Genomic DNA, 48,415 nt, shown 5'->3' on the forward strand with positions numbered 1-48,415 from the left:
GCTGCAAGCCGCCCGGCTTCGCCGACGGGCCGCCTGGCTGGACTGAGCCGCTGCCCGACTGGACTGACAGGCGGCCCGGCCAGGCTGAGGCGCTGCCCGACTGGACTGACAGGCGGCCCGGCCAGGCTGAAGCGCTGCCCGACTGGACTGACAAGCGGCCCGCCTAGGCCTTGGGCGGCGTGTTGGTGGCCGGTCCTTCGGGAGCTGCCCCGCCCTCGCCCGTCCAGTCGCTGCCCGTGGTGTCGTCGAGCGCGGGATCGGAGACCACATCACCTTTGACCGTAGGAACCGTGGCGGGCTCGCCTGTGGAGTGCTGGCCGTTCTTGGAGTCCAGAATCCCCGGGAACATGGTTTCGGCCTTCTCCATAAGTTTCTTGCCGGCCGCGTAAAGGTTGTCGAGGATGTCCGGAACTGATTCCTGGACGGTTTCGGCCGCGTGGTGGACGTTTTCCTGCACGTCCGGGTTCTTCCACACCTTCTCCGAGCCTCCCCGGATCCGCCGGTACACCTCCGGCCAGGACTTGGACCCCCACACGTAGCCCACAGCCACACCCGCCGCGAACAAAATCTTCCCTTTCACAGGAATCACTCCTTTCGAGGTGCCATTTCCCTTATTGACCCTAGTACCCACCAAGACACACTGTCACGCACGTTTCGGGGGCCAAATGATGGTGCATTTGCCGAATTGCCCGCAGCGGCTAAACTTTTATGCCAACCAGCGGAAAACCGCCGGCAAGGACATCGCAACCCGAGGAGTGAAAACCATGGGACTGGGTGACAAGATCAAGAATGCCGCCGAAGAACTGGGCGGAAAAGCCAAGGAGAAAACCGGCGAGGCCACTGGCGATCCGGAACTGCAGGCAGAGGGCCAAGGAGACCAGGCCTCCGCAAACCTGAAGCAGGCCGGAGAGAAGGTCAAGGACGCAGCGAAGGACCTGTTCGACAAGAAATAGGGGTCCAACTGGGCAGATGCAGCATCGCCAGGAGCCTCCGGCAACGCGGACCACGAAATAATCAGGTTACTTGCTGTTACCCCTGCGAGCGGCTAGCGTTACTGGTGTAGTGCCGACGTCGAAACAGATCGACAGGAGTGCTCTTGGCTGCATTTAACAAATGAATCGCACATTGCAGACACCACTTCATCCCCCTATTTACCGGGTCGCGACGAAGTCAAAATCACAGCGCCCGGGAACCCATATAAAAAACCCGGTGATCAACACCTTTTCATCGGGTTCCTGAAATTTTCACCATCAAGAAAGTAGGAGCAAAAATGGGTTTCTTTGGATTTCTTTTGCTCGGCCTCCTGGCAGGCGCCATCGCCAAACTGATCCTGCCGGGACGCCAAGGCGGCGGCTGGCTGGTAACCCTCCTGCTCGGCGTCGTGGGCGCCCTGCTGGGTGGCTGGATCGGAGGCCTCATCTTCGGCGAGGGACTCACGCAATTCTTCGCCATCCGGACCTGGCTCCTGGCCATCGGCGGTTCCATCATCGTGCTGCTGATCTGGGGCATGGTCACCAACCGAAGGGCACACCATGGCTGACGAAAACACGGGCGGCACCAACGAAGACCTGGAAGGCCAGTACCCCGAGGGCGATTACGGAACCGGAGGTGCTTCTCCTGAGGCATTGAAGGACGATGCCGGCGGCGACTACACCGCAGGAGACTACGCCGAGAAGACTGTCCCTTCCGCCGATGCGGAGCTGGACGAGAAGAACACCGAAGACGTCCCCGCGGACCGGCCTTTCTCGTCCGAGCCGGATGATGAGGCCGCAGGCACGGGACACCCGTAGGCCGCGGAACCAAACCACGCAAAGAGAACCCGGAGGCAGCCGTTCCTGTCTCCGGGTTCTTGCTTGCCAGCATCTTCTACGCACCACGCCCGTACGGTGGTCCAAGGTGTCCTGATACTTTCGGGCAAGGATAGTCGGGGCGGGACGCATGCCGTCCCCGTAGCGTGATTGCCAGGAATGGAGGTGCCCGTGCAGGAGTGGAACAGGGCCATCGAGCTCATTGAGAAGGACCTGACCGCCGAGGTCGATGCCAAAGCACTGGCCAGGACTGCGTTGACGTCGGAGTACCACTTCCGGCGCATGTTCGCCTCCCTGGCTGGATTGCCGATCTCCGAGTACATCCGGAGGCGCCGCTTAACGGCGGCCACTGCGGAAGTCATCGCGGGATCCACTGTCTTGGACGTTGCCGTGCGGTATGGCTACAGCTCAGCGGAGGCCTTCAACCGGGCCTTCAAGGCCTTTCACGGATTGACTCCGTCAGAGGCCAGGCTGCCCGGAGCCGTCCTCCATTCCCAACCACAGTTGAGGTTCCACCTCCGCGTCGAAGGGAATACCGCCATGAAGCACCGCATCGTCACCAAGTCCGCCTTCCGGTTGATCGGACGAAAAACCCGCGTTCCGCTGGTCCACGAAGGTCCCAATCCGGCCATCATCGAGTTCCAGCGCAGCATTGATCCGTCCGACACCAAACGGCTCATCGGGCTGTCCAACACCGAACCCGGCGGGCCACTCTCGGTCACGGACAACCTGGACGACGGCCGGGCCGAAGGCAGCGAGCTCGACTATTGGCACGCCGTCGCCTCCACCGACACCGCCCCCGCTCCGGATGGCTTCGACGTGCTCGAGGTCCCGGAGGGATGGTGGGTGGTGTTCGAAACGAAAGGAAAGTTCCCCGAGGCATTGCAACGGCTGTGGGCGGACGCAGCGACGGAGTGGTTTCCGGCCAACCCCTACCGGTGGGCACCCGGGCCGGAGTTGCTCAGCGTCAGGGCAGAGCCCGGGGGAACCCACGGCAGCGGGCAACTCTGGATTCCCGTGGAGCCCGAGGGGCAGTCAGCCTAGGGGCTGGAGCAGCGCGAGCACGTCGTCCAGTGGCAGCACCCTCTGCCGGCACTCACGGACCAGGCGCGTGATCAGCCCGGTACGTGCCTCTCAGTGAGGCTGTACCCCTCCAGCCCTTCGGCAAACCGTGTCAGGCGCGCATCGTCTTGGCCTTCACCATGAGGAACAGGCCATAAGCGATCAGGCCAACAGCCACTGCCACCAACAGGTACGGCCCGTAAGGCTGCTCCTTCAGTGCCTTGAGGCTGCCGTCCAGGCCGGTTGATTGCTCGGGCCTGGCGGACACTGTGGCTATGACCACCAGCAGGCCAACCAGCAGCAGGGCGATGCCTTTTGCGATGTACCCAACGGTGCCAACCACTATTTGGAAGGTCCGGAAGCCCTGACGGGAGGACAGGACCAGGTCTTTCTTGAACGACCGCGTGAAACCACGGACCGCAAAGACAACTCCGGCGATCATGATGCCGGCGCCGACGGCCACCAGCAATACCACCCCGAAGGGAGCCTGCATGAGCGTGGCTGTCCCGTCGCTGGTCGATTCACGGCTGTTCTTGGCCTGCCCCACGGCGAAGGACATGATGGTCAACGCCAAGCCTGCGAAGACGATGCCCTGGCCCGCTTCCGAAAGGCGCTTGGTCAGCTTGGGATTCGTTTGCCTGCGGTGGCCAAAAATCGCGTTGGTCAGTTGCCAGAGGGCCAGCGCGGCACAGGCCGCGAAACAGACCCACAGCAGGAGCGGCCCGAATGGCTGGGAGGCCAGTTGCGCGATGGCACCGGAGACATCTGCTTCACCCCCGTTGCCAAAGGCCAGTTGCAGCGCGATCAAGCCGATCAGCACATGCAGGATGCCGCTGACGGCGAAGCCCGAACGGGCCGCTATTTCAAAGGCTCGCGAGTTCGAAGCTTCCTCGGCCGCGTCCGCGGCCTTCTTTATCTCTTCCTTGATGGCAAGCCTCCTGATCAATCATGGCGTGCACACCATGGTGCCACCGGATCACCCTCAAGGCCACGTTCCGGAAGTACCTAGTAACCGCACACGGATTGGGGCCAAATGCTCCGCAGGCCCACACCCAGGGGGTTGAACGTCTCGCGGACCGACGTCACTGCGCGGTTCTGGCCGTCACCACCGGAGTGGAATCCCTCCGCTGCTCCGCCAGGACGGGAATCGGCCGCTGCGCGGGCCGTACCTGCGTTCGAGGACGGGAGGATGATCTGGTCAGGCATGTCGGCAGTCCTTCCAAGGGTTCCCGTCAGCCCGCTTGGCTGACAGTTCAACCATCGGACGGGGTCCTCAAGAACGACGCCGGGTCATCTCAAGATTTGCTCAAGATTTGGCCGGCGCCTCGAAAGCCACCTTGAGCTCCTGGCCACCTGGCAGTTCAACACTCGCCTCGATCAGCGCGCCGTCGAGGTGAAGTTCGACGGCGGCAGGCTCCCCGGCGGGCGGCTCACCACCGAGGTACACCAGGGAAGCGAAACCGGAGCGGTCTCCGGTGAGCGGTCCTTCGAGGTAGGGGCAGCCTGCGAACGTGCCCAGTGGCGAGACTCCCTCGATGGTCAGGACTCCAGTTGAGGAGTAGCCGTGAAGCGGCCACATACGGGTGTGCAGATTGCCCGCCGAGAGGACTTCCCCGGATGATTGCACCGGTACTTCGGATGCCAACGCATATCCGCCCTCCCGCACGCCCAACCCTGATGATCCGGGACCTTCCACCACGTGGACGCGCAGCTCATAACCGTGGGCGGCCGCCGTCCCCGTGGCAATCCGCCAGGCGGACTGCGCGGGATCGTCCGCGTCGCTCCAAACAGGAGCGTGCCAACTCGCCGCCTGTCCGGATCCGGCCTCGAGGCGGTTGATCCGGGCGCGGCGGCTCGGCGTCCCGGACGCGTCGAGGACGGCGACATGGTTGTCCACGGGACAATCCGTGAAGAGCGGGGCCGTGTGGCTCGAGTAGGCCAGGCGCCGGTACTGCGGATCGTCCGGGCCGGGCGCATAGTACTTGTCGCTCCCGTGGTTCAGCACGCGGGCTACGCCGTCAGCGCCAGTTGAATGCAGGAGGTAGTTGGGCCCTTCCACCCGTCTGAGCATGTCTTCGTTCTCCACAGGCGACGGTTCCTCCACAGCAGTCCACACCGGATGATCGGCGGGCAGGAGCAAGCCGACGAACGCCTTCGACGTCCAATACGGTGACGCCGGACCGGAGTACTCCTGGGTCATCGGCTCAAAAGCGCCGAACCACCCAAGGGACGGCAGGCCGCCGTCGTACGCTCCGTTGTCCAGGAAGTATTTCGCTGCACCGCTGGCAATCCGTCGCGTCTGCCCGGGGTTCAGGGGCGTGGCGCAGATGGCCTCGCCGAGGAACAGGGGCGCGACGGCGGCATAGCGGTAAATCAGGGACCGGCCTTGGAAGACAGGGGCACCGTTTGCGCCGAAGAAAGCCAAGTGGTCCTCGAGGAACGCGGCCAGGCGGGTCCGGTACAACTCACCTTTGGCGTCCGCCCCTGGATGGCGTCCGGCCGCGAACTCGGACCACAGCACGGGGTACAAATGAAGGGCCCAACCGCAGTAATAGTCGAAGAAGTCGCCGGTGCCGTTGTTGTCGCCGTCCCGGTACCAACCGCCGCCCACGTACCAGTCTTCAAGGCGCTCCAGCCCGTGCTCGATCTGCCCTGCGTTGTGCTCAAGACCAGCACCGGCCAGGAATTCGGCGATGAGCACTTGGAACAAGACCCAGTTGTTGTCCACACAAGTGCTGTCCGATGAACCCTGCAACCAGGCCGCCACCTGGGCTTGCTCAGCTGTGGACAACGTGTCCCACAGCCATGGCTTGGTCAATTGAAGGCCCAGCACTATGGATGCCGCCTCCACGATGGGTTGTGAACGGTCCCTGATGGGCAACCACTCCTCGCCGCTGCCGGGCCGGGTTCCCTCCAGGAGACCGGCACGGTACAGGGCGAGGTGACCGTGGGGATCGTCGCCCCGCTCCCCCGCCACCCGGAACGCGGCAAGCATGAACGTCCGCGCGAAGCCCTCAATGCCGTCGGACAGAACGCCCGACGACGACGGCCGTCCCGCCAAAGGGATCAAGGCCTTGCCCTCGGAAAAGTACGGGCGCACCGCGAGGAGCTGTTGGTCGCCGAAAGCGAGCCAGTGCTCCCTGGTCCACCCGGTGATGGGGCTCAGCTGGTAGTCCGGATGGGGCATGGTGAAGCCGGTAGCCATGGGTCTCCTGCGTTGTGCGGCGTTGCCTGCCCACCCTAGGCCAGCTGTACAGCCTCCGGAGCGAGGTGAACAGAAGTGAACGAACGGAATCCCGGGTCTTCGGACATTCGGCCGGGTTCTCCCGTAGTCCATAATGAACAAACTGAACACAAGTGAACTTCGATAGGCGGGAACCGCATGCTGTCCGAGGATCGTCAACAGCTCATCTTGAAAGAACTGGCCCTGCACGGTTCGGTGAATGCCGCCGAATTCGCGGCAAAGCTGGGGACCTCCGGGATGACGGTGCGGAGGGACCTGGCCCTCCTCGCCGGACAGGGTTTGATCGAGAGGGTCCACGGCGGAGCTGTCCTGGCCGGTGGCCGCGCCGCTACCCCGAACCCAACGCAGCAACCATCCACGTCGTGGCGGCCGGGCGGGAGGCGTCCCCTGGCGACGATCGGCATGATCGTGCCATCGGCGTCGTACTACTTTCCCGGCGTGATCCGCGGCGCCGAAGCGGCGGCCCAGGAGTTGGGCGTCCGGCTGGTGCTGGGAGTGTCCAACTACTCAGGAGTCGAAGAACGGCGCCAGCTCCGCAGGCTCTTCGAACACGGCGTGGACGGCATCCTGGTGACCCCGAGTGAGCAGTCGTTGGCGGGCACGGAGACCCTTGAGTTGCTGGCCGAGGCGAAAGTGCCCGTGGTTGTGGTGGAGCGGTCCATCGACAACGCCCTGGACCACGGCCGGCTCGAATCTGTCCGGAGCGACCACGTCCACGGCGCCGAGATCGCAGTGAACCACCTGCTGGGGCTGGGGCACCGGAAGATTGCGATGTGCCTGCGTGAAAACAGCCCCACGGCACCGCAGCTGATCGACGGCTACCGCCTGGCCATGCGGCGCGCCGGGCACGATGACACCGACTCAATGGTCCGCTCCATGTCCCGCGCGCAGAATGATCCACAGGCTCATCGGCTGGTGGTGGACGGCATCCTGGACTGGTGCGCGGAGAACCGCGTGACCGCCGCGATCGTCCACACCGACGAGGACGCCCTCCAATTCGCGAGCGCCTGCCAGGAACGCCGGATCCGCGTTCCGGAAGACTTGGCAATCATCTCCTATGACGACGAGATCGCCGCCTTGGGTGCCGTCCCGCTGACGGCGGTGGCACCGCCAAAGTACGACGTCGGCCATCAGGCTTTGGTGATGTGCCTCAACCGGATCGGAGCGAGGCTCGGGAGCACCACGGCGCTCCAGCGGGTGAACCTGTCCCCGGCGCTCGTGGTGCGGGACTCAACCCAACCGTAGGGCCACCCAAGCGGCCTCGAGGCCGAGGTTTGGCAGTACGCCAACTCGCGGAAGCAGGACTTGTTCAATTCTGTTCATTTTGTTGAGCATGTTCACTTTTGTGGATTTTATGGATCGTAGTCACCGTGCCGGAGCCTTCCAGGTCTCCTGCACTCACGACTTCGCATCGTGAACTTCAAAGGAGAACAGAATGAAGCGTCGCCAGCTTCTGCTCGGAGCAGTAGGCCTCATGGCCAGCACTGCCCTGGTGGCCGGGTGTGGCAGCACCCCGGCAGCTACGCCCACGCCAGCGCAGGATCCAACCGGGAACATCACCTTCTGGTCCTCAATGGCGGGCATGGACAAGGTGGCCGAGGCCTTCAACGCCAGCCAGGACAACATCAAAGTAACGTTCGAGACGGTCCCCAACGGTGCCAGCGGCGGCTACGCCAAGCTCTCCACGGCCATCACCGCCGGCAACGGCCCCGACGTCGCCACCATTGAATACCCCCAACTGCCGCAGTTCGTCAGCAACGGCCAACTCCAGCCGCTGGACGGGCTGATCGACAAAGCTGCCACTGTGGACAGGCTTTCCGACGAAACCAAGGGCTTGGTCCAGTTCGGAGACCAGACGTACGCCCTCCCCTACGATGCCGCGCCGATGATCATGTGGTACCGCAAGGACATGCTGGACAAGGCAGGCGTGGGCGTGCCCAAGACCTGGGACGAGTTCGAGGAAGCAGGCAAGAAGATCAAGGCCGTGGCGCCCGAAGCGCACCTTGCGAGCTTCAACCCGAACGAGGCTGCACTGACCGCAGCCCTGTCCTGGCAGGCAGGCGCCAAGTGGTTCGGCACCGAGGGCGACAACTGGAAGGTGGGCGTCAACGACGCCGCCACCCAGAAGGTAGCCACGTACTGGCAGAAGCTGATCGACGAAAAGATCGTGAAGGTCCAGCAGTCCTTCAGTGACGAATGGTCGGCAGATCTGGCGAGCGGCGCCGTCGTGGGTGTCCTGGGCGCCAATTGGAGTGCCACCGGCATCCAGAAGCGTACTGAAGCCAGCGGCCAGAAGGGCCAGTGGATCGCGGCCGAAGTGCCCAACTGGGGCACGCCGGCGGACGCGTTCTATGGGGGATCCAGCTTCAACATCACCAAGAGCAGCAAGAACCCCGCTGCAGCGGCGAAGTTCATTGAGTACTTGGCCACGAACCCTGACGCCATCAAGGCCCGCGGGAACACCGGCTCGGCCTTCCTCGCCTTCCCCGGCCTGACGCCGGTGGCGCAGAAGGCCTTCGACGCCAGCTACTTCGGCAACGACATCTACCAGGTCTTCGACAAGGCCTACGGCACCATCACCCCGGGCTGGCAGTGGGGACCCAACTGGGACATCACCAATACCGCCCTCAAGGACGCGTACGGAAAGCTGACTTCCGGCGGCAAGGTGAGGGACGCCGTCGAGACCGCCCAGACCGCCACCGTGGCCGGACTCAAGCAGAACGGCCTCTCCGTCAAGGAGTAGGCCCGCGTGGGCGGGCGGATCTGCACCACAAGGCAGAGCCGCCCGCCCGGCGAGGAGCACATCATGGCCCTGACAAAAACAGCCCCCGAAGCGCGGCGTAAAAGCCGTTCAATGTCCGGAACCGGCGGCCGCACCGCAGCCCTGTTCCTTACCCCCTTCTTCGCCGTCTTCGCCCTGGCGATGGTGGCACCGGTGATCTATTCGATCGTCCTCAGCTTCTTCGCCCAGCAGAAGTCGGGCCTGGGTTTCGGCCAGGCGAAGACCTCGTTCGTTGGCTTGGAGAACTACCTTCAGGTCCTGCAGTCCGAGAGCTTCGTGGGTGGCATCGGCAGGCTTGCGTTGTACTGCCTGATCTACATCCCGTGCATGGTGGGTGGCGCCCTGGCTTTCGCACTCCTGTTGGACGCGGCCGTAGCCAAGGCCAAGAAGCTCTTCCAGCTCCTCGTCTTCCTGCCGCATGCCGTGCCCGGCGTCATTGCTGCGCTGATCTGGGCGTACCTTTACACACCGGGCGTCAGCCCGATCGTTTCGGTCCTGCAAGGCGGGGGCATCTCGCTGAACTTCCTGGACAACCAGCTGATCCTGCCATCCATTGTGAATATCGCTGTGTGGGAGTGGACGGGATACAACGTAATCATCCTGTTCACTGCGTTGCAGGCCGTTTCCCGCGAAGTCCTGGAAGCCGCACGGGTTGACGGCGCCGGGGAGATCCGCGCCGCGGTCAGCATCAAGCTGCCCCTGATCCTGCCTGCTTTGAGCGTGATCATGCTGTTCACCGTGATCGGCACCCTGCAGCTCTTCACCGAACCGTCCATCATTGGCAAGGCGACGGCCTCTGTTACCAGCACTTGGGTCCCCAATATGTGGGCCTACGACGCCGCGTTCAACAGGCACAACCTGAACCAGGCAGCCGCGGCTTCCATCCTGATCGCCCTGCTGGCAGCCGTGCTGTCCTGGGCCGTGACCCGCTTCAGCTCAAGGATGAACAAAGCATGAGCGCCCAAACACTCACCCGACCCAAGGCAACCAGCAGGCCCGCACCCCGCGGAAACCGCAGCCGGTCAGCCCGCACCGGCGGATTCGCCAGCAAGATCACTGTCAACGCGCTGCTGCTCCTGGGCTGCGCGTACATGGTCCTCCCCGTGCTGTGGTTGTTCTTCGCCTCCACCAAGAACGCCTCGGACCTCTACGCCACCGGCGCGTACAGCTTCGGGCAGCCCGCGTTCTTCGACAATGTGGCAGCTGTCATCAACCAGGACGGCGGCGTGTTCCTCCGCTGGATGGCGAATTCCATGTTCTACGCGGCATTCGGCGCAGTCTTCGGAGGACTGATCTCCGTGATGGCTGGATACGCCTTCGACAAGTTCCAGTTCCGCGGCAAGGACTCCTTCTTCGGGATCGTCCTGGTGGGCGTACTGATCCCGAACACGGCCACGGTGCTGCCCATGTACATGCTGGCCTCCGTCTTCGGGATCACCAACACCATCTGGGCCATCCTCATCCCCGTGCTCTGCAACCCGTTCGGCGTGTACCTGGCGAGGGTCTACTCGGCAGCGTACGTTCCCGCAGAGACACTCGAGGCCGCACGGGTTGACGGCGCGGGTCCTGTCCGGAGCTTCTTTTCGTTGGGCCTTCCCATGATGATGCCGGGCTACATCACCATCGCCCTGTTCCAGTTCGTGGGGGTATGGAACAATTTCATGCTCCCGCTCGTGATGCTGCAGGACCAGAAACTGCTACCCGTCAGCGTGGGCATCTCCATCTGGCAGGGCTACTCCCTGCCCCAGCCGGAGTTCACGCCCATGGTGATCACGGGCTCACTGCTCTCCGTGATTCCGCTGCTGGTGGCGTTCATCCTGCTGCAGCGTTTCTGGAAATCGGGACTCACGGCAGGGAGCGTCAAGTGACTTTGAACGTTGCCTTGGCCATGCCGGAACAAACCGCCCGGGCTGTGTTCCCTCCCCGCAGCCTGGAACCCCTGCGGCCGGCCCTCAACCTCTTGGCCCACGACCCCATCCAGGACTTCCACTCCCCCGAGGGCCAGGCGCTCCTGCGGGATGCGGACATCCTCCTCACCGGCTGGGGTTGCCCCATGATCGATGATCATGTCCTGGACCACGCCCCGCGGCTCAAGTACGTCCTGCACGCCGCCGGCAGCGTGAAGCACCACATCGGCGAAGCCTGCTGGGAACGCGGCATCCAGGTCAGCTCAGCCGCGGATGCCAACGCCGTTCCGGTGGCGGAGTACACCGTGGCGATGATCGTCCTGGCCAACAAACGCGTCCTCCAGATCGCCCGGGCCCTCCACAGCACCCGCACCGAAGTCCTGCCCGAACAGCTTTTCCCGGACATGGGCAATTACCGCAAGCGCGTGGGCATCATCGGTGCGTCCAGGATCGGCCGGCACGTCATCCGGCTCCTCTCCGCCTACCAGCTCGACGTCGTGGTTTCGGATCCCTACCTCAGCGCCGCGGAGGCGAGCGCCCTCGGCGTCGAACTTGTGGGCCTTGACGAACTGGTGGCGAGCAGCGACATCGTGAGCCTCCACGCGCCGTCACTGCCCTCCACCAGGAACCTCATCGACGCGCGGCTGATCAACCTGCTTCGTCCACAGGCTACGTTTATCAACACCTCCCGGGGCGAACTGGTGGACCAGGAAGCGCTGCTGGCCCGGGTGGAGCGCGGCGACCTCTTCGCGGTCCTCGATGTGACGACCCCGTGGGTGCTGCCCTCGGGTTCGGCGTTCTACACCCACCCGAACGTGCTGCTGACACCACACGTGGCCGGCTCGCTGGGCAGCGAACTGGAGCGCATGGCCGCGAGCGCGGTGGAGGAAGCCCTGCGGGTTTCCCGCGGGGAGCCGCTGCGGTTCCCCGTTCGGGCGGAAGATCTCGCCTTTACGGCGTAGTGGCTTGGGGGGACGCACGACGACGGCTGGTGGGCTTTCGCGCCCTACGGAACCAGCCGCCGTCGTGCGTTAACCGAACGTCACCACATCGCTTTATTGAGTGGCGTGACCGTCAGGCTTTCCAGCCGTGCGGCGCCTCCTTCCGAAAAGAGGGCCAGTCCATTGGCGCCCGCCGCCGGGAAAACCTGGTCTGTCAGGGTTGCCAAGCCGTCCTGGGCGAAAACTTCCACTGAGGCCCGGTCCACGTACAGCCGAAGCGTGAGCTTTCCGTTGATGAGCTGGACGGGCACATCGTCAACCGAGGCGAAGGCGGGGTGGAAGCCTTCATTCCCGGAGTTGGTCCGGTCGATGGAGAGGCGGCCGGAGGCTGTTGTATATCCGATCCTGGTTGCTTCGGTCCCGTTGCCAAGCACCTTCAAGCCAAAGGCCGAGGCTGTTCCGGGCGAGAACTCCGCATCGAGCTGGACAACATCCCCTGTGATGGGGAGGTTGTTGGTCCCAGGAGCCAGGTCCGTTGCGGACGCTGTGTAGGCCGCTGCCGTGTTCTTCAAGGTGTCCACCTGCTGTACCGCTTTCTGGCTGAGCCTTGGACCTTGGCTGGTTTGCGTGAGGGTCACTTCACGGGGAAGGGCCATGGTTCCCCGCCATGTGCTGCTTGGGGTTGACTGCCCGTAGTCCCAGTTGTTCATTCAGCCCAGCATGATCCGTTTCCCGTTCGGCGCATTACTGAAGGAAACGGCGGCGTAATAGTCCTTGCCCCAGTCCAGCCAATCGTGCTGCTCAAGCCGGGTGATGTCCGAGGCGACAAACTCATCGGCCAGGATGTGCCCCCAACCACCGCGGTTGTTGTCCACGATCCGGATGGTGGCCTGGCTGCCCTTGAACCCGCTGACATCCCACGTTTTCCAGTCCAGGTGTTCCGAGTCAGACCCCGTGGAAGTACGAACCGCTTGGCCGTTGACCATAAGGTTCACCGTGGTTTCACTGCTCCGCGGCTTGGCAGGTTCCGAACCCAGGACCATGTTGTCCAAGGTCAGGTGGCCCCACGGACCGGTGGCGTTGTCCACGATCCGGATCCGGGCGATCTGGCCGTAGTACTGCGAGACATCCCAGTTCTTCCAGTTCAGGTCACCCGAGTTGCTGCCCGTGGTGGTCCGGACCGGAACGCCGCCCACCAGCAGTTCCACTTGGAGCGAGCCGTCAGTGCGATTACCGCCACCCAGCAGGAACCCGATGTTGGTGTTGGTGAGGTAGAACTCCGGGGAGGTGATGGTTCCCGTGTTGTTGTCCGCATTGGGGCCGCCCTCGAAAGTGTTGATGCGTTTCCCGATGGCGTACTCACCGCCCACCGTGGAGGGGTTCCTGGCCGCCTCGAAGTCTCCGGTCAACTGCCAGCCGGCTGAGCTCAGGGTTCCGGGGTAGTCGAAGCCTTCGAACAGCAGGTAGCCCGGAGGTGGCGTATTTCCTGGTTGTTCTCCGGCTTGCCTCGGGTGGTTGCCGCCGCCGGCCAGGAAATTGATGTAGTCCTTGGTGACCGTGAAAGGTGCAGACTCCATGGTGCCGGTGGGGTTGTCTCCTCCGTTGAAACCGTTGACGAGGCCGGCACCGATGGACCCTGACACTGTTTGTTGTCCAGGCAGCGTTCCCGTGGCTGGCGAGTTCCCCCAGGGACCTGATGGGTTGGCCGGGTCGTTGTACACAGTCCATCCGTTGTAGTTGCCGCCGTTGAACCCTGCGAGGAGGTTGCCTGGCGGTGGAACATCAACCGGATCGGTGGTTTCCGAAGTGAAGGTGGTGCCATCGAAACTGCCCACGAAGTACTGGCCCCCGCTGCCACCGGCCACTGCACCGGGGTTGATGTTGACCACCAGGACCCACTTGGTGTTGTCAGGGTTCCCGTCCACGGCCAACGGGAAGAGATCGGGGCACTCCCACTGACCGCCCGTGGCGTTGGCCGGCTTGAAGTCGTTCAGATAGGTCCAGTTCTTGAGGTCGGTGCTCTTGTAGAACAGGACCCTGTGTTCATTGGCCTCGACAGCCGCCATCACCCAGTACGAACCGGCTTGGTACCAGAACACCTTCGGATCACGGAAGTCACTGGTGTTCCTGTTGAGGACAGGATTGCCCCCGTACTTGGTCCACGTTTGGCCGCTGTCCGTGCTGTACGCCAGGGACTGGGCTTGCTTGCCGGCGAGCGTGGGGTGGCTGCCAGTGAAGTTGCTGGTGTAGATGGCCACCAAGGGCGGATTCTGCAGTGTCCCGAATCCGCTGGTGTTTTGGATGTCCGCCACGATGGATCCGGAGAAGATGTCCTCGGTGGCCTGGCCGTTGCCGTTGAACGTCTGGGCAATGGCCAGTGGCTGCTCTGTCCAGTGCAGGAGATCCGTGGAACTCGCGTGGCCCCAGCTCATGTTCCCCCACGTGGTTCCGGAGGGGTTGTACTGGTAGTACATGTGGTAGGTGCCGTTGTAGTAGACCAGCCCGTTGGGATCGTTCATCCAGTTCTTCACCGGCGTGTAATGCAGGTAGGGCCGGTACTGCTGCGTCGCCGGATCAGGATCGCTGGCGTGCGCAGGTGTGGGTACGGTGGCCGCGGCCAGGACCGCGGCAAGTGATACAACGACGGCGGCCGCCACCATGGCGTGCACGCTTGGTTTGGTGCGTCTTGTCCTCATTGACAGTCCTGCTTCCTTCGCGTCGGGTCAGGGTGTGGCCCGGAACGAATAGGAACTGGAGTATTGCACGAATTCGCCTGTCCCGCCGCTGTCCAGCACTTTGGTTCCAGTGGTGGAGCCATCCAGCACTACCGTGTTCGCCGCCACGGATGACACCGTGTTGTTCGCGGCGATGTAGTTGTTGGCGCCCGAAGCCACCAGGACGATGGTGGGTTTCTGGCCGGACGGACTCACGGAGCCGGACGGGACGTCGTAGCTGAAATGGTTCCCGGTCACTGTGTTTCCGCTGCCGGCAAGGTGTACCAGTCCGAAGAGGTCATCGAGTCCGTTGTTGTACGGCTTGAGGGGATCGAAGGGTTCCATCTGCCGGAGGAAATGGTTGGCCCCCACGAGGTTCTCCGTGCAGCTGCCTTCGAAGTTCACCATGCCCGGATAGAACGCGTGGAACCGGTTGGCCGTGATGGACGACCGCGTGCAGTTCTTGAAATGGACGCTGCTCTTACCCCGGGGGAACACGTTGTTGGCGCTGACCAGCAGGCCCATGTGCCCCTCGGCGAAGATGGAGAAGCCCACGTACCCCGCGCCGATCAAGTTGTCCGTCACCTTGGAGGCCTGCCCGGATCCCGTGAGTTCGACGCAGCTTCCGCACTCTGCCAGGAAGTTCCCGCTCACGCTGAGCGCGTCAGTGTCCCGGACCACCAGGCCGTGCTCCAGGTAAACCATGCCCATGCCTTCAATCCGGCAGGAGTCGTTTGCCGAATCGAAGCGGATGCCCGTCTTACCGTTCACATAGGAGTTCTGGTTGGAGTTGAAGGACACCCCGTCCAGGCAAAAGTTTTGGAACACGATGGAGCTGAGCCGTGGATCGCCCGTGCGGTAAACCCTGAAGGCATCGGAGTTGCCGTCGGTGTTCTCCACGCGGATGCGGCTGCCGCCTGGATTGATCTCGTGCCAGCTTGAGGTGTTGCCCGCGTTGTAGCGGATGCTGCTGGACGTGAAGCCGTGCCCGGAGCCCCTGATCGTGAGGAAGCTGATGTCAACGTTGACGCGGGTCTTCAACGAATAGTCGCCCGGCGGGATGTAGATGACCGCCCCGGGTTTGGATGCCTGGTTGGTTTGCTGGGATTTCACGTCGGCGATGATGCTGTTGATGATCAGCCCAATATCGTTGTAGGGCGTGGCGGACGGGTTGCCGGGGACGGACCAGGTGGTGACGTCGTAAACAGTGGTCACTGCGTGTTCTCCTCACATCGTTGGGGGTAGTGCTTTGAGTGGCCTGGTACTTGCGTTGATGGTGTTGCTGACTGCTTGCTTCTAGAGCACTCCGATGATGCTTCGATGCCCTCGGGGTGCCTGCATGGCCTCGGCGGAGTGATCCTGGTTTCGCGCCGGAGCGCTGTCCTTCGCCAGTGCCTCCCTGGCGGAAAGCACGACGGCGGCGCCCGCTACTGCCGCTGCGGGAAACAGCCGGAGGATACTCCTTCGGCTGAGGGATGACGGTTGATTCATGGCTCTCCTTCGATTCGTTGACGATCTTGGATTGTGGTTGGCGTGGGCGGGCGCTGGGTTGGTGGGTGGAAGGACACTCTTGAGTGCTCGAGCGCGGGCGGCCCTCCCGGGTAAGCGCACCCTTTCCCGCCCGGCGCACCCCTTCGTGAAACGCGGCGCACCCGGTCCCGCCCAGCGCACCCCTTCGTGAAACGCAGCGCACCCATACCCGCCCCACGCACCCCGGGGTACGGGTGCGAACAGCGCGAACGGGTGCGACCAAAGGAAGCAACCCCAGGCGCGCCCCTTCCCGCCCAGCGCACCCCTTCGTGAAACGCAGCGCACCCATACCCGCCCCACGCACCCCGGGGTACGGGTGCGATCGGCGCAAACGGGTGCGACCAAAGGAAGCAACCCCAGGCGCGCCCCTTCCCGCCCGGCGCACCCCTTCGTGAAACGCAGCGCACCTTTCCCGCCCAGCGCACCCCTTCGTGAAACGCAGCGCACCCATACCCGCCCCACGCACCCCGGGGTACGGGTGCGAACGGCGCAAACGGGTGCGGGCCTGAACAGGAAGAGCTATGCCAACACGTGCCACATCAGCCAAAATATGCCAAAACGATTTGCCGTGCGGCGGGGATCACTTTATGGCCGCAAAATCTCCGGCGTCAAGGGGTCGAAAAATTTTCGCGACCACCGTTGACACACCCGCCTGCCCGGCCCTAATGTCGTTGCCAAGTCGTTTTGGCAAAACGATTTTTCAAAGCCAAAAGCAATCCCCACATCTCTCTGCAATTTCCGTTCAAGAGAAAGTGAGTCGACAGCGATGTCCACTCGAAAGACCATCTCCAAGCTCGTCTCCCTCGGCGGGCTGTGCACCGCCGTCGCACTCGTAGCCACCGGTTGTGGCGCCGGCGGACCCGCACCATCGTCCGGCGGATCGGGCGGCTCGAGCACCGTCAACGTCCTGGTGGAAGCCGGCGGCCATGCCGAGCTCACGGGCGTAGCCGAACAGTGCAAGAAGGACGCCGGAGTCGACGTCAATTTCGTGGAACTCCCCTACGACGGCATGTTCAACCGCCTGTCCAGCGAGTTCTCCTCCGGCAACGTCTCCTTCGACGTAGCAGCCCTCGACTCAGTGTGGCTCCCCAGCTTCAAGGACGCCGTCCAGCCCATCGACGAGCTCTTCACCGACGAGGCAAAGAAGGACATCTTCCCGGCCCTGGTGAAGGAAGCCAACGTGGACGGCCACTTCATCGGCATGCCGGCCTGGACCAACGCCGAGATCATCCTGTACCGCAAGGACCTGTTCGAGGACGCCAAGAACAAGGCTGACTTCCAGGCCAAATACGGCTATGAACTGGCTGCCCCCAAGACCTGGAAGCAGTACCAGGACATTTCCGAATTCTTCACCAAGGACGGCATGTTCGGCACGGACGTCAAGGGCGCCGTGGAAACCGAATGGCTGGCCCATGTGCTCCAGGCCGGCTCCCCCATGGTCCTGGACAAGGACAACAACGTGGTGATCGACAACGCCGCGCACAAGCAGGCGCTCGACTTCTACGTGAGCCTCGCCAAGGACGCCCCAAGCGGCGCGGCGCAGGTGGACTGGGCGGCAGCACAGAACCTGTTCAACCAGGGCAAGACCGCCATGACCCGTTTCTGGGCCCACGCCTACCGCCAGATCCCCGCCGATTCCCCGGTGGCAGGAAAGGTGGGAGCGGCAGTAATGATTGGCGGCAGCGCCGGCGTCGCGGGCGTCCCCGGACCGTGGTACCTGTCCGTTCCCAAGGCCACCAAGAACACCGAGGCAGCCAAGAAGTTCGTCAAGTGCGCCTACGACTACAACAGCATGGGCATCGACTCCAAGCTCGGCCTGGCGTCCCGCATCAGTGCGTTCGAAAAGTACCAGGACAAGCCGGGCTACGAGAGCTTCAAGCCGCTTATCGAAACCCTCAACGCTCCAGCCACGGCAACCCGACCGGCAACGGCCAAGTGGCAGCAGATTGTTGACACCGTCCTGATCCCGCTGCTCCAGAAGGCGGTGGCCGGTGGCGACACCTCGGCCCTCCTTGCCGACGCCAAGAAGCAGATCCAGGACCTCCTGAAGTAGCGACTCCGCGGCCGGCACCGTCCGCAGGCAAAGGACGGTGCCGGCCGCGGCCCCAACCAGCAGAACAAACCCAGCAGAAAAGAAAACCGTGCGTATCTCCGATCGCCGCTTCGCCCTCTTCCTGATGACGCCAGCGGCTCTGTTCCTGGCAGTCTTCGTCGCCTACCCGCTGTTCCGCCTGGTGGCAGACAGCTTCTTCAAGATCTCTCCCATCGCCGGCGGACCCCGCGACTTCGTGGGTCTCCAGAACTACGTCACCGCCTTCACTTCCGAGGCCTTCACCAGCGCAGGCTGGCGGACCATCGCCTACACCGTGGTGGTGGTGACCTTGGAGTTCGCCCTCGGCCTGGGCATGGCCCTCCTCTTCACCACGCTGGGCAAGAAGTCCCAGATCTGGCGGACCGTCTTCCTGTACCCGTTGATGATCGCCCCGATTGTGGCCGGCCTGCTCTGGAAGTTCCTGATGATCGACAACTTCGGCCTCATCGGAACCCTCCTCCACCAAGCAGGACTCCTGGAGAATCCGAACCAGATCGGCTGGTTGTCCGACCCCAACATCGTGTTGTTCTCCGTCGCCATCCCGGACATCTGGCTCACCACTTCCTTCATGTGCCTCGTCCTCTTTGCGGGCCTCCAGAACATCCCCGGCGACCTCATCGAGGCAGCCCGCCTGGATGGCGCCCGGGCACCGGACCTTCTGTTCCGCATCATCATCCCGCTGCTGCGGCCAGTAATCGCCGTAGCGCTGGTGGTCCGCGGGATCGACGCAGCCCGGGCCTTCGACACCATCCTTATCCAGACCAACGGCGGCCCCCAGTCTGCCTCCGAAACCATGAGCCTGCTGATCTACCGCACCATGATCCGCTTCGGCGATCCGGGCCTCGCAAGCGCCATGGGCACCATCTACCTCATCGCGATGCTCGCCGTCGCCTTCTTCGCGGTGGCCACCATTTGGCGGCCAGGAAAGGACAGCTGATGAGCACCGCAGAATCCACGTACGACGGCGGCAGGACGGGTACGGCTTCCGCCTCACCGGAGCGCGGAACAGGCACCGCCGTCCGGCTCGCGGCGGCAAAGCACCCCAACGTACCTGCCGAACACAGCGGGCCGCGAGTGCCGGCGTCGAACGCTTCCGATGCCCGGCCGCCCCGCAGGCGCCGCGGAGCCAACCGCGAAGGGCTCGAAGCCGGACGCCGGAGCACCCGGACCATCCTCTGGATCCTGTTGGCAGCCGCGATGGTACTGTACGGTTTCCCGTTCCTGTACTTGCTGTTCACGTCCTTCAAGACGCCGATCGATACCATCGCGGTCCCGCCCACCATCCTTCCGAAGGAATGGACGCTGGAAAACTACATCAACGCGCTGGGCAGGGGCGGAGTGGTGGCGTCGTTCATCAACTCCATCCAGACTGCGGTGATCAGCACGTTGCTCTCCTTGGTCCTGGCTGTCCCCGCGGCGTACGGCATCACCCGCTACAAGACCCCGAGCGGCAGGGTGTTCATCATGGCCGCACTGGTGACGCGCATGGTGCCGCCGGTGGCCATCGGCATTCCGTTGGCGTCCATGATGGCTTCGATTGGCCTTGCGGACACGCCCATTGCACTGTCCATTGCCCACACCACCATCTCGCTGCCGCTGTCCATCTGGCTCATGTCCAGCTTCTTCGAGGCCGTTCCGCGGGACTTGGAAGAAGCGGCAACCGTTGATGGCTGCAGCAGGCTCGGCGCGCTCTGGCGGGTGGTGATCCCGGTGGTGTCCGGCGGCATCGCAGTGACGGCCATCTTCGCCTTCCTGGCGTCCTGGAACGAGTTCCTGTTCGCACTGCTCATGACGGCCATCCGTTCCCAAACTACGCCCGTGGTGATCGCGAACTTCCAGACGCAGTTCGGCTTGGACTGGGGTTCAATGACAGCCCTCGCGGCGGTCTATTCCATCCCGGTGATCCTGCTGACCCTTCTCCTGCAACGCAAGATCGTGGCGGGCATGACGCTCGGCGCGGTCAAGGGTTAGCCGGCAACATCAGCTCCGGCATCACCGAGTAGCCTACTGATAGCCCCTCCCGGGCATCGCAAACCATAAGGACGTGGAAGACAGATGAGCAACAAGAACATCGGTATCAAGGATGTGGCCGTCGCCGCCGGTGTGTCCGTTACTACCGTCTCCCATGTGCTCAACGAGGTCTCCTACGCCCGGGTCAGCCCTGAAACCAGGGACAAGGTGCGGTCCGTTGCCGAGGAGCTCGGCTATGGCCCCAACCGGCTGGCCCAGGCACTGCGGACGCAACGAACAGGCATGCTGGGGTTGGTCAGCGAGGAAATCGCCACCACACCGCACGCGGGGCGGATCATCCTCGGCGCGGACGAAGCCGCGAAGGCCCGCGGGTACAACCTCATGATCATCAACACTCCGGGGTCGGCCAGCCTCGAGTCACGGCAAGCTGATGTCCAGGCCCTCCTGGAGCGCCGCGTGGACGGCATCCTGTACGCCACCATGTACCACCGGAACGTGGAACTGCCGTCCAACCTCGGCAGCGTTCCCTCGGTCCTGGTGGACTCTGTGGCCACCGGAGGAAACATCACGGCAGTGATCCCGGACGAGGACGGCGGCGCACGGGCTGCCGTCGGAGCGTTGCTTGCCGCGGGCCATACCCATGTGGGCTTCATCAACAACACCGATGATGTTCCCGCTACCCGCGAGCGCCTCCACGCTTTCAGGGCCACGCTTTCGGAGGCGGGGCTCGACGGCAGCGCGGCGCCTGTCGAGTCGGAGGTTTCCGAAGTGCAGGGCGGCTATGAGGCCGCCAAGCGGATCCTGTCCCGGGAGGACCGGCCCACGGGCTTGTTCTGCTACAACGACCGGATGGCGATGGGCGCCTACCGCGCTGCGGCAGAGTTGGGCCTGAACATTCCGGCGGACCTCTCCGTAGTGGGCTTCGATGACCAGGAACTTATCGCGGCCAACCTGTACCCGGGCCTCACCACTGTGGCCCTCCCGCACTACGAAATGGGTGCCTGGGCCACAGAGCACCTGATTGACGCCATCGAGGGAAAGACAGACCTTGCCCCGATGGCCCTCCACCCCACAGTCCTGGGCTGCCCCCTGGTCCGGCGCGAATCCATCGCGGCCCCACGGTAAGCCCCACCCGAACCCTTCACCGTCCCAAAAGGAACGCACACCATGTCCAGTAGCCTTGATGCCGTACGCCCGGAAACAGCCCCGGCGGCCACTCCCTGGTTCCGGCCCGCCATCCATTTCACGGCGGCGGATACCTGGCTGAACGACCCCAACGGCCTGGTTTTTCACAACGGTCTCTACCACCTCTTTTTCCAGAACAATCCCTACGGAAATGTCTGGGGCAACATGTCCTGGGGCCATGCCACCTCACCCGATCTGCTGCACTGGACCGAACACCCTGTGGCCATTGCCTGTGACTCAACGGAGGACATCTTCTCCGGCAGCGTGGTAGTGGACCACGGCAACACCTCGGGTTTCGGCTCGGCTGCAGCACCGGCCCTGGTGGCGGTCTACACGAGCGCCTTCAAGGACACCTCGGCGCACAGCGGCACCCAGGCACAGTCCCTCGCGTACAGCACGGACGGCGGAATGACCTGGCGAAAGTACAGCGGCAATCCCGTCCTGACCCGTCACTCGGCGCACTTCCGCGACCCCAAAGTCTTCCTCTACGAAGGCGACGCCTGCACGTATTGGGTGATGGCCGCCGTCGAGGCCCAGCAGCAGAAAGTGGTGTTCTACCGCTCGGAGGACCTCAAGTCCTGGGACTTCCTCAGTGACTTCGGACCGGCCAACGCCGACGAAGGTGAGTGGGAATGCCCCGACCTCTTTCCCTTGGAAGTGGACGGTGATCCGGACAACGTCAAATGGGTGTTGATCGTCAACGTCAATCCCGGTGCGGTGGCGGGAGGCTCCGGTGGGCAGTACTTCGTGGGAGCTTTCGACGGCGTGAGCTTCGTTGCGGACGCCGATTCGCTGGTGGCGCCTTCCGGACTGGCGTCCCTCCGTGACCCTTCCGCCCAGGCGGCTGCCCTGCAGCAAAGCCTGTGGCTGGACTGGGGACGTGACTGCTACGCGTCCGTCTCCTTCAGCAACGCCCCGGACGGCCGCCGGATCATTATCGGGTGGATGAACAACTGGGACTACGCCAACCACCTGCCAACCTCCCCGTGGCGTTCCTCCATGACCCTGGCCCGCGAACTGCGCCTCTCGAATGACAGCGGCGTCCCGCGCCTGGTCCAACAGCCCGTGTTGCCCGCATTCCAGGACCGCGGGCTCCCTTGGACCGAGGGTTCCTTGGAACTGGCGGATTCATCAGTCAAGCTGCCGGACGCCGCATCAGGCCGCGCCCAGGTCATCGAGGCCGAGATCCTCCTTGGTACCGCCGAACGCCTGGGATTCACGCTCCTGGAAAGCAGCGACCATTCCCTCGCCCTCGGCACGGTCCTGCGCTACGACACGGCCACTGCCCGGCTCACGCTTGACCGCACGCAATCAGGCGACACCGGATTCCACGCGAAATTCGCCTCCGTGGAATCAGTTCAAGTGGCTCCCGTGGATGGCGTGCTGAAGCTCCTCGTGGTGGTGGACCACGCTTCCGTGGAAGTCTTCGCCCAGGATGGAACCGCCGTCCTGACGGACCTTGTCTTCCCCCACCCCGGACAAACCAGCAACCGGCTGGTCGTAGAGGGCGGCACGGCAACTGTCCTGAAGCTCACCGTCTCGGCACTCGCCTAAAGGAGAAACCGCAATGCACACCATCCAGCAGACACCGGACGTGGTTGTTGTTGGCGAGGCGCTCATGGACATCGTCGTCTCGCCGCAGGGCTCCGTGGAACACCCGGGCGGCTCGCCCGCCAACGTCGCCTACGGGTTGGCGCGTTTGGGGGTACCGACCGGCCTACTCACCTCCCTGGGCGAGGACCACTACGCTGCCGCGATCGAGCAACACCTCCACGGCGCCGGCGTGATGCTCCTCCCCGGTTCCAAGCGGCCCGGCAAGACCGCGACGGCGACCGCCACCCTGGCGCCCGACGGTTCGGCACTCTATGACTTCGACATCGCCTGGGACCTGCCCCGGGCGGCTCCAACCGGCCTTCCCAAAATCCTGCATACCGGCTCGATCGCGGCTTTCCTTGAGCCGGGCGCCACAAAGGTCAAGGAGCTGCTCCTGCACGCGCACAAGCGCTGCGTCATCACCTTCGACCCAAACATCCGCCCCGCCTTGCTGGGCAGCCAGGCGGAGGCCAGAATCAGCTTTGAAGATCTCATCCCCTTCACGGACGTCGTCAAACTCAGCGATGAAGACGCACTATGGCTCTATCCAGGCCTCTCACTCGAAGACGTGCTCCGGAGGATCCTTGAATGCGGTGCAGGCCTTGTGGTGGTTACCAGGGGATCGGAGGGCTCCGTGTTGTCGACGCGAGGCGCAACAGTCGTTATTCCGTCAGTGAGGTCGGCAGTGGCAGACACCATCGGTGCGGGAGACTCCTACATGTCCGCGCTGATCTACGGACTCCTCCAGCACGGCGGTGCAGGTTTGACGCCCAAAGCCCTGGAATCCTTGGGCCATACGGCAACCAAGGCGGCGGCAATCACCGTACGCAGGCAGGGTGCCAACCCGCCCACGCTGGCAGAGTTGCAGGCAGGACTCCCGGAAATCCAACCCTCTGCCCAGTAGCTCCACCAACTCCCAGACCACCACACAGAGGGAACAAGCCATGACCAGCAACAACTACTACGACGTCACAACCTGGCCCGTCGGCAACCCGGCCGAGGACATTGGCGAAGTCATCAACAGCATCATCGCCGACATCAAAGAACGGCAAACGGACAGCGACGTGAACGACGGCGGCAAGCCGGGTGGCGTTATCTACTTGCCGCCGGGGGACTACCGCCTGCGGACCCAGGTGCTGATCGACATCAGCTTCTTGAAAATCCAGGGCTCGGGGCATGGCTTCACGTCGTCCAGCATCCGGTACAACGTGCCGCAGGAAGAGTGGCCGGGCCTGCACGAGCTCTGGCCCGGCGGGAGCCGGATCCTGGTTGACCTTTCCGTCGGCGCCGACGCCGGGCAAGCCGAGGGAGCGGCCTTCCTCATCAAAAGGGAGGGCAGCCCGCGCATCAGCTCCGTGGAGTTCACCAACTTCTGCATCGATGGCCTGCACTTCACCGCGGATGGCTCCCAACTGCCAGCCGAAAACACGTACTCCAACGGCAAGACCGGCGTTTTCGTGGCCAGTGCCAATGACTCCTTCCGTTTCAACGGAATGGGTTTCATCTACCTTGAGAACGCCCTGACCATCCACAACGCAGATGCCCTGTCCATCCACGACAACTTCATCGCAGAATGCGGCAGCTGCATCGAACTGCGTGGCTGGGGACAGGCCTCGAAGATCTCCGATAATCTGATCGGGGCAGGTTTCAAGGGCCATTCGATCTTTGCCGAGAACCACGGCGGACTCCTGGTTACAGCCAACAACGTCTTTCCACGCGGTGCCAGCAGCATCCATCTGGAAGGTGTCACCCGCTCCAACATCTCCAACAACCGGCTGCACTCGTTCTACCCGGGAATGGTGGTCCTGGGATCGAACAGTTCCGAAAACCTTGTTGCCACCAACCATTTCCTCCGCGACCACGAGCCGTGGGCGCCCTTTTTCGGGATCGACAACGGCCTTGACGACGAATATGGACTGCTCAGCGTGGACGGCAGCGACAACACACTTGTTGCAAACCATTTCTCGCTGGTCATCGGGTCGGACAGCATCAAGCCGCAGGGCGCAACGCCCGTGGCCATCCGGTTTAAGGAGGGAAGCGGCAACTTCGTCTCCACCAACCACGTGGTGGCGAAGGATGTCCATGCCACCTCGAGTGAATCCTGCTTCGAAGCCCAGGTGGACGCCTTGTTGGCAGCCCGGGGCACCAACGGCCTGGACGTCACCACCGTCATGGTGGATCCCGCGTCCACACGCAACACCATCCTGGATTCCGGTACCGAAGCACAGGTGGTCGCAGACAGGGCAAGCAATGCCCTCAGGGCAACTCCCGGCATTGGCCTCCTGGCCGGGCCGGTTGCTTCCCAGCTCGTTGCGTCCCAGGTGGATGGGCTGTCACAGCCGCGGCAGTGAAAACGCCGGCTCCGGCCTGTGCACGCCACGTGGCCGGTAGCCCAGCGCCTCGGCATGGCCGGCGATGTCTGCGAGGTACCAGATGATGGCCAGCCACATCTCGGTGCCCTGCAATGTTGGCAAGTGCTGCACGCCGCTGTCCGGAGAAGCGCTGAAGGCCATGCCCTCGCCGGGGTGCCACCAGGTGATCGCCTGCTCCAGTTGGCGCGTGGCCCACGCTTTCCCGTCGCCGGCACGGTACGTGGTTTGCTTGGAGGCCAGCCACAGCGGATGGACCACGTCCAGCACGTTGCAGGCATTCTGGCTGCCTGCGGCGAAGTACCGTGGATCGGCTGCGTGTTCCAGGACCGTGTCCACGAGGTTCTCCACGTGCGGAACAGGGAGGCCGAACTGCGCGAACGTACCGCGGGTGAGGCGGTAATAGCCGTTCACCACTTTGAGGCGGGTGTCATGTGCCGGCGTTCCCCAGGTTCCACTGGCTGGATTCACCCGGGCCAGCAGCCAGCCGAACAAGGCCTCCACGGACCCGGCGCTGTGGGGGTTGACCCTGTTGAGCGAGTCCAGTCGGCTGGATCCGGCGGCCGCGGCAGCCAGGTGGTGCTGCCGGGCCAGGTTCCAGTACGCCGCTGTTCCCCACGCATCCACCCACGCTCCGGACTCCCACGCTTCCTTGCGCCACGGCAGGGCGTCCAGTGCCGACACCAACTCAGCGGCGCCCGTGTTCGCGACGGCGCGGATGGGGTGCGGGAAACCACTGCCCAGAAGATCCAAGGCGTAGCCGACGGACAGCACGTGATAAGTGGCCGGGCCCTTTCCGAACTCAAGGGAGGCGTCCGGTTGTGTCCCGAATTCGGGAACCAGCCCTGTCACCGGATCCTGCAGCCCGGCCAGTCGACGGGCCTGTTCGGAAGCCGGCAGTTGTGGGGGCGCTGAGCCGAGCAGCAAGTCCGCGATCTCCACGGCATCGCACTGGGCGCGTACCGTGCGTGGAGCACCCGGCCGGTCAACGAAATACCCGTCGTCCTCGCCTACCCAGCACCGGGACAGCACGTCCGTCGCCTGGGCGCGTGCCGCGTCAGCGAACGCCGCGAGCCTGGACCGGAGGCCGCCGTCGTTGGCGCTGACCGTGGCCAGACCCGCAACGACAGAGACCAAACCAGCGTCCCGACCCGCGATGACCGGTACCAAACCATCGTCCGGACCCGCAACGGCAGGGACCAAACCAGCCTCCGGACGCGTGCTCGCAGAGGAACCTGCCACACCATCCCGCCGGTCCCGCAGCTGCCGGGCCGGATTCCCGCCCACCACGGACCACTCCGGCACGTCCTTGGTCACCACGGCCCCTGCTGCGAGGACTGCGTGCGATCCCACGGTGACGCCGTCCAGCACCACCACGTTGGAACCGATCCAGACGTCGTCCCCGATCACGATGCCCCTGCTGCTGAGCGGCTGCCTGAAGACTGATTGGGCCGGGTCCATGGAGTGGTTGAAGCCAAGGATGGAGGTATGCGCGCCGATCCGCACGGCATCGCCCATGGTCACGGCACCCCGCACCACCGTGAAGGCGTTGATGGTGCAGTTCTCCCCCATGGACACCTCGCCCGTGACGTAGGCGTGGGCGGCAACATACGAATCCGGGCCGATGACGAACGTCTCCGCGTCTACATTGGCAAGCGGGGACAGGAATGCACGCTCCCCGATGGTCACGCCGTCGCGTTGGGCCAAGGCCTTCTGGTGCTCGATTTGTGCTTGGTGTTCCTCCGCTGAGGCGTTGTTCCAGAAGGTCCAGGGCGAGTAGTCGTAACTGAGCGCATGCATCCCCTCATTGTTGGTGGACGCCCAGGAAGGGTCAACGAACCAGTGCGCAATCGATCATTATCGGTCACCTAGATGTACCTGGTGGTGGAATTCCGCACGGCCAGTCCCGGCAGCAGGGACAAGTGCTGGACGGGCAACTCACCGCCGTCGGCGAGGCTCTGCACCCGCGACTGGAGGAGGCGCATCGCCGCGGCGCCCACCGCCTGCTTGGGAGGTGCGACGGCGGTCAACGGCACCATGGAAAACGCGGCCACTTCGTCGTCGTACGCCACGATGGAGAGGTCTTCGGGGACCCGGAGTCCGCGGGCAGTAGCCAGTTCCACCAAGCGGGAAGCGTGGGCGTCCACGTGCACAATGGCGGCACGGGTTCCCGCGGCAAGGCAGTCGTCGAGGAACAGGTTGAGGACCACATCCGCACCAGCCGGGTCCCTGCCAAGGTCCGGCAGCGCGCGGAAGGGTGCATCGCCGTCGAGCCCCAGCGCCTCCACGGTGTCCCGGTATCCGGACGTGAGGAAGGCCGCCGTCGGGGTTTCCTTGCGGAGGGCGAGGCCGATGGACCGGTGACCCAAGGCGGCGAGGTGGCGGACTGCCACCACGCCACCGTAGGCATGATCGGTGCGGACGGTGTCGTATTCACGGGCCGTCTGGGGGTAGGTGATGGACCGTTCCATGAGGACCACCGGAACCTCCAGCGAGTCCAACCACGCTCCGGTGTCCGTGGCTGTGGGTTCGTAGGTGCTGGTGGCCACCACGACGCCGCGGACGCCCAGGCCCACCAGGCGCCGCACCCGCTCCTGCTCGGTTTCCCGGTCATAGTGGGTGACGCCGAGCACCAGCCGCATGCCCAGTTGGGCTGCGACGCTCTCCGCGCCGGCAATCACCTTGGCGTAGTAATAGTCCGACGTCGGTACCACCAGCCCGGTGATGGAACCATCCGCCGGGGTGGCCAAGCGGCCCGGCAAGGTTGCCCCGCCGTGGACACGGACCAACAATCCGGCGGCGGCGAGGTTGTTGATGGCACGCCTGGCCGTGATCTCGGAGATGCCCAGCTCCCTGGCGAGGGCAGTGGTGACCACGCGGCCATCGCGCCGGGCGAGGGTGAGGATGCGCTGGTCGCGTTCGGCAGCAAGCATGGGGCGATCATAACTGATCGAATATGACCGTTTGAATGGCGGGGGCTAGGCAGCGTGGGCTAGTACTCGCCCTTGATCACGAAGAACGAGCCACGGATTTCGCCGGCCAGCTTGGACTTCTGCCGTGCGAACTTGAAGTTGGCAGCCAGTTCTTCCGGCACCTCCATGCCCTGGGAGAGCTTGAAGCCGACGGCCCGCTTGGAACCTTCTTCGAGGCCGTAGAGCACGTTGATGGACAGCCCGGATTCGTAGAACACATAGGTCCAGCGGGTGCCCTCCACCTCGAACGAGGTCACTTCCAACGGCCGCGACTGGATCACGAGGTCCCGCTCCTTGAGCACCCGGTTCACGTAGTCAACGATCTCCGGCGACTCCTCGGCAGGCACCACGGTAAAGACGTGGTCGTACTTGTTCTTGAAGTACCGTGCTTCGTTTGCCCTCAGTCCTGCCAAGGCGTCTACTACGGGAGATGATTCCAGCCCGACGGTGGAAACGTCCTGGAAGTCTACGGTGTACGGCATGTGTCCTCCTGGGTTGTGAATTTTCTGTGTTGGCTTCACCCTACGTCCGCTGCCCACGGGCCGGCTTCTTGAATCCTGCTCGGGTTTTGCGCCCGACGACGTGACAGGAGGGCGCTCCCGCCGACGGGTATCATCAGCAAGGAATCCTAGAGAAGCTTGGGGGACAGACGTAGATGGCGCATGGACAGGGACAGCTCGCATTCACGGACGAGGTCAGCCGGGACCTGACCTTGCGTGAATATGGCCTCGACCCGTCATTGGATTCACCCCTTCTTCCCAACGCGGCCGTACTCAGCGCGCTGCAGAACCTCGTCCGGCTCGCCACGGAACTGTGCGGCGCCCCATTCGGCGTGGTCAACATCATCAGCGCCGAGTACCAGCACCAGGTGGGTGCGTGGGGCGTGGACCCGGGCGTCTGCTCCCGCGAGGATTCCATGTGCGCCAAGGTCTTCCTCTCGCGCGAAAAAACGGTGGTTCCGGACGCCAGCCTGGACCCCCGCTTCGCGGACAGTCCCTTTGTCACAGGCGAGATCGGCAACGTCCGCTTCTACGCGTCCGTTCCTCTCCAAACCGACTCAGGCTTCGTCCCCGGCACGCTCTGTGTCTTCTCCGACAAGCCCCAGGAGCTTCGACCTGAACAAGTGGGCATGCTCGAGGTCCTGGCCCGCCAAGTGGTGGAACTGCTCGAACTCCAGCACCGGACCGCCCAACTGGACCGCACGTACGCCGAGTTGCGGGACAGCAACGCCAAGCTCGCCGGTTTCGCGGGCCGGGTCAGCCACGACCTCCGGATTCCGCTGACCACCATCCTGGGGTACGTGGAACTCGTGGAGGACGATCCCGATGTCCAGACCGGCACCAGCACGGCCAAGTACCTGGACAAGATCGGCGCAAGCGGCCGCCGGATGCTCGCGATGCTGGAGGACGTGCTGAGCTACTCCCGCGTCGGCGGGGGCATCCAGCCGTCATACTCCTCGCTCAGGGAGGTGGCCGGTGAGGTTTCGCGGGACCTCGGAATCGACGACGACGGCATTCTGGACGTCCAGGACCTGGCCGTTTACGCCGATCGCGGACAACTCCGGACCTTGCTCCAGAACCTGCTGACGAACGCCATGAACTACCGCAGCCCGGAGCGCGATCTCAGCATCAGCATCGGCGGGGTTGCCAATTACCACGGCGCCACGGTCTACGTGGCGGACAACGGCAAGGGCATTGCCCCCGAGGATCGCGCCAAAGTCCTGGAACCGTTGGTGCGGCTCCGGAGGCCGGGCGACGGTTCCGGCTCTGGACTCGGCTTGGCCACGTGCAGCAGCATCGCCAAAGCCCATGGCGGGGACCTCACGCTCTCGGAAACCCCCGGCGGCGGACTCACGGTGGCGGTCAGCTTCCCGGCTGGACTCTAGCGGGACACCGGCGGGTCAACCCACGACGGCGGGGTCAACTCCCCAGCTCGCGGCACCACGGCGACTCAACCCACGACGGCGACCTCCCGCCGTCGTGCCTTCACAAACTGGCGGTCCGGGCTGCTGCGGGCTTACCGCTGGTTGTCATTGCCCTTGTCCTTGGGCGCCTTTTTGTCGCCTTTGCTGTCGCTCTTGCCGTCACTCTTGACGCTTGCCAGGTCCCTGCCGCTGGCTCCGCCCGTCGGACCGGAAGTAGTGCGCGGAGCCGGGGCTTGCTCCTCCGGCAGGTTGGCGTGGACAAGCTGGACGGGTTCCTGCACGGGCTCGACGTTGGCTGCAGGCACCGCTTCTGCCGGGACGGTGTTGACCGGACCCACGGGAATGCTCGGCTGGCGCTCAGTGACCGAAATGCCCGGATCAGCTGTCCGTGAAGGCTCGGGCGTCCCGGTGACGGCACCTCCCTGAAGGACGAGTGCCAGGGCTACGGGGATCCCGGCGGCGGCTACGGCCACGCCCCCAAGGAGTTTGCGCCTGAACTTCCGGGGTGCCTTTGTCCCGGGAAGGGCACGAGGTGCATGGGTGGGCACCGGCGGAAGGAGGGCCGTCCGGCCGGCTGCAAACCTACGCCGGGGACTGGTCAGGACCGCCTCCACCTCGGCTGCTTTGGGACGCCGCCCGGGGTCCATGTCAGTCATGGCGCGCAGGAGCGTGCGGAGCTTCTCCGGAACACCCAGGGGAACTTCCGGCGCACGGTGGAGCCTTGCGGCGGCGCTTTCCACTGGTGTCCCGGGGTACTCCGCCTTGCCGGTGAGGCATTCCAGCAACACCAATCCGAGCGAGTAGATGTCACTCGCCGGAGTCAGATGGAGGCCTTGGGCCTGTTCGGGGCTGAGGTATTGGGCTGTTCCCACGGTGAATCCGGTTGCGGTCAGGCGGCTTTCCGACATGACCAGCGCTACGCCGAAGTCGGCCAGTTTCACGGACGGCGCGGCACCGGAGCCATCAGAAACCAGGATGTTCGCCGGCTTGATGTCGCGGTGGATCACGCCTTGCCGATGAACCTGCGCCAGGGCACCGGCCAGCCGCGAACCAATGGCCCATACATCGCTGACCTTCATGGCGCCTTCGGCCAAGGTGGCGCGTAGGTCCCGGCCTTCTGCGAGCTCCATGACCAGGTAGGCCCGCTCGTCGTTGTTGCGGGCATCTACTCCGGCGTCGAAGGCGCGGACCAGCCCCGGGTGGTCGAAGGCTGCGAGCAGCCTCATCTCCGTCTGCTGGCGCGTCCGGAAGGATTCGTCACCGGAACCGGGCAGGAACAGCTTGACTGCGACGTCCCGCCCGAGCCGCACGTCCTGGGCCCGGTACACGGTGGACATCGCACCACGGCCCAGGACCTGGCCCAACTGGTAACGCCCACCCAGTAATTCTTCACCGGAGCCGGATACCACGGCTTCGTCGTTAGTGCCCACCAATTGCCACGCCCTCCGGGCGCACCTGGGTGCCTTGGACCTGTCAACTGTCCACCGCTACCAGGCAACGCCGCCGATCAAACTTTCACGGTAGCCGTCCGGGCCAACCTTCAGTGGTCAACGCCGTGCGGCTCGAGCAAATCCTGCGTCAGAACAGCATCATCCGGTTTCTCCAGATTGGTAATCAGGATACTTACTAATGCCGGAGGAGGGCAACCTGCCGGACACGCTCCTGCACCTACAGGGCCACTCGCCAGCGATCAACCGCGGCGCGCAGGCTGCCATCGGATACCCCCAGGGACCATTCGGAAATATCCGTAACAAACCGCGTAAAGGCGTCGCTGTCGAGACCCGCATCAGAGTTCCGGCACCGCACGACGGCGGGCGGCCGCCGTCGTGCGTTTCGTCGCCTCAGTAGTTGGGAGACTCAGTCCTCAAAAAAAGTGGTGGCCACCGAACCGGTCCTGCCTTCGACGATGCCCGCGGCGACGTCGTGCACCTTTTGGTTGCGGTGCTGGGAGGCCTTGAGGAGCAAGACGAAGGCGTCGGTCTGGCTGCACGAATTCTGGGTCATGATGATCCCGCACGCAAGGTCGATCACCGTGCGCCGTTCCATGGCGGCCCTCAGGTCTGCGACCAGGAGGTCGGCGGTGGCAATGCGCAAGGTAAGTCGCAAAGCCTGGCCGGCCATGTCCCCGAAGATCCCGGCTTCCTCAATGACGTCGTCCGTCAATTGGCCGGTTTTGGAGGCAAAGAAGTTCAATGCCGCCGAGGCGTCCGGGCCGAGATTCAAGGGGACGCCCAGCACGCCCTTGGCGCCGGCATCGGTCAGGCTTTGGGCATACTCCGGCCAGCGACCGTCGCTTTTGACGTCCTCTATGAGGATCACCTGGTTTGAACTGAGGGCCTCTACGCATGGGCCGTCGCCCAAGGCCTGCTCAACGCCGTCAAGGATGATGGCATCGTCACTGCTTCCGGCGATGGTGATGGCCCGCTTCTTGCGGCGGAGCGTGACGGCGCATTCAATACGGTCCCCGCTTGCTCTGCTCAGCGCGGCGGCTGCGTAGCGGGTCATGCCGTCAAGGAAGCCCTTGATGTCATCGGCCCCCGCGATGAGCTGGTGGAGCCGCTGAAAATCTTCATTCTGTTCTTCAGTTTCCACATCTTCATGCTATTGAGGAATCGCGTGAAACGGCAGGGGTCTTCTCACACCGCAGCCCCAAACACGGACCCTGGCTCAGCGTGTGCTCCACTTCCCGGCACGGGTTCGCTGGGAAATTTGCTCCATGTGGCGCAGGAAACTGCGGCGGACGTGGAGGCAAGGCAAAATGGAAGGCATGACGCTCACAACTTTTGCCCTCGTCCGCCATGGCCAGACCGACTGGAACGCCGAGCGCAGGTTGCAGGGAGCCACAGACATTCCCCTCAACGGGATCGGCCGGCAGCAGGCCCGCGACGCCGTCGACGTCCTGTCCGGCTACGAGTGGGACACGATTGTTTCCTCGCCGCTGAGCCGGGCAGCCGAGACCGCCGACCTGATCGCGGAAGGACTCGGCTTGACGGTGGCACGCCGCGTTCCCGAGCTGATCGAGCGCAGTTTCGGGCCCGCCGAAGGCCTCCAGGCCGGACCTGAACTGGAGGCACTGCGCATCCCCGGAGGCTTCCGCGGTGGCGAGAGTGACCACGACGCCGCAACGCGCGGTACGGCGGCCCTCGAAGAGCTGGCCCGCGAGTTCACAGGCCAGCGCGTGCTGGTGGTCAGCCACGGGACGTTGATCCGGCTCACCCTCAACCGCGCCATCGGCCGCACCCTGGACAGCGTCCAGAACGCGGCGCTGAACCTGGCACACCACCACCCTGTGGAGGGTTGGGAGCTTGAGTTCTACAACGGCGAGCGCCTCACCGCAGAGGTTGCCGGCTAGGCGTCCTTCGGCCGGGATTCAGCCTGCCTGCAGGCGGCTGCGGAGCTTATCGGCATAGTCCTCGTAGGCTGCAGCGATCTCCTCAAGATCCACCGACAGCGGGAAGTCGATCACGGGCTGGTGCTCGGCCATGAAGTTGGCGGTTTCCTCCACCACGGCCTGCTGGTCGAAGCCGTCCAAGCCAAGTTCGGCGAGGAAGTCCGGGGTGACCCGCACCACGGATTCACCCGACTGCCCCTCGGCAGCCCAGCGCACTGCGTATTCGTCCTGGTTCACACGTTCAATGTCGAAAGACTTCTCCATAGGAGCAGCCTACGCGGTCAAAAGAGCACGACGGCGGGGCTGCCGCCGTCGTGCTTATCGCTTTCGTCAGTCACTGCCAGGCCCCAAGTGACGGCGCACCCCGACCGCAACACCCGGCATGACCGCTATCTCCGCGGCGGCTGCCGCCGCTGACCGGCTGGCACGACGTCAGACTTCGGGGCGCCGTTCCACGATGGTGTCCGGGGCGGTGCGCCGCTCCACCACGGTATGGCGGGTCCTGCTGGACATGACGATGGAGATGATGAGGCCCAGGACTCCAACGGCCATCAGGATGTAGCCGATCAGGACTTGGTCGATGAAGGGGATCAGCCCTGGCGTCAGGGCAAAGGCCAGGATCGCTCCGATGGCTATCAGGGCTATGGAAGAACCTATTCTCATGATGTGCTCCTCTGTGTGGCGTTCGGCCCAAGGGGGAACCACTGGCCGACCGGACATGATCAGCCTACTTATCACTTTGTGATGACGCCAGCCTTTGCGCTCCGGCGGGACCGCGCCGGTTCACGCCAATCGCACACCTACCCCAAGGAGCGCAGGGCGGGAACGGGTGCGCCGCCAGGCCGGGACGGGTGCGCTGAGCGGGAACGGGTGCGCCGGGCGGAAACTGATGCACGCGCCCTGCGCTCCGGCGGGACCTCACCGGTTTACGCCAATCGCACACCTACCCCAGGGTGCGCAGGGCGGGAGCGGGTGCACCGCCAGCCCAGGACGGGTGCGTGAGGCGGGAACGGGTGCATCCGTCAGCGACCGTATTTCGCGGCGAAGCGGGCGATCGCTTCCTCCGGTGTGGGTACGGGGCCGAAGACTTCAGCCTGGCGCGCGGTGTGGGCGACGTAGCGGCCGGTCTCGAACCATGCGGACATGCTCGCCATATCCCCCACCAGCGGCGCGAACCGGGACGTAACCTTGCCCGCGAACTGGAGTACCGGCGTCGGAATCGACGTCACTTTGATGTCCGCACTGTCGGCATCCGCAGAACCGGCACCCCCGGCATCCGGGGTCCGGGTCGCAGGCGCTGTCCGCTTGGTTTCGGAAAGGCCCGGCGTTTTTCCGATGTGCCTGGACAACATCTTCGCTGCCTCAAGCATGCTTACGGGCCTGGTCCACCCGATGTCGATGCGCTCCCCGTCGGCGGTATCGGCGTCGACTGCCGCGGCGAGGTACTGCGCGAGGTCGCTGGTCAGGACGAAGGTCAGCGGAACGTCCTTCCGGCCGAACCACATGATGCGCCCCTTCTGGAAGGGATCGCCACGCATTCCGACGATCTGGTCGAAGAAGGCCCCCGGCCGCAGCGCGACAAAGGGGACGCCCAGCTCCTGCAACTTGTCCTCGGCGAGTTTCTTGTGCCAGAAGTGCGGAACCTGCGGGGTTTGATCACTGGTGAGGATGCTGATCAGGACGAACCGGCGGACTCCGGCGTGGTTCGCTGCAACGGCCAGGTTGTTGTTGCCGAAAGTGTCGATCGCCTCGGCGTTCTTGTCATTCCGGGTGTAGCCGGCAGCCGTCGAGATCACGGCATCCACGCCGGTCATCGCCTGGATGAGCGAACCGACGTCGAGCATGTCGCCGCGGGCGATCTCGACTCCCTTGGCCTGAAGCTTGGACGGATCCGACGCGTCGCGCACCAGCGCGCGGACCGGCTTGCCGTGTGTGAGCAACTGATCCACCACCTGGCCACCCAGGTATCCCGTGGCACCAACAACGAGGACGGGTTTTTCTCCAGCCATGGCTCCTCCTGGAATCGATGCTTCCAGAACACGGGAGTGGTGTACAGGTACGGCAGCGCCTTGTACGCAAAGCACAGAAACTACGGGTAGCGTCGGGCTTAGTCCAGCCTGTCCGAACGCAAAGGAGCTGAAATGGCGAGAATCGAGGACTACGCACTCATAGGCGACCTCCACACCGCTGCCCTGGTGGGCCGCAACGGATCCATCGACTGGATGTGCCTCCCCCGGTTCGATTCGCCCGCGTGCTTTGCCGGGCTGCTCGCCGATCCGGAAGCGGGCCGGTGGCTCGTAGCCCCGGCCAACCCCGACCCAGCCAACGGCGGCACCTGCACCCGAAGGCAGTACCGGGAGGACACTCTGGTACTGGAGACGGAATGGGACGTGGAGGGCGGCAGTGTCCGCGTCATCGACTTCATGCCCGTGCGCGACGACGCCGTGGACCTGGTCCGGATCGTCGAGGGGATCAGCGGCGAAGTGGACATGAAAATGGAGCTGGTGCTTCGGTTCGACTACGGCCGGGTGGTGCCCTGGGTGCGCAAACACGGGCAGGGGATCAGCGCCGTGGCGGGGCCGGACTCCGCCTACATCACCACGCACGCGCCCTTGGAAGGACGCGACAACCGCACCATCAGCGAATTCACCGTCAAGGCCGGTCAGCGGGTCCCGTTCGTGCTGCGTTGGGCGCCCAGCCACGAGCCTGAACCGCGGCGCATCGACCCCGCGCGGGCGCTCGCCAACACCACCACCTTCTGGCGCGAGTGGATCGACCGCAGCGAAATCACCGGAATATACAAGGAGCCGGTGGAGCGGTCACTGATCACGCTCAAGGCCCTGACCTACGCCCCCACCGGAGGGATCGTCGCGGCAGCAACAACCTCCTTGCCGGAGCAACTCGGCGGCTCCAGGAACTGGGACTACCGCTACTGCTGGCTGCGGGATGCCACCTTGACACTGCAGTCGTTGCTCGCCGCCGGATACACCGAAGAGGCCTCGGCGTGGCGGGACTGGCTGCTGCGAGCGATCGCCGGAGATCCTGCCGACCTGCAGATTGTGTACGGGCTCGACGGCGCCCGGCGGCTTCCCGAAATGGACCTGCCTTGGTTGGGTGGTTACGAAGGCTCAGCGCCGGTACGCATTGGCAACGCCGCCGCGCCGCAGTTGCAGTTGGACGTTTGGGGCGAAGTCCTGGACGGCCTCTCCCTGACACGGGCGGCATCACCGGCAGGGACAGTGGACAGTTCGTGGGACATCCAGGTAGCCCTCATGGAATACCTCGAAGGTGCGTGGGACCAGCCCGATAACGGGCTCTGGGAAATGCGCGGACCGCGGAGGCATTTCACGCATTCCAAGGTCATGGCCTGGGTGGCCGCGGACCGGATGGTCAAAGCCGTACGGAAGTCCGGGCTGCCGGGTCCTGGAGACCGCTGGGCCGATCTGAGATCCACCATCCACACGGAGGTCATGACCAAGGGTTTCAACGAGGACCTCAACACGTTCGTCCAGTCCTACGGAAGCAAGGAATTGGATGCGAGCCTGCTCCTCATCCCCCGCGTCGGTTTCTTGCCGCACCACCACTCCAGGGTGGTTGGCACAGTGGAAGCCGTCCAGGAACGGCTCACGGAAGACGGGCTGGTCCTACGCTACCGGACCGAGTCCGGGCACGACGGCCTGCCCGGCGACGAGGGGGTGTTCCTGGCGTGCTCGTTCTGGATGGTTGACGCGTTGCTGGGCATCGGCAAACGGAGCGAGGCGACGTCACTGTTCGAACGGCTCTTGTCTTTGCGGAACGACGTTGGACTGCTCAGCGAGGAATGGGACCCGCGTACGCAACGGCAGCTCGGCAATACGCCCCAGGCCTTCAGCCATTTCCCACTGATCCACTGTGCGTTGCAGCTCCACCACGGGCAGGCCCCCGGGAGTGACACGCCTATCGGGGGCCACGGTGGCGACGCGGAGATGTCCAGGAACGCAGCGCCGACGCCGGGCAAGCAAACGGCGCAGGGCTGAGCAGGCGGCCGGGTCGGGTATCGCATACGGGACGCGTGAAGTGAGCGCGTGCGTCGTTCGCCTGCCCGCGGCGCCGAGTGGCACCGTGGCGCGGCTGCCCCCGGGGCCGGGTCCCGCCGCCGCGCGTCTACGCTCCGGGCCGAGTGGCACCATGGTGCGGCTGCCCGCCTGGCCGGGTCCCGCCGTCGCGCGTCTACGCTCGGGGCCGAGTGGCACCGTGGTGCGGCTGCCCGCGGGGCCGGGTCCCGCCGTCGTACGTTTGCCGCGGTCAGCTTTCTGTCTTCTGGTCGTCGGGATCCGGAGCCTCGGCTCTTTGCTTGGCCTCCTCCAGGTGCTGGTCCAGTTTCCGCTCGGCCTCGCGCCGGCGCTGGCCGACGGTGCGCATTTGCTGGGTGGTGGGCGAACCGGCGTCGCTATCCTGCCATTGCCGGTCGTCCCCCGAGGCTGAGGGCTTCTCGATGTGGTCTTGGCCCATAGGAAAATCGTCCCATTCATGGCGGCGACGCAACACCCCCGGCTCTTGGGCGCCGCAGGATCGGCGGGTAGCGTGAGCCCTGAATGAGCGATTCCACCAGCCACCTTGCCTGCAGCTTCACGGCGAAACCCCAGGAGCAGTCGAATGAGCAGAGCCCACCGGACGCACAGCGATGAGTCAAACGCCGCCGTCGAGTTGAATCCCCTGTTCAGCAGGCCGGGCGAGTCCACCCTCTTCCCCCGTTTCGCCATGCCGGACGGCGAATCCCTTCCCGGAACGGCCTATCAGGTGGTCCACGACGAGGCGATGCTGGACGGGAATTCCCGGCTGAACCTTGCCACGTTCGTGGGCACGTGGATGGAACCCGAGGCGTCCAGGCTCTACGCGGAGACCGTGGACAAGAACATGATCGACAAGGACGAGTACCCGCAAACAGCCCAAATCGAGACGCGGTGCTGGCGGATGCTCGCTGGGCTGTGGAACGCGCCCGATCCGGCGAAGGCCATGGGGACGTCCACCATCGGATCGTCTGAGGCGTGCATGCTGGGTGGCCTCGCCATGAAGCGGCGATGGCAACACCAGCGCAAGGCCGCCGGCCTGGCCGTGGACAAGCCGAACCTGGTGCTGAGCTCGGCCGTCCAAGTGTGCTGGGAAAAGTTCTGCAACTACTGGGATGTGGAACCGCGGTTTGTGCCCGTCTCCAAGGACCATCCGATGCTGGACGGCCATGACCTGGACGAGTACGTGGACGAGAACACCATTGGTGTCGTCGCCATTATGGGTGTCACATATACCGGCGTGTACGAACCCGTGCATGCCATTTCGGCCGCCTTGGACCAGATCCAGGAACGGCGGGGGCTGGACGTGCCCATCCATGTGGACGGCGCATCGGGGGCCATGGTGGCGCCGTTCCTGCAACCCGAGACGGTCTGGGATTTCCGTCTGCCGAGGGTGGCATCCATTAACACGTCCGGGCACAAGTACGGGCTGGTTTATCCCGGACTGGGGTGGGTTGTGTGGCGTGACGCCGAGGCGCTGCCCGCGGACCTGGTCTTCCACGTCAGTTACCTTGGCGGCGACATGCCCACCTTCGCCCTGAACTTCTCCCGCCCAGGCGCCCAGGTGTTGCTGCAGTACTACCTCTTCCTCCGCCTGGGTTTCGCGGGGTACAAGTCGGTCCAGTCCACATCGCGGGATGTTGCTATGTACCTTTCCAGCGAAATCGGGGCCATGGACGCTTTCACGCTGTGGAGCGACGGGTCCGACATCCCTGTTTTCGCCTGGCAACTCGCTGACGGCCACACCAAAAACTGGAACCTGCACCACCTGTCCGAGCGCCTCCGGATGAACGGCTGGCTGGTTCCGGCCTATCCGCTGCCCGACGGCCTCAGTGACGTGACCGTCCAAAGGATCGTTGTCCGTAACGGCTTCACCCGCGACCTCGCCTCCAGCTTCCTCGCCGACCTCACCAAGGAAGTGGAGTACCTTGACCGGCTCACCGCGCCGATGCCGTCGGACGGGGCTGCCCAGGCGTTCCATCACTGATCTCTAATTCACCACGGATGTCTTCAGAGAGAGGGGTACAGGATGTGCCGGCTCTTTGGCCTGCATGCAGGTTCGCGTCCCGTGCGCGCCACCTTTTGGCTCCTGGATGCGCCGGACAGCCTGTCCGTCCAGAGCAGACGCGAACCCGACGGAGCAGGAATTGGGACCTTTGCGCCTGATGGTTCGCCAAAAGTCACCAAGCGACCCCTCGCGGCGTGGGAGGACCACGCGTTTGCCCGGGATGCACGGGTCCTCCGGAGCACCACCTTCCTGGCCCACGTCCGCTACGCCAGCACCGGCGCGCTCACGGTGGCCAACACGCACCCGTTCGAACAGGATGGGCGGCTGTTTGCCCACAACGGCGCGTTCTCCGGCTTGGCGGCGCTCGACGGTCGGCTGCGCTCGCTGGAGGTCATGGACCTGGTGCAAGGCCAGACGGACAGTGAGCGGTTCTTCGCACTCATCACCGCGGAGGTACGGTGCAACGGTGGCGACGTTACGGCAGGGATAACCCGGGCCGTCAGCTGGATCGCGGCAGAGCTGCCGGTGTTCAGCCTCAACTTCATCCTGACCACGGCGACGGACGTCTGGGCTTTGCGATACCCGGCGACGCACGGGCTTTACATGCTTCGGAGGGATCCCGTCGCGCCCGCTCCGGCCGCTCCCTTGGACGCCCGAAGCAAACGGATCCACTCAAGGAGCACGGAACTCGCCGGCTCACCGCACGTCCTCTTCGCTACAGAACCCATGGATCACAACCCTGGCTGGCGGCCCCTGGAATCCGGCGAACTGGTGCATGTTGGCCCCGCTCTCACGGTTGCATCCACGTTCCCCTTCCCGGATGCTCCGGCACATCAACTCACGCTCGCAGACCTCGACCCTGCAGCCGCGGAGTCGCAGCGTCCCTGAGGGTTTTCCACATAGGCGTTGTGGGTTGTTCTGTGGGTGTGGGGGTGGTGTCAGGGTTGGTTTATGGGAATCGGTGGTGGGTTTGAGGCGGTAGAGGTGGCGGAGCCGGGTTCCGGTGCCGTCTCGGATGTCGCCGGGCTGCTGCTTGATGCCAAGGGTGTGACGGAAAAGATTCCGGGTAACCCGGAGCAGCACCGGCCGGGAATACCGGCACCCTCCGCACGGGCCTGCCCTGAGCCTGTCCAGGACGCCGCGGGTGGTCTGGATGACACTTTGAGTGATGCTTTGGATGATGGGGCCGCGGCCCTCGAGACCCTGCGGGATACGGCCCTGCCGGCAGCGCGGATGTTCGATGTCGGCGAAGCGGCGGATTTCGCCGGCCGCGTCGAGGACCTCGCCCGCACCCTTGAGTACCTGCAAATCGTCGCCGCTCAAGCCGTGGAACGAACCCGCGAAGAAGCCAAACACGCCCGCACCGCATCCGCGTCCACGGACGGCAGCCCCGGATGGCGGACCGGCTGGACCGAGAACGACGCACCCACCGGTCCAGGCCCCCACACCCCCGACACCACCACCAACAGCAACAGCAGCGGCACGGGTGCTGGTGCTGCTGTTGGTGGCGCCAGCAGCACGGGTGCTGTAGCCGGTGCAGTTGCTGGCGCTGGTGTAGCTGGTGCAGTTGCTGGCGCTGGTGCTGTTGGCAGTACCGGCGTGACCGGGGTTCCGGCCCGCGGCTCCATCCTTGACGACGGCTACCGCAACGCCGCGGAGTTCCTACGCGCAAGGTTGCGGATCGAGATCCGCGAAGCCCGACGCCGCCTGTCCCAAGCCGCGGCCCTCCTGCCCACCACCACCCTCACCGGCGAACCCCTCCCACCCCGACACACCGAACTCGCCCAAGCCCTGGCCACGGCACTCATCCCCTCCCGCACCGCGACCATCATCACCGGCGCCCTGGACCAGGCAGCACTCATCGCCCACCCCGAGACCCTGACCGCCATGGAACACGCCCTGACCCGCACCGGAATCGAAACCGACCCCGACTTCGTCAGCAAAACCGCCCGCCGCTGGATCAACCGGATCGACCAAGACGGCCCCGAACCCAGCGAAGAAGAACTCCGAACCCTCCAAGGCGCCTTCATCCGCAAACCCCGACGCGGACTCCACCACATCGAAATCTTCGCCACCACCGAACAATACGAAACCCTCACCACCCTCATGAACACCGCCACCAACCCCCGCCTCACCCCCAACACCACCACCACGAATGACAGCACCCAAGCAACCCCAGCCCCACCCCAAGAAACCACCACCACAACACCCGCAACCACCCACCACGCCGGACAACCCGGACAGGCCGGACAGGCCGGACAGGCCGGACAGGCCGGACAGGCCGGGCAGGGCGGACAGGGCGGACAACCCGGACAGGGCGGACAACCCGGACAGGGCGGGCAGGGCGGGCAGGTCCTGGAACTGGACCGCCGCTCACGAGCCCAAAAACTCCTCGACGGCCTCGTCGGCGGCTGCGCACTGGCCCTGAAAACAGGCCGCCTCCCAGCCAACGGCGGCCTCAAACCCCAACTCACCGCCTACATCAACGCCCACGAACTCCTCCCCCAACTCCAAACCAAACCCACCAACCCCGCACCCGACACCACCAGCACCACCCGTACCAACCCAGGCACCACCGGCCCGGGCAGCGCCCCCAGCAACCACACCGCACCCGACACCACCAGCACCACCCGTACCAACCCAGGCACCACCGGCAAGGCACTCAGCAGCGCATCAGCCACCTTCGCCGGCCCGATCCACCCCAGCACCCTCCGCAAAATCGCCTGCGACGCCGACATCCTCCCCGTCCTGCTCGGCAGCGACGGACAAATCCTGGACATCGGCCGCACCACCCGGATCTTCCCACCCGAAATCCGCAAAGCCCTCAACGCCCGCGACCAAGGCTGCGCCTTCCCCGACTGCACCATGCCCGCACCCTGGTGCGAAGCCCACCACATCACCTACTGGTCACACGGCGGACCCACCAGCGTCGACAACGGCGTCCTGCTCTGCTCACACCACCACCACCTCATCCACAAAGAACAATGGAAAATCACCACCACCAACGGCATCCCCTGGTTCACCCCACCACCACACCTCGACCCCACCCAAAAACCCCGACGAAACCACCACCACACGTCTCACCGCACCTAAGGAAAAGGACGCGGGGGTTTTATCCATGACGCTGGGCCGGCTGTCGGTTCCAACCCTGTCCGCGCACACGCGCCACTGCCGAGACAACAAACGCGAGACCAACAACGCGAGGCCAACAAAACCAAGAAGCGCCCGCCGGCGAGTAACCGCCGTCGGACGCTTCCTGAATCGACCACATGCGGCGTAGACAACCGCCGAGAAGACAACCCCTACTCGCACCAAAAGAATGGAGCAGTCATCAATACGAGCTCAATCCCTACCGCGAATTTGGCCATCCCGTGTATGACTCCGCCAGGTACGCCTTCGCGTGCTCGGACGACACCACGGAGTGGAGCTCACCAAGCTGTCGGGCGCGGTCGAAGTCGTCGGCGCCAGGCACCGTGTGCAGCATGGAAGTCATCCAGTAGGAGAAGTGCTGGGCCTTCCAGACCCTTTCCAGCGCTCGGTCGCTATAGGCGTCCAACAACAGGGTGGAACCGGTGGAGTAGAAGGAATCGAGCCCCTCAAAGAGCACCTTGACGTCGTGAATGGCGAGGTTGAGCCCCTTCGCGCCGGTGGGCGGGACGGTGTGGGCGGCGTCTCCGGCCAGGAAAAGGTTGCCGTGGCGCATGGGTGTGTGCACAAAGCTCCGGAACGGCAGCACCATCTTCTCCAGGACCGGCCCCTCCTTGAGTTCGAAACCATTACCGTTGACGCGCTTGCGGAACTCGGACCAGATACGTTCGTCGTCCCACTCGTTCACGTTTTCCTTGGGATCGCACTGGAAGTACATCCGCTGGACGGTTTCGGTGCGTTGCGAGATGAGGGCGAAGCCGTGCTCGGAGTTGGCGTAGATGAGCTCGTCGGCGCTGTGGGGTGCTTCGGCGAGGATCCCGAACCAGGCAAAAGGGTACTCGTGGAAGAACCACTTGCGGTTGGCCTCGGGAATCTGGAACCGGCAGTGGCTGCGTGATCCGTCGGCACCGACCAGGAAGTCGGCAGTGATCTCGAATTCCTGGCCGTCAGCGTCGGTGAACCAGACCTTGGGCTTGCCTTCGAGGTCGTGAACTGTGGTGTCGGTGACGCTGTAGCGGATGTCGCCGGCGTCGGCTTCGCGTCGTGCGGCAAGATCCATAAAGACGTCGGTCTGGGGGTAAAGCCACACGGACTCACCAACGAGTTCCTTGAAGTTGATGCGATGGCTTTCCCCATTGAAGCGCAGTTCGATGCCGTCGTGGCGATCGCCTTCACGCAGCACACGGTCGGACACACCTGAGTCCACCAGCAGGTTTACTGTTCCATGCTCCAGGATTCCGGCGCGGACCGTTTCCTGGATGGTCTGGCGGCTGCGGATCTCCACCACCACGGATTCGATGCCCTGCTTCGCGAGCAGGTGGGACAACATGAGCCCGGCAGGACCGGCGCCCATGATGGCTACCTGGGTGGTGATGGGTGTGCGTGCCATGGTTTTCCTCGCTTCGTTGCGGTCCCGCGGGGTCGGGATGAGCCTCGACCCAGTGTGGCCGGCAGCAAGTGACTGATGTTACATGGATTCCATTGAACGGAAGGAGAATCACTCTGACAGCTGGCGACTGATCCCCCGCGCGGCAGTCTGGAGCGCAGGAACCAACGCCTGAAGCCGCATCTCGGCAAGCGGAACCACCACTCCGAGCGCGGCAACGGTGCGCCGCTTCGCGCTGGTTACCGGAACGGCGATACCCCAGGTATCCGGATCCACCACGCCGGCAAGTTGCGCGTAGCCTTGCTGCGCGGACTCAGCAAGAAGGTGGCGTACGACGTCGGTACTCACCTTCCCGGCCGGGTCACGGAACTGCTTGAGGTACTCCGCCTGCAGCTCGCGCGGTTGATGCGACATGAGGGCGATCCCGGCCGAAGAAATGTGGACCGGCATCCGCCCGGCAATTTGGGCGCGGTTGGCCACCGATCCACGGCGCGAGAGCCGCTCCACGAACAGGGCTTCCCAGCCGTCGAGCACCGCCAGGTTGACGTTCTGGTTGAGGACTTGCTGAATGTCCTCCATAAAGGGCATGGCTGCCTGCCGGAGGGCCAACGTGGGCGAGTTCCGGTTCACAAGCTCCCATAACCGGAGGCCAAGCCGGACGGTGCCTGCGGCCCCGAGGTCCAGCAGGCCATGCTCCGCGAGCTGTCGAACCAACCGATGGGCCGAGGAAAGCGGCAAACCCGCGCGCTCGGACAGCTCCGTCAATTGGAGGGAGGTCACGCCGGCAGGGAAGGCTTCAATCAGCCTGACAACGCGGTCCACCACCGAATCGCCGGACGCCGAATTGGCCATCACGAACTCCTTTGCTGCGCCGGCACGCAGCCATCGCTTCCATTCAATGGTAGAACGTGTGCCCGGTTACAAAGCGCGGTGATACAAATCTCATATCCGACCGATCGTTCTGGTGGTCGGGCTCCATCGAAGAAGTACCGAGGACGCTATGCCAACGATGTCATCTTCCCAACGCTCCCAATGGCCCGTCTGGCTTTGCTGGCTGGCCATGGTCCTGGACGGTTTCGACCTCGTGGTCCTTGGAACCGTCATCCCTACCCTCATCAAAACCGGTGAACTCGGTTTCGACGCCGTAGGAGCCACCTTCGCCGCAACGATCTCCCTGGTCGGCGTTGGGCTCGGCGCACTGTTCATCGCACCGCTTTCGGACAAGCTCGGCCGCCGCAAGCTGCTCATCGCCTGCGTGGCAGGGTTTTCGATCTTCACGATCGCCGTAGCCTTCGCACCCAACGTGGCCGTCTTCTCGGCATTCCGACTGGTGGCAGGACTGGGGCTCGGCGCGTGCTTGCCCGCTGCGTTGGCCTACATGAACGACTATGCACCGGCGGGCTCGGCGGGTAAGTCCACCACCCGGACCATGACCGGTTACCACGTGGGCGCCGTCGCCACGTCGTCGTTGGCCCTCCTGATCATCCCCAACTGGCGGTTGATGTTCATGATTGGAGGCTTGGCCGGGCTGGTGCTCTTGCCGTTCCTGTGGGCCAAACTCCCGGAGTCCCTGCCCGAGGCAGCCTCAGCAAGAGAAGCAGCCCACGAGAAGGCCGGCGCAACATCGGAGCCGGCGCCCGCCGTCGTACATTCAGCCGGAGCGGGCACCCCAGAGGCCGCCCCGAAAGCCGGTTTCCGGGACCTGCTCCGGAAGCCGTACCCGCTGGTGGCCGTGGGAATCGGCGTCGCGTCGTTCATGGGACTGCTGCTGGTGTACGGGCTGAACACATGGCTTCCGCAGATCATGGCGGCGGCCGGCTACACAGTGAGCACCGGGTTGACGCTGCTGCTGGTCCTTAACGTTGGTGCCGTGGCAGGGCTGGTGCTTGCTGGCATCCTGGCCGATCGGCACGGCACCAAGAAGATCGTGCTGCTGTGGTTCGGGTTGTCCGCCGTCTTCCTTGCCCTGCTCAGCGTGAAGATCCAGAGTGAATTCCTGCTCAACGCAGCAGTCTTCGTGACCGGCATCTTCGTCTTCAGCTCGCAGGTCCTGGTCTATGCCTGGGTCAGCCAACTCTTCCCGGCCAACCTCCGCGGAACCGCCTTGGGATTTGCCGCCGGCGTGGGCCGTCTGGGTGCAATCCTTGGGCCCGCAGTGACGGGAACCCTGGTTGCGGCGAACATCGTGTACCCGGCAGGCTTCTACGTTTTCGCCGCTGCCGGCGTGCTGGCCGTCGCAGCGTTGACGGTGGTGCCGCACAAGATCCGGGCCGGGAAAACAACCGTGCCGGCGGGAGAACGGTAACCGCCGGCACGGAGATTTACAGGCCCCGCGAACCGATTCCCAGAGAGGTTCACGGGGCCTGTGGCTTCAGGAGTCGCAATCCAGGGCTTGCCGCCCCAGGGTTTCCCATGCCCGTCCCAGCAACTGTGGCCGGGCGGCGACGCAGCGCTCGGTGTACTGCTGGAGCGCCGGGAGGGCCTGGACGGCGAAGTCGATGTGGTCTTCGCGGATCATGTACTCCATGGCCCGGCACTGGTTTTCCGTTTCGCGGGCTCCCACCATCGCCGAGGAAATCTTGAGGCTGAGGACGGCTTCCATGCTGGCATCAACGTCGTTATCGCACAGCCCGCGGGAAATGCGGAGGATCCGGCTGGGGAGCATCGTCAGGTAGGTGGACAGCAGGCGCAACACGGGCTTGGAATCGCCCAGTTCGTTGGCGAGGTTCTGCAGGGTTCGGACTTCCAGGGAAGGAATCTCGAAAGCGGGAACTTCCTGGGCCTGGAGGTCTGCGGTCAAGTTTCCGGGGACAGGAACGCTACGGTCCTGGTACTCACTCACCGCTGGCCGCCTGCGCTGCTGCCGATTCCCCGGACGAGGCCTTGGCGGAGTCCTTGGTCCAGATGGAGGCGAGCATTCCGATGACCAGGACAGCCGGGGCACCGTACATGAGGATGTTCAGGACGATCGGTTCGCGCAGGGCACGGATGGCGTTGCCGACGTAGGGGATCGTGGCGACTTGCTTGTCCACGGTTTGACCCTGCAGGGTGGCGATCCAGGGGTCGATCCCGTTGTTCGCGTCGCCCTTGGTCTGCACTGCTACGCCGCCATCGGCGGTGGTGGTGATCTCGGTGATGCGGTGCGTTTCCACTCGCTGGTCCTCAACCGGGATGTGGTAGGTGATGATGTCGCCCACCTTGATGTCCTTGACCGGCGTCGGGACGGTCACGACGACGTCGCCCGGGTTGATCAGCGGGGCCATGGATCCGGTGAGCATGGTGGAGGTCTGGTAGCCCAGGATGCGCGGCCCGATCGCGAGGAAAACGAACACCAGCGCAGCGAGCACCAGCATGCCGGCACCGACGACTTTGAACGTCTTGCCCGCGATGCGTCGGAACGCACCGGGAGCTGCTTCGGTGGAAACCACGACGGCGGCCGGCGGGTTTGCTGCTGTGGGCCTCAGTACCGCCGCGGACTGCTTCACGGCGGTGGTCGTGGGGGCGCCGGACTCGGCGGGCTGCATCGGCTTGGCGGGCTGCACCGGCTTGGCGGCGGAACGCCGGCCATGGAGGGCGGGGGTGTTGATGCTGGTCAGTGCGCTCATGATCCTGGCGTTCCTTCCGTGGTGTTGTTCATCGTCTGGTTAAGAGTCTGTACCGCCTGACTCAGGCTTCCTGCTGGAAATCCTCAAGTCTGGCTCAGGATTATCCGGCGGGCCTGATCAGGAAGGGGGGATGCCTGACCAGGCCCGGCGGGGTCTTGGATCCCCGGCGTATCGACGGCCGGGGAATGCCGGCGCCCGACGGACACTGCGCTGGGCGACGGCGAGTTGGGCCGCGCCACGCTTGTCGGACATTGCGCTGGGCGACGGCGAGTTGGGCCGCGCCGCGCTTGTCGGACATTGCGCTGGGCGACGGCGAGTTGGGCCGCGCCGCGCTTGTCGGACTTTGCGCTGGGCGACGGCGAGTTGGGCCGCGCCGCGCTTGTCGGACTTTGCGCTGGGCGGCGGCGAGTTGGGCCGCGCCGCGCTTGTCGGACATTGCGCTGGGCGACGGCGGGATTGGGCGGCGGGTTGATGGTGTCGCCAGGACTGATCGGGCTGGGGTTGGTGAATCCGATCAGGCCCGGCGAGGCCCGGTGTGCCGGGTCATCCCGGCGGTTCGTGGAACCGGAGGCCCGGCCGGAAGGGCAAACAGGCCGGACCTCCGGGGCGTGAAGCCCGGAATCGCCCTGGTTATTTGACGGTTTCGGTGCGTTGGGTGCCGGTGAAGGAGAAGGCGATGGTGGAGGTGGCGCCTTGGAAGGTGTTGTCCGCGGTGGTGGGGAACGCGGTGGTGA

General features: G+C 64.4%; 45 protein-coding genes (1 of these 45 cut by a window edge). 23 read left to right on the forward strand and 22 right to left on the reverse strand.

Annotated features, from left to right (window positions below; translation table 11 throughout):
* Window positions 1-154: the 5' portion of a hypothetical protein gene (locus ACIQTZ_RS18315; protein ID WP_402982708.1), read on the reverse strand. 74 nt of this gene lie to the left of the window's left edge; 154 of the gene's 228 nt are visible here — the first part of the coding sequence; its start codon is at window positions 152-154; the stop codon falls past the left edge of the window.
* 9 nt (window positions 155-163) lie between these two features.
* Window positions 164-580 (reverse strand): hypothetical protein, encoded by a 417-nt coding sequence (locus tag ACIQTZ_RS18320; protein WP_400333196.1) that lies wholly within the window; start codon window positions 578-580, stop codon window positions 164-166.
* A 184-nt stretch (window positions 581-764) separates the two neighbouring features.
* On the opposite strand from ACIQTZ_RS18320, the gene ACIQTZ_RS18325 reads away from it, so the two are divergent.
* The 4 genes from ACIQTZ_RS18325 (at window position 765) to ACIQTZ_RS18340 (ending at window position 2,852) form a co-directional block, all read left to right on the forward strand.
* On the forward strand, window positions 765-953 hold the full coding sequence (locus tag ACIQTZ_RS18325; RefSeq protein WP_397324497.1) for a CsbD family protein: 189 nt from the start codon (window positions 765-767) through the stop codon (window positions 951-953).
* Between the two features lie 317 nt (window positions 954-1,270).
* Entirely contained in the window at window positions 1,271-1,540 is a 270-nt protein-coding gene (locus tag ACIQTZ_RS18330) for a GlsB/YeaQ/YmgE family stress response membrane protein (RefSeq protein ID WP_397324495.1), read from the forward strand.
* Window positions 1,533-1,790 carry a hypothetical protein gene (locus ACIQTZ_RS18335; protein WP_400333193.1) on the forward strand — a complete coding sequence of 86 codons (258 nt, stop codon included), beginning with the start codon at window positions 1,533-1,535 and terminating at the stop codon, window positions 1,788-1,790. The genes ACIQTZ_RS18330 and ACIQTZ_RS18335 overlap by 8 nt, the downstream gene beginning before the upstream one ends.
* A gap of 189 nt (window positions 1,791-1,979) precedes the next feature.
* Window positions 1,980-2,852 carry a helix-turn-helix domain-containing protein gene (locus tag ACIQTZ_RS18340; protein WP_402982710.1) on the forward strand — a complete coding sequence of 291 codons (873 nt, stop codon included), beginning with the start codon at window positions 1,980-1,982 and terminating at the stop codon, window positions 2,850-2,852.
* A 130-nt stretch (window positions 2,853-2,982) separates the two neighbouring features.
* Here the strand turns inward: ACIQTZ_RS18340 and ACIQTZ_RS18345 are convergent, their stop codons facing one another.
* The 3 genes from ACIQTZ_RS18345 to ACIQTZ_RS18355 all read right to left on the reverse strand — a co-directional run bounded on the left by ACIQTZ_RS18345 (window position 2,983) and on the right by ACIQTZ_RS18355 (window position 6,075).
* Window positions 2,983-3,816: a DUF1206 domain-containing protein gene (locus ACIQTZ_RS18345; protein WP_402982711.1), complete on the reverse strand. Its 834-nt coding sequence runs from the start codon at window positions 3,814-3,816 to the stop codon at window positions 2,983-2,985.
* 59 nt (window positions 3,817-3,875) lie between these two features.
* Window positions 3,876-4,076 carry a hypothetical protein gene (locus tag ACIQTZ_RS18350; protein ID WP_402948114.1) on the reverse strand — a complete coding sequence of 67 codons (201 nt, stop codon included), beginning with the start codon at window positions 4,074-4,076 and terminating at the stop codon, window positions 3,876-3,878.
* 100 nt (window positions 4,077-4,176) lie between these two features.
* Entirely contained in the window at window positions 4,177-6,075 is a 1,899-nt protein-coding gene (locus ACIQTZ_RS18355; RefSeq protein ID WP_402982713.1) for a DUF2264 domain-containing protein, read from the reverse strand.
* A gap of 177 nt (window positions 6,076-6,252) precedes the next feature.
* Here ACIQTZ_RS18355 and ACIQTZ_RS18360 point away from each other — a divergent pair, with 177 nt between their 5' ends.
* The 5 genes from ACIQTZ_RS18360 to ACIQTZ_RS18380 all read left to right on the forward strand — a co-directional run bounded on the left by ACIQTZ_RS18360 (window position 6,253) and on the right by ACIQTZ_RS18380 (window position 11,765).
* Window positions 6,253-7,359 (forward strand): substrate-binding domain-containing protein, encoded by a 1,107-nt coding sequence (locus ACIQTZ_RS18360; protein ID WP_402982715.1) that lies wholly within the window; start codon window positions 6,253-6,255, stop codon window positions 7,357-7,359.
* A 190-nt stretch (window positions 7,360-7,549) separates the two neighbouring features.
* The gene (locus ACIQTZ_RS18365; protein WP_402982716.1) at window positions 7,550-8,857 is read left to right on the forward strand and encodes an ABC transporter substrate-binding protein; all 1,308 of its coding nucleotides are present in this window, start codon (window positions 7,550-7,552) and stop codon (window positions 8,855-8,857) included.
* Between the two features lie 63 nt (window positions 8,858-8,920).
* Complete coding sequence (locus ACIQTZ_RS18370) at window positions 8,921-9,853, forward strand: carbohydrate ABC transporter permease (RefSeq protein ID WP_402948125.1); 933 nt, start codon at window positions 8,921-8,923, stop codon at window positions 9,851-9,853.
* The gene (locus tag ACIQTZ_RS18375; RefSeq protein WP_400333173.1) at window positions 9,850-10,764 is read left to right on the forward strand and encodes a carbohydrate ABC transporter permease; all 915 of its coding nucleotides are present in this window, start codon (window positions 9,850-9,852) and stop codon (window positions 10,762-10,764) included. Before ACIQTZ_RS18370 ends, ACIQTZ_RS18375 begins: the two co-directional genes overlap by 4 nt.
* Entirely contained in the window at window positions 10,761-11,765 is a 1,005-nt protein-coding gene (locus tag ACIQTZ_RS18380; RefSeq protein ID WP_402982718.1) for a hydroxyacid dehydrogenase, read from the forward strand. Before ACIQTZ_RS18375 ends, ACIQTZ_RS18380 begins: the two co-directional genes overlap by 4 nt.
* A gap of 80 nt (window positions 11,766-11,845) precedes the next feature.
* Here the strand turns inward: ACIQTZ_RS18380 and ACIQTZ_RS18385 are convergent, their stop codons facing one another.
* The 4 genes from ACIQTZ_RS18385 to ACIQTZ_RS18400 all read right to left on the reverse strand — a co-directional run bounded on the left by ACIQTZ_RS18385 (window position 11,846) and on the right by ACIQTZ_RS18400 (window position 15,949).
* On the reverse strand, window positions 11,846-12,454 hold the full coding sequence (locus ACIQTZ_RS18385) for a GH32 C-terminal domain-containing protein (RefSeq protein ID WP_402982720.1): 609 nt from the start codon (window positions 12,452-12,454) through the stop codon (window positions 11,846-11,848).
* Window positions 12,455-14,440 (reverse strand): glycosyl hydrolase family 32, encoded by a 1,986-nt coding sequence (locus ACIQTZ_RS18390; protein ID WP_402982721.1) that lies wholly within the window; start codon window positions 14,438-14,440, stop codon window positions 12,455-12,457.
* A 27-nt stretch (window positions 14,441-14,467) separates the two neighbouring features.
* Window positions 14,468-15,673 carry a NosD domain-containing protein gene (locus tag ACIQTZ_RS18395; protein ID WP_402982723.1) on the reverse strand — a complete coding sequence of 402 codons (1,206 nt, stop codon included), beginning with the start codon at window positions 15,671-15,673 and terminating at the stop codon, window positions 14,468-14,470.
* Window positions 15,674-15,754: 81 nt separating this feature from the next.
* Window positions 15,755-15,949 (reverse strand): hypothetical protein, encoded by a 195-nt coding sequence (locus ACIQTZ_RS18400; protein WP_402982725.1) that lies wholly within the window; start codon window positions 15,947-15,949, stop codon window positions 15,755-15,757.
* A gap of 805 nt (window positions 15,950-16,754) precedes the next feature.
* Between ACIQTZ_RS18400 and ACIQTZ_RS18405 the strand changes: the two genes are divergently transcribed.
* The 7 genes from ACIQTZ_RS18405 (at window position 16,755) to ACIQTZ_RS18435 (ending at window position 25,180) form a co-directional block, all read left to right on the forward strand.
* Complete coding sequence (locus tag ACIQTZ_RS18405; protein WP_402982726.1) at window positions 16,755-18,041, forward strand: ABC transporter substrate-binding protein; 1,287 nt, start codon at window positions 16,755-16,757, stop codon at window positions 18,039-18,041.
* Window positions 18,042-18,129: 88 nt separating this feature from the next.
* The gene (locus ACIQTZ_RS18410) at window positions 18,130-19,017 is read left to right on the forward strand and encodes a carbohydrate ABC transporter permease (RefSeq protein WP_402982728.1); all 888 of its coding nucleotides are present in this window, start codon (window positions 18,130-18,132) and stop codon (window positions 19,015-19,017) included.
* Window positions 19,017-20,051, forward strand: coding sequence for a carbohydrate ABC transporter permease (locus ACIQTZ_RS18415; RefSeq protein ID WP_402982730.1), 1,035 nt, complete (start codon window positions 19,017-19,019; stop codon window positions 20,049-20,051). Before ACIQTZ_RS18410 ends, ACIQTZ_RS18415 begins: the two co-directional genes overlap by 1 nt.
* Window positions 20,052-20,135: 84 nt before the next feature.
* A complete protein-coding gene (locus ACIQTZ_RS18420) occupies window positions 20,136-21,176 on the forward strand; it encodes a LacI family DNA-binding transcriptional regulator (RefSeq protein ID WP_402982732.1) in 1,041 nt (346 codons plus the stop codon).
* A 42-nt stretch (window positions 21,177-21,218) separates the two neighbouring features.
* A complete protein-coding gene (locus ACIQTZ_RS18425) occupies window positions 21,219-22,790 on the forward strand; it encodes a glycoside hydrolase family 32 protein (protein WP_402982733.1) in 1,572 nt (523 codons plus the stop codon).
* A gap of 13 nt (window positions 22,791-22,803) precedes the next feature.
* Entirely contained in the window at window positions 22,804-23,733 is a 930-nt protein-coding gene (locus ACIQTZ_RS18430) for a carbohydrate kinase (RefSeq protein ID WP_402982735.1), read from the forward strand.
* Between the two features lie 40 nt (window positions 23,734-23,773).
* The gene (locus ACIQTZ_RS18435; protein WP_402982737.1) at window positions 23,774-25,180 is read left to right on the forward strand and encodes a NosD domain-containing protein; all 1,407 of its coding nucleotides are present in this window, start codon (window positions 23,774-23,776) and stop codon (window positions 25,178-25,180) included.
* On the opposite strand, the gene ACIQTZ_RS18440 is transcribed toward ACIQTZ_RS18435, so the two are convergent.
* The 3 genes from ACIQTZ_RS18440 to ACIQTZ_RS18450 all read right to left on the reverse strand — a co-directional run bounded on the left by ACIQTZ_RS18440 (window position 25,163) and on the right by ACIQTZ_RS18450 (window position 28,652).
* Window positions 25,163-26,998 carry an acyltransferase gene (locus tag ACIQTZ_RS18440; RefSeq protein ID WP_402982738.1) on the reverse strand — a complete coding sequence of 612 codons (1,836 nt, stop codon included), beginning with the start codon at window positions 26,996-26,998 and terminating at the stop codon, window positions 25,163-25,165. The two genes, ACIQTZ_RS18435 and ACIQTZ_RS18440, sit on opposite strands and share 18 nt — an antisense overlap.
* A gap of 68 nt (window positions 26,999-27,066) precedes the next feature.
* On the reverse strand, window positions 27,067-28,131 hold the full coding sequence (locus ACIQTZ_RS18445) for a substrate-binding domain-containing protein (RefSeq protein WP_402982740.1): 1,065 nt from the start codon (window positions 28,129-28,131) through the stop codon (window positions 27,067-27,069).
* 59 nt (window positions 28,132-28,190) lie between these two features.
* Window positions 28,191-28,652, reverse strand: a complete 462-nt coding sequence (locus ACIQTZ_RS18450; RefSeq protein WP_400333155.1) for a phage tail protein — start codon at window positions 28,650-28,652, stop codon at window positions 28,191-28,193.
* A 173-nt stretch (window positions 28,653-28,825) separates the two neighbouring features.
* Here ACIQTZ_RS18450 and ACIQTZ_RS18455 point away from each other — a divergent pair, with 173 nt between their 5' ends.
* Window positions 28,826-30,055: an ATP-binding protein gene (locus tag ACIQTZ_RS18455; RefSeq protein WP_402982741.1), complete on the forward strand. Its 1,230-nt coding sequence runs from the start codon at window positions 28,826-28,828 to the stop codon at window positions 30,053-30,055.
* A gap of 131 nt (window positions 30,056-30,186) precedes the next feature.
* Here the strand turns inward: ACIQTZ_RS18455 and ACIQTZ_RS18460 are convergent, their stop codons facing one another.
* The gene (locus ACIQTZ_RS18460) at window positions 30,187-31,524 is read right to left on the reverse strand and encodes a protein kinase (RefSeq protein WP_402982743.1); all 1,338 of its coding nucleotides are present in this window, start codon (window positions 31,522-31,524) and stop codon (window positions 30,187-30,189) included.
* Window positions 31,525-31,951: 427 nt separating this feature from the next.
* Window positions 31,952-32,686, reverse strand: a complete 735-nt coding sequence (locus tag ACIQTZ_RS18465; protein WP_402948166.1) for a GAF and ANTAR domain-containing protein — start codon at window positions 32,684-32,686, stop codon at window positions 31,952-31,954.
* Window positions 32,687-32,852: 166 nt separating this feature from the next.
* Between ACIQTZ_RS18465 and ACIQTZ_RS18470 the strand changes: the two genes are divergently transcribed.
* Window positions 32,853-33,446, forward strand: coding sequence for a histidine phosphatase family protein (locus tag ACIQTZ_RS18470; RefSeq protein ID WP_400333143.1), 594 nt, complete (start codon window positions 32,853-32,855; stop codon window positions 33,444-33,446).
* 18 nt (window positions 33,447-33,464) lie between these two features.
* Here the strand turns inward: ACIQTZ_RS18470 and ACIQTZ_RS18475 are convergent, their stop codons facing one another.
* The 3 genes from ACIQTZ_RS18475 to ACIQTZ_RS18485 all read right to left on the reverse strand — a co-directional run bounded on the left by ACIQTZ_RS18475 (window position 33,465) and on the right by ACIQTZ_RS18485 (window position 35,494).
* The gene (locus ACIQTZ_RS18475) at window positions 33,465-33,749 is read right to left on the reverse strand and encodes a hypothetical protein (protein ID WP_402948169.1); all 285 of its coding nucleotides are present in this window, start codon (window positions 33,747-33,749) and stop codon (window positions 33,465-33,467) included.
* A 168-nt stretch (window positions 33,750-33,917) separates the two neighbouring features.
* Window positions 33,918-34,148, reverse strand: coding sequence for a DUF6458 family protein (locus ACIQTZ_RS18480; protein WP_400333138.1), 231 nt, complete (start codon window positions 34,146-34,148; stop codon window positions 33,918-33,920).
* A 359-nt stretch (window positions 34,149-34,507) separates the two neighbouring features.
* Entirely contained in the window at window positions 34,508-35,494 is a 987-nt protein-coding gene (locus ACIQTZ_RS18485) for an SDR family oxidoreductase (protein WP_402982745.1), read from the reverse strand.
* Between the two features lie 132 nt (window positions 35,495-35,626).
* On the opposite strand from ACIQTZ_RS18485, the gene ACIQTZ_RS18490 reads away from it, so the two are divergent.
* A complete protein-coding gene (locus tag ACIQTZ_RS18490; protein WP_402982747.1) occupies window positions 35,627-37,501 on the forward strand; it encodes a glycoside hydrolase family 15 protein in 1,875 nt (624 codons plus the stop codon).
* A 268-nt stretch (window positions 37,502-37,769) separates the two neighbouring features.
* Here the strand turns inward: ACIQTZ_RS18490 and ACIQTZ_RS18495 are convergent, their stop codons facing one another.
* The gene (locus ACIQTZ_RS18495) at window positions 37,770-37,976 is read right to left on the reverse strand and encodes a hypothetical protein (protein ID WP_400333130.1); all 207 of its coding nucleotides are present in this window, start codon (window positions 37,974-37,976) and stop codon (window positions 37,770-37,772) included.
* Between the two features lie 144 nt (window positions 37,977-38,120).
* Between ACIQTZ_RS18495 and ACIQTZ_RS18500 the strand changes: the two genes are divergently transcribed.
* From ACIQTZ_RS18500 to ACIQTZ_RS18510, 3 genes are all read left to right on the forward strand, one after another.
* The gene (locus tag ACIQTZ_RS18500; protein WP_402982749.1) at window positions 38,121-39,521 is read left to right on the forward strand and encodes a glutamate decarboxylase; all 1,401 of its coding nucleotides are present in this window, start codon (window positions 38,121-38,123) and stop codon (window positions 39,519-39,521) included.
* A 42-nt stretch (window positions 39,522-39,563) separates the two neighbouring features.
* Window positions 39,564-40,430: a class II glutamine amidotransferase gene (locus ACIQTZ_RS18505; RefSeq protein WP_402982750.1), complete on the forward strand. Its 867-nt coding sequence runs from the start codon at window positions 39,564-39,566 to the stop codon at window positions 40,428-40,430.
* 63 nt (window positions 40,431-40,493) lie between these two features.
* Window positions 40,494-42,635 carry a DUF222 domain-containing protein gene (locus tag ACIQTZ_RS18510; protein WP_402982752.1) on the forward strand — a complete coding sequence of 714 codons (2,142 nt, stop codon included), beginning with the start codon at window positions 40,494-40,496 and terminating at the stop codon, window positions 42,633-42,635.
* 256 nt (window positions 42,636-42,891) lie between these two features.
* On the opposite strand, the gene ACIQTZ_RS18515 is transcribed toward ACIQTZ_RS18510, so the two are convergent.
* Together ACIQTZ_RS18515 and ACIQTZ_RS18520 are read right to left on the reverse strand one after the other, a co-directional pair.
* The gene (locus ACIQTZ_RS18515; RefSeq protein ID WP_402951551.1) at window positions 42,892-44,079 is read right to left on the reverse strand and encodes a 4-hydroxybenzoate 3-monooxygenase; all 1,188 of its coding nucleotides are present in this window, start codon (window positions 44,077-44,079) and stop codon (window positions 42,892-42,894) included.
* Window positions 44,080-44,187: 108 nt separating this feature from the next.
* Complete coding sequence (locus ACIQTZ_RS18520; RefSeq protein ID WP_402982754.1) at window positions 44,188-44,928, reverse strand: IclR family transcriptional regulator; 741 nt, start codon at window positions 44,926-44,928, stop codon at window positions 44,188-44,190.
* A gap of 148 nt (window positions 44,929-45,076) precedes the next feature.
* Between ACIQTZ_RS18520 and ACIQTZ_RS18525 the strand changes: the two genes are divergently transcribed.
* Window positions 45,077-46,381, forward strand: a complete 1,305-nt coding sequence (locus ACIQTZ_RS18525; protein ID WP_402982756.1) for an MFS transporter — start codon at window positions 45,077-45,079, stop codon at window positions 46,379-46,381.
* 66 nt (window positions 46,382-46,447) lie between these two features.
* On the opposite strand, the gene ACIQTZ_RS18530 is transcribed toward ACIQTZ_RS18525, so the two are convergent.
* Both ACIQTZ_RS18530 and ACIQTZ_RS18535 read right to left on the reverse strand, forming a co-directional pair.
* Entirely contained in the window at window positions 46,448-46,918 is a 471-nt protein-coding gene (locus ACIQTZ_RS18530) for an Hpt domain-containing protein (protein WP_402982757.1), read from the reverse strand.
* Entirely contained in the window at window positions 46,911-47,681 is a 771-nt protein-coding gene (locus tag ACIQTZ_RS18535) for a signal peptidase I (protein ID WP_402982759.1), read from the reverse strand. Before ACIQTZ_RS18535 ends, ACIQTZ_RS18530 begins: the two co-directional genes overlap by 8 nt.
* Window positions 47,682-48,415 lie beyond the last annotated feature (734 nt).

Source organism: Paenarthrobacter sp. NPDC090520, from assembly GCF_044769205.1.
Lineage (GTDB): Bacteria > Actinomycetota > Actinomycetes > Actinomycetales > Micrococcaceae > Arthrobacter.

What these genes read in the sequence shown, in the direction of transcription:
- ACIQTZ_RS18325 (WP_397324497.1), top strand. Translation starts at nt 765, where the DNA reads ATGGGACTGGGTGACAAGATCAAGAATGCCGCCGAAGAACTGGGCGGA.
- ACIQTZ_RS18330 (WP_397324495.1), top strand. Translation starts at nt 1,271, where the DNA reads ATGGGTTTCTTTGGATTTCTTTTGCTCGGCCTCCTGGCAGGCGCCATC.
- ACIQTZ_RS18335 (WP_400333193.1), top strand. Translation starts at nt 1,533, where the DNA reads ATGGCTGACGAAAACACGGGCGGCACCAACGAAGACCTGGAAGGCCAG.
- ACIQTZ_RS18350 (WP_402948114.1), bottom strand. Translation starts at nt 4,076, where the DNA reads ATGCCTGACCAGATCATCCTCCCGTCCTCGAACGCAGGTACGGCCCGC.
- ACIQTZ_RS18355 (WP_402982713.1), bottom strand. Translation starts at nt 6,075, where the DNA reads ATGGCTACCGGCTTCACCATGCCCCATCCGGACTACCAGCTGAGCCCC.
- ACIQTZ_RS18360 (WP_402982715.1), top strand. Translation starts at nt 6,253, where the DNA reads ATGCTGTCCGAGGATCGTCAACAGCTCATCTTGAAAGAACTGGCCCTG.
- ACIQTZ_RS18365 (WP_402982716.1), top strand. Translation starts at nt 7,550, where the DNA reads ATGAAGCGTCGCCAGCTTCTGCTCGGAGCAGTAGGCCTCATGGCCAGC.
- ACIQTZ_RS18370 (WP_402948125.1), top strand. Translation starts at nt 8,921, where the DNA reads ATGGCCCTGACAAAAACAGCCCCCGAAGCGCGGCGTAAAAGCCGTTCA.
- ACIQTZ_RS18375 (WP_400333173.1), top strand. Translation starts at nt 9,850, where the DNA reads ATGAGCGCCCAAACACTCACCCGACCCAAGGCAACCAGCAGGCCCGCA.
- ACIQTZ_RS18385 (WP_402982720.1), bottom strand. Translation starts at nt 12,454, where the DNA reads ATGAACAACTGGGACTACGGGCAGTCAACCCCAAGCAGCACATGGCGG.
- ACIQTZ_RS18390 (WP_402982721.1), bottom strand. Translation starts at nt 14,440, where the DNA reads ATGAGGACAAGACGCACCAAACCAAGCGTGCACGCCATGGTGGCGGCC.
- ACIQTZ_RS18400 (WP_402982725.1), bottom strand. Translation starts at nt 15,949, where the DNA reads ATGAATCAACCGTCATCCCTCAGCCGAAGGAGTATCCTCCGGCTGTTT.
- ACIQTZ_RS18405 (WP_402982726.1), top strand. Translation starts at nt 16,755, where the DNA reads ATGTCCACTCGAAAGACCATCTCCAAGCTCGTCTCCCTCGGCGGGCTG.
- ACIQTZ_RS18415 (WP_402982730.1), top strand. Translation starts at nt 19,017, where the DNA reads ATGAGCACCGCAGAATCCACGTACGACGGCGGCAGGACGGGTACGGCT.
- ACIQTZ_RS18420 (WP_402982732.1), top strand. Translation starts at nt 20,136, where the DNA reads ATGAGCAACAAGAACATCGGTATCAAGGATGTGGCCGTCGCCGCCGGT.
- ACIQTZ_RS18425 (WP_402982733.1), top strand. Translation starts at nt 21,219, where the DNA reads ATGTCCAGTAGCCTTGATGCCGTACGCCCGGAAACAGCCCCGGCGGCC.
- ACIQTZ_RS18430 (WP_402982735.1), top strand. Translation starts at nt 22,804, where the DNA reads ATGCACACCATCCAGCAGACACCGGACGTGGTTGTTGTTGGCGAGGCG.
- ACIQTZ_RS18435 (WP_402982737.1), top strand. Translation starts at nt 23,774, where the DNA reads ATGACCAGCAACAACTACTACGACGTCACAACCTGGCCCGTCGGCAAC.
- ACIQTZ_RS18440 (WP_402982738.1), bottom strand. Translation starts at nt 26,998, where the DNA reads ATGCATGCGCTCAGTTACGACTACTCGCCCTGGACCTTCTGGAACAAC.
- ACIQTZ_RS18445 (WP_402982740.1), bottom strand. Translation starts at nt 28,131, where the DNA reads ATGCTTGCTGCCGAACGCGACCAGCGCATCCTCACCCTCGCCCGGCGC.
- ACIQTZ_RS18450 (WP_400333155.1), bottom strand. Translation starts at nt 28,652, where the DNA reads ATGCCGTACACCGTAGACTTCCAGGACGTTTCCACCGTCGGGCTGGAA.
- ACIQTZ_RS18455 (WP_402982741.1), top strand. Translation starts at nt 28,826, where the DNA reads ATGGCGCATGGACAGGGACAGCTCGCATTCACGGACGAGGTCAGCCGG.
- ACIQTZ_RS18470 (WP_400333143.1), top strand. Translation starts at nt 32,853, where the DNA reads ATGGAAGGCATGACGCTCACAACTTTTGCCCTCGTCCGCCATGGCCAG.
- ACIQTZ_RS18475 (WP_402948169.1), bottom strand. Translation starts at nt 33,749, where the DNA reads ATGGAGAAGTCTTTCGACATTGAACGTGTGAACCAGGACGAATACGCA.
- ACIQTZ_RS18480 (WP_400333138.1), bottom strand. Translation starts at nt 34,148, where the DNA reads ATGAGAATAGGTTCTTCCATAGCCCTGATAGCCATCGGAGCGATCCTG.
- ACIQTZ_RS18485 (WP_402982745.1), bottom strand. Translation starts at nt 35,494, where the DNA reads ATGGCTGGAGAAAAACCCGTCCTCGTTGTTGGTGCCACGGGATACCTG.
- ACIQTZ_RS18490 (WP_402982747.1), top strand. Translation starts at nt 35,627, where the DNA reads ATGGCGAGAATCGAGGACTACGCACTCATAGGCGACCTCCACACCGCT.
- ACIQTZ_RS18495 (WP_400333130.1), bottom strand. Translation starts at nt 37,976, where the DNA reads ATGGGCCAAGACCACATCGAGAAGCCCTCAGCCTCGGGGGACGACCGG.
- ACIQTZ_RS18500 (WP_402982749.1), top strand. Translation starts at nt 38,121, where the DNA reads ATGAGCAGAGCCCACCGGACGCACAGCGATGAGTCAAACGCCGCCGTC.
- ACIQTZ_RS18505 (WP_402982750.1), top strand. Translation starts at nt 39,564, where the DNA reads ATGTGCCGGCTCTTTGGCCTGCATGCAGGTTCGCGTCCCGTGCGCGCC.
- ACIQTZ_RS18510 (WP_402982752.1), top strand. Translation starts at nt 40,494, where the DNA reads ATGGGAATCGGTGGTGGGTTTGAGGCGGTAGAGGTGGCGGAGCCGGGT.
- ACIQTZ_RS18515 (WP_402951551.1), bottom strand. Translation starts at nt 44,079, where the DNA reads ATGGCACGCACACCCATCACCACCCAGGTAGCCATCATGGGCGCCGGT.
- ACIQTZ_RS18520 (WP_402982754.1), bottom strand. Translation starts at nt 44,928, where the DNA reads ATGGCCAATTCGGCGTCCGGCGATTCGGTGGTGGACCGCGTTGTCAGG.
- ACIQTZ_RS18525 (WP_402982756.1), top strand. Translation starts at nt 45,077, where the DNA reads ATGCCAACGATGTCATCTTCCCAACGCTCCCAATGGCCCGTCTGGCTT.
- ACIQTZ_RS18535 (WP_402982759.1), bottom strand. Translation starts at nt 47,681, where the DNA reads ATGAGCGCACTGACCAGCATCAACACCCCCGCCCTCCATGGCCGGCGT.